This window comes from Mycolicibacterium brisbanense (assembly GCF_001570425.1).
GTDB classification, from domain to species: Bacteria; Actinomycetota; Actinomycetes; order Mycobacteriales; family Mycobacteriaceae; genus Mycobacterium; species Mycobacterium brisbanense.
In genome coordinates, this window is sequence record NZ_BCSX01000056.1 from 227012 (window position 1) to 282973 (window position 55962).

The 55962-nt window shown below is 65.7% G+C and carries 63 protein-coding genes and 2 tRNA genes (2 of these 65 only partly in view); 54 read left to right on the top strand and 11 right to left on the bottom strand.

The window, feature by feature from the left end:
• The 41 genes from RMCB_RS33850 to RMCB_RS34060 all read left to right on the top strand — a co-directional run.
• Positions 1-128 carry the end of a hypothetical protein gene (locus RMCB_RS33850; RefSeq protein ID WP_131805605.1) on the top strand. 325 nt of this gene lie to the left of the window's left edge, so 128 of the gene's 453 nt are visible here — the last part of the coding sequence; its start codon lies off the left edge, out of view; its stop codon occupies positions 126-128.
• A gap of 64 nt (positions 129-192) precedes the next feature.
• Positions 193-561 carry a hypothetical protein gene (locus RMCB_RS33855; RefSeq protein WP_131805606.1) on the top strand — a complete coding sequence of 123 codons (369 nt, stop codon included), beginning with the start codon at positions 193-195 and terminating at the stop codon, positions 559-561.
• Positions 554-946 carry a DUF4326 domain-containing protein gene (locus RMCB_RS33860; RefSeq protein ID WP_062832221.1) on the top strand — a complete coding sequence of 131 codons (393 nt, stop codon included), beginning with the start codon at positions 554-556 and terminating at the stop codon, positions 944-946. The genes RMCB_RS33855 and RMCB_RS33860 overlap by 8 nt, the downstream gene beginning before the upstream one ends.
• Positions 947-1081: 135 nt before the next feature.
• A complete protein-coding gene (locus RMCB_RS35930) occupies positions 1082-2035 on the top strand; it encodes a hypothetical protein (protein WP_131805607.1) in 954 nt (317 codons plus the stop codon).
• Positions 2028-2504, top strand: a complete 477-nt coding sequence (locus RMCB_RS33870; RefSeq protein ID WP_131805608.1) for a hypothetical protein — start codon at positions 2028-2030, stop codon at positions 2502-2504. Before RMCB_RS35930 ends, RMCB_RS33870 begins: the two co-directional genes overlap by 8 nt.
• Positions 2504-3148, top strand: coding sequence for a hypothetical protein (locus tag RMCB_RS33875; RefSeq protein ID WP_062832224.1), 645 nt, complete (start codon positions 2504-2506; stop codon positions 3146-3148). Before RMCB_RS33870 ends, RMCB_RS33875 begins: the two co-directional genes overlap by 1 nt.
• Complete coding sequence (locus tag RMCB_RS33880; protein WP_062832225.1) at positions 3145-3462, top strand: hypothetical protein; 318 nt, start codon at positions 3145-3147, stop codon at positions 3460-3462. The genes RMCB_RS33875 and RMCB_RS33880 overlap by 4 nt, the downstream gene beginning before the upstream one ends.
• Before the next feature lie 5 nt (positions 3463-3467).
• Positions 3468-3821 carry a hypothetical protein gene (locus RMCB_RS33885; protein ID WP_062832226.1) on the top strand — a complete coding sequence of 118 codons (354 nt, stop codon included), beginning with the start codon at positions 3468-3470 and terminating at the stop codon, positions 3819-3821.
• Positions 3806-4414, top strand: a complete 609-nt coding sequence (locus tag RMCB_RS33890; protein ID WP_131805609.1) for a hypothetical protein — start codon at positions 3806-3808, stop codon at positions 4412-4414. Before RMCB_RS33885 ends, RMCB_RS33890 begins: the two co-directional genes overlap by 16 nt.
• 726 nt (positions 4415-5140) lie before the next feature.
• Positions 5141-5605 carry a hypothetical protein gene (locus tag RMCB_RS33900; protein ID WP_062832229.1) on the top strand — a complete coding sequence of 155 codons (465 nt, stop codon included), beginning with the start codon at positions 5141-5143 and terminating at the stop codon, positions 5603-5605.
• 132 nt (positions 5606-5737) lie between these two features.
• Positions 5738-6079 carry a hypothetical protein gene (locus RMCB_RS33910; RefSeq protein WP_165606366.1) on the top strand — a complete coding sequence of 114 codons (342 nt, stop codon included), beginning with the start codon at positions 5738-5740 and terminating at the stop codon, positions 6077-6079.
• Positions 6069-6446, top strand: a complete 378-nt coding sequence (locus tag RMCB_RS33915; protein WP_072278595.1) for a hypothetical protein — start codon at positions 6069-6071, stop codon at positions 6444-6446. The genes RMCB_RS33910 and RMCB_RS33915 overlap by 11 nt, the downstream gene beginning before the upstream one ends.
• Positions 6447-6594: 148 nt before the next feature.
• Positions 6595-6894 carry a flagellar protein FliT gene (locus tag RMCB_RS33920; protein WP_062832233.1) on the top strand — a complete coding sequence of 100 codons (300 nt, stop codon included), beginning with the start codon at positions 6595-6597 and terminating at the stop codon, positions 6892-6894.
• Between the two features lie 499 nt (positions 6895-7393).
• Entirely contained in the window at positions 7394-8404 is a 1011-nt protein-coding gene (locus tag RMCB_RS33925; RefSeq protein ID WP_201028387.1) for a hypothetical protein, read from the top strand.
• Between the two features lie 38 nt (positions 8405-8442).
• The gene (locus RMCB_RS33930) at positions 8443-9852 is read left to right on the top strand and encodes a phage portal protein family protein (protein WP_234792343.1); all 1410 of its coding nucleotides are present in this window, start codon (positions 8443-8445) and stop codon (positions 9850-9852) included.
• Positions 9846-11045, top strand: coding sequence for a head maturation protease, ClpP-related (locus RMCB_RS33935; protein ID WP_062832235.1), 1200 nt, complete (start codon positions 9846-9848; stop codon positions 11043-11045). The genes RMCB_RS33930 and RMCB_RS33935 overlap by 7 nt, the downstream gene beginning before the upstream one ends.
• Before the next feature lies 1 nt (position 11046).
• Positions 11047-11412, top strand: a complete 366-nt coding sequence (locus RMCB_RS33940) for a capsid cement protein (RefSeq protein WP_062832236.1) — start codon at positions 11047-11049, stop codon at positions 11410-11412.
• Between the two features lie 59 nt (positions 11413-11471).
• Complete coding sequence (locus RMCB_RS33945) at positions 11472-12422, top strand: phage major capsid protein (RefSeq protein ID WP_062832237.1); 951 nt, start codon at positions 11472-11474, stop codon at positions 12420-12422.
• Positions 12422-12757, top strand: a complete 336-nt coding sequence (locus RMCB_RS33950) for a hypothetical protein (RefSeq protein WP_062832238.1) — start codon at positions 12422-12424, stop codon at positions 12755-12757. The genes RMCB_RS33945 and RMCB_RS33950 overlap by 1 nt, the downstream gene beginning before the upstream one ends.
• Before the next feature lies 1 nt (position 12758).
• Entirely contained in the window at positions 12759-13208 is a 450-nt protein-coding gene (locus tag RMCB_RS33955; protein ID WP_062832239.1) for a hypothetical protein, read from the top strand.
• Positions 13208-13588: a hypothetical protein gene (locus RMCB_RS33960; protein WP_062832240.1), complete on the top strand. Its 381-nt coding sequence runs from the start codon at positions 13208-13210 to the stop codon at positions 13586-13588. Before RMCB_RS33955 ends, RMCB_RS33960 begins: the two co-directional genes overlap by 1 nt.
• Positions 13585-14145 carry a hypothetical protein gene (locus RMCB_RS33965; RefSeq protein ID WP_062832241.1) on the top strand — a complete coding sequence of 187 codons (561 nt, stop codon included), beginning with the start codon at positions 13585-13587 and terminating at the stop codon, positions 14143-14145. Before RMCB_RS33960 ends, RMCB_RS33965 begins: the two co-directional genes overlap by 4 nt.
• Positions 14142-14570 carry a hypothetical protein gene (locus tag RMCB_RS33970; RefSeq protein WP_062832242.1) on the top strand — a complete coding sequence of 143 codons (429 nt, stop codon included), beginning with the start codon at positions 14142-14144 and terminating at the stop codon, positions 14568-14570. The genes RMCB_RS33965 and RMCB_RS33970 overlap by 4 nt, the downstream gene beginning before the upstream one ends.
• Before the next feature lie 60 nt (positions 14571-14630).
• Complete coding sequence (locus RMCB_RS33975; protein WP_062832243.1) at positions 14631-15701, top strand: hypothetical protein; 1071 nt, start codon at positions 14631-14633, stop codon at positions 15699-15701.
• A gap of 84 nt (positions 15702-15785) precedes the next feature.
• A complete protein-coding gene (locus RMCB_RS33980; RefSeq protein ID WP_062832244.1) occupies positions 15786-16235 on the top strand; it encodes a hypothetical protein in 450 nt (149 codons plus the stop codon).
• A complete protein-coding gene (locus RMCB_RS33985; protein ID WP_131805610.1) occupies positions 16189-16596 on the top strand; it encodes a hypothetical protein in 408 nt (135 codons plus the stop codon). Before RMCB_RS33980 ends, RMCB_RS33985 begins: the two co-directional genes overlap by 47 nt.
• A 12-nt stretch (positions 16597-16608) precedes the next feature.
• Positions 16609-20937 carry a phage tail tape measure protein gene (locus RMCB_RS33990; RefSeq protein WP_062832246.1) on the top strand — a complete coding sequence of 1443 codons (4329 nt, stop codon included), beginning with the start codon at positions 16609-16611 and terminating at the stop codon, positions 20935-20937.
• Positions 20934-22019 (top strand): hypothetical protein, encoded by a 1086-nt coding sequence (locus RMCB_RS33995; protein WP_201028388.1) that lies wholly within the window; start codon positions 20934-20936, stop codon positions 22017-22019. The genes RMCB_RS33990 and RMCB_RS33995 overlap by 4 nt, the downstream gene beginning before the upstream one ends.
• Positions 22016-23716 carry a Gp37-like protein gene (locus tag RMCB_RS34000; RefSeq protein ID WP_062832248.1) on the top strand — a complete coding sequence of 567 codons (1701 nt, stop codon included), beginning with the start codon at positions 22016-22018 and terminating at the stop codon, positions 23714-23716. The genes RMCB_RS33995 and RMCB_RS34000 overlap by 4 nt, the downstream gene beginning before the upstream one ends.
• Before the next feature lie 49 nt (positions 23717-23765).
• Positions 23766-24644, top strand: coding sequence for a hypothetical protein (locus RMCB_RS34005; protein WP_131805611.1), 879 nt, complete (start codon positions 23766-23768; stop codon positions 24642-24644).
• Positions 24641-27373 carry a hypothetical protein gene (locus tag RMCB_RS34010; RefSeq protein WP_131805612.1) on the top strand — a complete coding sequence of 911 codons (2733 nt, stop codon included), beginning with the start codon at positions 24641-24643 and terminating at the stop codon, positions 27371-27373. The genes RMCB_RS34005 and RMCB_RS34010 overlap by 4 nt, the downstream gene beginning before the upstream one ends.
• A 1-nt stretch (position 27374) precedes the next feature.
• Entirely contained in the window at positions 27375-28514 is a 1140-nt protein-coding gene (locus tag RMCB_RS34015) for a glycine-rich domain-containing protein (RefSeq protein WP_062832251.1), read from the top strand.
• Positions 28515-28524: 10 nt separating this feature from the next.
• Positions 28525-28914 carry a phage tail fiber protein gene (locus tag RMCB_RS34020; RefSeq protein WP_062832252.1) on the top strand — a complete coding sequence of 130 codons (390 nt, stop codon included), beginning with the start codon at positions 28525-28527 and terminating at the stop codon, positions 28912-28914.
• Entirely contained in the window at positions 28911-29297 is a 387-nt protein-coding gene (locus RMCB_RS34025) for a DUF1003 domain-containing protein (protein WP_062832253.1), read from the top strand. Before RMCB_RS34020 ends, RMCB_RS34025 begins: the two co-directional genes overlap by 4 nt.
• A gap of 4 nt (positions 29298-29301) precedes the next feature.
• Complete coding sequence (locus RMCB_RS34030; RefSeq protein WP_062832254.1) at positions 29302-30075, top strand: hypothetical protein; 774 nt, start codon at positions 29302-29304, stop codon at positions 30073-30075.
• Positions 30072-30431 (top strand): hypothetical protein, encoded by a 360-nt coding sequence (locus RMCB_RS34035; RefSeq protein ID WP_062832255.1) that lies wholly within the window; start codon positions 30072-30074, stop codon positions 30429-30431. Before RMCB_RS34030 ends, RMCB_RS34035 begins: the two co-directional genes overlap by 4 nt.
• A gap of 67 nt (positions 30432-30498) precedes the next feature.
• Positions 30499-31452 carry a glycoside hydrolase family 25 domain-containing protein gene (locus tag RMCB_RS34040; protein ID WP_234792344.1) on the top strand — a complete coding sequence of 318 codons (954 nt, stop codon included), beginning with the start codon at positions 30499-30501 and terminating at the stop codon, positions 31450-31452.
• The gene (locus RMCB_RS34045; protein WP_062832256.1) at positions 31449-32423 is read left to right on the top strand and encodes a cutinase family protein; all 975 of its coding nucleotides are present in this window, start codon (positions 31449-31451) and stop codon (positions 32421-32423) included. The genes RMCB_RS34040 and RMCB_RS34045 overlap by 4 nt, the downstream gene beginning before the upstream one ends.
• A gap of 14 nt (positions 32424-32437) precedes the next feature.
• The gene (locus RMCB_RS34050) at positions 32438-32740 is read left to right on the top strand and encodes a holin (RefSeq protein ID WP_062832257.1); all 303 of its coding nucleotides are present in this window, start codon (positions 32438-32440) and stop codon (positions 32738-32740) included.
• Positions 32740-33132, top strand: coding sequence for a DUF2746 domain-containing protein (locus RMCB_RS34055; protein WP_062832258.1), 393 nt, complete (start codon positions 32740-32742; stop codon positions 33130-33132). The genes RMCB_RS34050 and RMCB_RS34055 overlap by 1 nt, the downstream gene beginning before the upstream one ends.
• The gene (locus RMCB_RS34060) at positions 33129-33383 is read left to right on the top strand and encodes a DUF7427 family protein (protein ID WP_062832259.1); all 255 of its coding nucleotides are present in this window, start codon (positions 33129-33131) and stop codon (positions 33381-33383) included. The genes RMCB_RS34055 and RMCB_RS34060 overlap by 4 nt, the downstream gene beginning before the upstream one ends.
• Before the next feature lie 183 nt (positions 33384-33566).
• On the opposite strand, the gene RMCB_RS34065 is transcribed toward RMCB_RS34060, so the two are convergent.
• The 3 genes from RMCB_RS34065 to RMCB_RS34075 all read right to left on the bottom strand — a co-directional run bounded on the left by RMCB_RS34065 (position 33567) and on the right by RMCB_RS34075 (position 34603).
• Positions 33567-33989: a hypothetical protein gene (locus RMCB_RS34065; protein ID WP_062832260.1), complete on the bottom strand. Its 423-nt coding sequence runs from the start codon at positions 33987-33989 to the stop codon at positions 33567-33569.
• 1 nt (position 33990) lies between these two features.
• On the bottom strand, positions 33991-34206 hold the full coding sequence (locus RMCB_RS34070; protein ID WP_062832261.1) for a type II toxin-antitoxin system HicA family toxin: 216 nt from the start codon (positions 34204-34206) through the stop codon (positions 33991-33993).
• A 324-nt stretch (positions 34207-34530) separates the two neighbouring features.
• A tRNA-Lys gene (locus RMCB_RS34075) sits at positions 34531-34603 on the bottom strand.
• A 153-nt stretch (positions 34604-34756) separates the two neighbouring features.
• Here RMCB_RS34075 and RMCB_RS34080 point away from each other — a divergent pair.
• Positions 34757-35977, top strand: coding sequence for a L,D-transpeptidase (locus RMCB_RS34080; protein WP_062832262.1), 1221 nt, complete (start codon positions 34757-34759; stop codon positions 35975-35977).
• Between the two features lies 1 nt (position 35978).
• Here the strand turns inward: RMCB_RS34080 and RMCB_RS34085 are convergent, their stop codons facing one another.
• Entirely contained in the window at positions 35979-36446 is a 468-nt protein-coding gene (locus RMCB_RS34085; protein WP_029371981.1) for an SRPBCC family protein, read from the bottom strand.
• A complete protein-coding gene (locus RMCB_RS34090) occupies positions 36443-37129 on the bottom strand; it encodes a DUF899 domain-containing protein (RefSeq protein ID WP_062832263.1) in 687 nt (228 codons plus the stop codon). The genes RMCB_RS34085 and RMCB_RS34090 overlap by 4 nt, the downstream gene beginning before the upstream one ends.
• A 132-nt stretch (positions 37130-37261) precedes the next feature.
• Between RMCB_RS34090 and RMCB_RS34095 the strand changes: the two genes are divergently transcribed.
• Positions 37262-38038 (top strand): SDR family oxidoreductase, encoded by a 777-nt coding sequence (locus tag RMCB_RS34095; RefSeq protein WP_062832264.1) that lies wholly within the window; start codon positions 37262-37264, stop codon positions 38036-38038.
• Here the strand turns inward: RMCB_RS34095 and RMCB_RS34100 are convergent.
• The 3 genes from RMCB_RS34100 to orn all read right to left on the bottom strand — a co-directional run bounded on the left by RMCB_RS34100 (position 38035) and on the right by orn (position 39476).
• The gene (locus RMCB_RS34100; RefSeq protein WP_062832265.1) at positions 38035-38631 is read right to left on the bottom strand and encodes a class I SAM-dependent methyltransferase; all 597 of its coding nucleotides are present in this window, start codon (positions 38629-38631) and stop codon (positions 38035-38037) included. The genes RMCB_RS34095 and RMCB_RS34100 overlap by 4 nt on opposite strands.
• Before the next feature lie 82 nt (positions 38632-38713).
• Positions 38714-38786, bottom strand: a tRNA-His gene (locus RMCB_RS34105).
• 42 nt (positions 38787-38828) lie between these two features.
• Complete coding sequence (gene orn / locus RMCB_RS34110) at positions 38829-39476, bottom strand: oligoribonuclease (protein WP_062832296.1); 648 nt, start codon at positions 39474-39476, stop codon at positions 38829-38831.
• Between the two features lie 117 nt (positions 39477-39593).
• Between orn and RMCB_RS34115 the strand changes: the two genes are divergently transcribed.
• Positions 39594-41171, top strand: coding sequence for a helicase HerA-like domain-containing protein (locus RMCB_RS34115; protein ID WP_062832266.1), 1578 nt, complete (start codon positions 39594-39596; stop codon positions 41169-41171).
• Between the two features lie 84 nt (positions 41172-41255).
• Here RMCB_RS34115 and cmrA read toward each other — a convergent pair whose 3' ends face one another.
• A complete protein-coding gene (gene cmrA, locus RMCB_RS34120) occupies positions 41256-42062 on the bottom strand; it encodes a mycolate reductase (RefSeq protein WP_062832297.1) in 807 nt (268 codons plus the stop codon).
• A 43-nt stretch (positions 42063-42105) separates the two neighbouring features.
• Here cmrA and RMCB_RS34125 point away from each other — a divergent pair, with 43 nt between their 5' ends.
• On the top strand, positions 42106-43401 hold the full coding sequence (locus tag RMCB_RS34125; RefSeq protein WP_062832267.1) for an MFS transporter: 1296 nt from the start codon (positions 42106-42108) through the stop codon (positions 43399-43401).
• Positions 43402-43407: 6 nt separating this feature from the next.
• Here RMCB_RS34125 and RMCB_RS34130 read toward each other — a convergent pair whose 3' ends face one another.
• On the bottom strand, positions 43408-44184 hold the full coding sequence (locus tag RMCB_RS34130) for an MmpS family transport accessory protein (protein ID WP_062832268.1): 777 nt from the start codon (positions 44182-44184) through the stop codon (positions 43408-43410).
• A 68-nt stretch (positions 44185-44252) separates the two neighbouring features.
• Between RMCB_RS34130 and RMCB_RS34135 the strand changes: the two genes are divergently transcribed.
• Entirely contained in the window at positions 44253-46169 is a 1917-nt protein-coding gene (locus tag RMCB_RS34135; protein WP_276064012.1) for an alpha/beta hydrolase family protein, read from the top strand.
• Here RMCB_RS34135 and RMCB_RS34140 read toward each other — a convergent pair.
• Positions 46166-46762, bottom strand: coding sequence for an SACE_7040 family transcriptional regulator (locus tag RMCB_RS34140; protein ID WP_029371999.1), 597 nt, complete (start codon positions 46760-46762; stop codon positions 46166-46168). The genes RMCB_RS34135 and RMCB_RS34140 overlap by 4 nt on opposite strands.
• Before the next feature lie 81 nt (positions 46763-46843).
• Here RMCB_RS34140 and RMCB_RS34145 point away from each other — a divergent pair, with 81 nt between their 5' ends.
• From RMCB_RS34145 to RMCB_RS34180, 8 genes are all read left to right on the top strand, one after another.
• A complete protein-coding gene (locus RMCB_RS34145) occupies positions 46844-48385 on the top strand; it encodes a carboxyl transferase domain-containing protein (RefSeq protein WP_062832269.1) in 1542 nt (513 codons plus the stop codon).
• A 7-nt stretch (positions 48386-48392) separates the two neighbouring features.
• Positions 48393-50411, top strand: coding sequence for an acetyl-CoA carboxylase biotin carboxylase subunit (locus RMCB_RS34150; protein WP_062832270.1), 2019 nt, complete (start codon positions 48393-48395; stop codon positions 50409-50411).
• Entirely contained in the window at positions 50408-51571 is a 1164-nt protein-coding gene (locus RMCB_RS34155) for an acyl-CoA dehydrogenase family protein (RefSeq protein WP_062832271.1), read from the top strand. Before RMCB_RS34150 ends, RMCB_RS34155 begins: the two co-directional genes overlap by 4 nt.
• Positions 51568-52056 (top strand): MaoC family dehydratase, encoded by a 489-nt coding sequence (locus tag RMCB_RS34160; RefSeq protein ID WP_029372006.1) that lies wholly within the window; start codon positions 51568-51570, stop codon positions 52054-52056. The genes RMCB_RS34155 and RMCB_RS34160 overlap by 4 nt, the downstream gene beginning before the upstream one ends.
• Positions 52056-52865, top strand: coding sequence for an HpcH/HpaI aldolase/citrate lyase family protein (locus RMCB_RS34165; protein ID WP_062832272.1), 810 nt, complete (start codon positions 52056-52058; stop codon positions 52863-52865). The genes RMCB_RS34160 and RMCB_RS34165 overlap by 1 nt, the downstream gene beginning before the upstream one ends.
• A 355-nt stretch (positions 52866-53220) precedes the next feature.
• Positions 53221-54312 carry a pyruvate dehydrogenase (acetyl-transferring) E1 component subunit alpha gene (gene pdhA / locus RMCB_RS34170; RefSeq protein WP_062832273.1) on the top strand — a complete coding sequence of 364 codons (1092 nt, stop codon included), beginning with the start codon at positions 53221-53223 and terminating at the stop codon, positions 54310-54312.
• Positions 54313-54318: 6 nt separating this feature from the next.
• On the top strand, positions 54319-55377 hold the full coding sequence (locus RMCB_RS34175) for an alpha-ketoacid dehydrogenase subunit beta (protein WP_062832274.1): 1059 nt from the start codon (positions 54319-54321) through the stop codon (positions 55375-55377).
• Positions 55374-55962, top strand: the beginning of a protein-coding gene (locus tag RMCB_RS34180) for a dihydrolipoamide acetyltransferase family protein (protein ID WP_062832275.1). 599 nt of this gene lie beyond the right edge of the window; the window shows 589 of its 1188 coding nt (coding positions 1-589); it begins with the start codon at positions 55374-55376; its stop codon lies off the right edge, out of view. Before RMCB_RS34175 ends, RMCB_RS34180 begins: the two co-directional genes overlap by 4 nt.

Here is a 55962-nt window from a genome sequence, read left to right on the forward strand (position 1 = left end):
AGGAGACGTGGGTCAGGCTTGAGGCTGGGTGGTTCTGCATCCATGCACCGCTCAGGCCGCCGCTTGAGACGTACGGGGAACCGCCGCTACCGGCTCGTCTGGTCTTCCATGCGGAGGTCGACCGGTGAGCGCGGAATTCATGGTCCGGTGCCGGGCCCGACGCCGCAGCCGCGGCTCCATGTGGGGGACACGATGAGCGACATTGACCGGATCGGCGAGATCGTCCGCGTGCACCAGTTCTATTGGGGCGTCAGGGGAACTGGCTGCATGGCGCCGGGGTGCGAAGGGTGGCGCGGATACCCGCTGCAGCACGCCAGGCACGTCACAGAGCTGATCGCGGAGGTGCTGCATCCGCATATCGAGACGGCCGAGCAGCTCGACGCGTTGCCTCTGGACACTGTGGTCGTCGACGCTGCGGGCATCCCGCGCACCAGGCGCCACGGCGACTCTCACATGGGTGCTGGCTGGACACACGCCGGACGGTCACCGCTCAAGTCTCACGAGCTGGCCGATGGTCGGCCGATGCGAGTGGTCTACAACCCGGCGGTGGACCGTGCCTGAGCGGATCCAGCGCAAGCGCGTCGCGGGCTGGCGCATGCCAGAGGGTGCCAAGTACGTAGGTCGGCCGTCACGGTGGGGCAACCCATTTCGCATCTACCACGGCCACACCCTGATCGGCCCGTCATGGGGTGTCGCGCGGGACAACTGGCGCCACATACCGGCCGACATCTGCATCTTCGCCTATGTCACCGCGAGTGGCGGGATGGACACCCAGGAAGCCGTTGACCAGTTCCGCCTACTGATGACGGTTCGCCGCAGGGATGAGCCCGATCGACTCGACGCGTGGCTGTCTCCGCTGCGCGGCCACGACCTGGCGTGCTGGTGCCCGCTGTCGTCTCCGTGCCACGCGGACGTCCTGCTGGAGCTGGCCAATGGCCGCGACTGACGACGAGCGCAACGCGGCCTACCGCATGGGCCTCTGCGTCGGCCTGTGCGGGCTGGAGCACTCGGCCGGCCGCACGCGGTGCGAGGACTGCCATGCCGAGTTTGTCGCTGCGAGGAACGAAGGGAGGGTGCCGTAGTGGCCGAGCGTCGACCGCCTGGCTTCAACATTCCGCTCGGTTTCTACGACGGGCCCGAGGTTCAGTCGATCCCGAGGCGTATCCGCGCCGCGGCGATCGGCGTGTGGGGGCTGGCCGGTAACTACGCAGCAACGCAATTGACGGACGGCTACGTGGGTCCCGAGTTGCTGAAAATGTTCGGCTGCACGCCAGCGATTCGGTCCGCGCTGAAGGTCACCATCAACAAGAAAGGCGAGCTATCTCCGCTGTGGGAAGACGCTCACAGCGGCGGCGTGCAGCTCACAAATTGGCCGAAACATCAACGGACGAACGATGAAGTGACGACGTATCGAGCCAATGAGGCCGAGCGGAAACGGACCGCGCGGGCAGCGAAGAGGGGACGCGGCGCCAACTCTCACGATGGTACTAACGCGTACCTATCCAACTCTCACGATGGTACTAACGCGTACCTATCCAACTCTCACGATGGTACTAACGCGTACCTAGACGGAACTTACGCCGAAGATACGCCACACCTTGCCAATGACAACGACGAAGATAATCGTTGGCGCCAAGCCTCTACCAGCGGAAATGGTGAAACGTCCGGGCGGACAACGGCCGGACGTCCGCATTCCGTCCGGCCGGATCATCGCGACCCTAAGACAGAGACAGAGACAGAGACAGAGTCTTTTCCTTTGGTTACTTCAGGTGGGGGGGTTGCGTCGGTAGACGCGCACGACCCCCGCCCCCATTGCCCCGATCACAAAGAGAACTACGACGGTCCGTGCCGCAAGTGCCGAAGGCGCAGGGAGTGGGACGAGCGTCATGCCGCCCAGATCGCTGCGGACGAGCTGGAGCACAAGCGCCGCATCCGCGAGATCGCCGCCAGTTGCCCGACCTGCCACGGCACCAACTGGATCCCCGACACCGAGCCCGCCGTGAAGTGCAATCACCAGGAGGCCCAACATGCCTGACACACCCGCAGCACAGCCCCACGTCGTCCAGGACGCGTCAGAACCGCCATCGGTGGGGGATCGGACGCCCGAGAGCACACAGGGGCACTCAGGCCGATTTCGGATCCACAAGACCGATGACCCGATCTGGCCGTGGCGCATGGACTACCCGGAGCCACGCTCGGACTGCCGTCTTGGCGTCGCCTGCAGCACCTTCGACGTCGCGGTGGAGGAACTCGTCAAGGCGCTTGACGAGTACTGCCACTGTGGCCATGAGTGGTTGCAGCATCGGGTCAGCGCCTACGGCCACGTGTGCGCGGTTCCGTGCGGGGGACTCGCGGACTACGGAGACGGCATAGACCGGTGCCACTGCGTCCGTTGGATCGCGATGGCCGAGGTGCCTGCAGAGGTGCGGCCATTCAGTGAGCGAAACGTCCACCCGCTCCGCCGGTCGGCGACCGCACGGGACGCACGCAACGAGGGCCGCTGATGGATTTCTACCTCACAAGGCCAAAGCAATCCGAACTGCGCGACAAGCTCGGCACGGTGCCAGCGCTCGCCGAAGATCTCGCCGTCACCGTGACGCGCCAGGCCCGGATCCAGAAATCGGGACTCGGCAAGCCACGAAGGCAGAAACCGGAATCGCGCGTGCCGTACCACATCGGTGCATCGGATGCGGCCGACGCGTTGCACAACTGCCTCGTGACGTGGGTCCGGTTCATCTGCGAAGAACGCCAGGTCTACTACCGTGGCCACGACGACGACATCTCGCTATCGCGCTGGCTCCGAAGCCATGTCACCGTTCTGGCGCTCATCCCGGGCTCGGAAGAATCGTGCGACGAGATCGTGGGTTGCATCGACGAGTGCAGGCGTCAGGTCGACCTGCCACCCGAGGATCTCGTCGTGATCGATGCCGCCCGGGTTCGTGCGGCCAACCGCCAGGTGGTAACCGCCGGCCAAGTCGAGAAGATCGCGGGCAAGCTCGGTCTGCTCGGCAAGGGCCTCAACAAGCGCCGCGTGGAAACCCTCGTGCGGCAACGGGAATTGTCGCCGTGTGCGCGCGACGGCGACGTCAGGTTCTACAGGTTGGGCGACGTGCTCGACGCACATCACAGGAAGCGAGATGGGGCATGACCGAGACCGAGAATCCCACCTACGAGCGGTATTTCATCACGCAAGACGGTGATGAAACATTCAAGATGATCGAGGACGAGAGCGGCGGCATCTTCTGGGGCTACGGCCATCGCGACCGCGCCGAGTTCGTTTCGGAGGTAAACCGTTGGCTTATCCATGTTGGCGCTGATCCTAAGTGGATCTTGCCGGTTGATGACACGTCAGTGGAACACCTACTGGTGACGCCCGAAGACCCTGAGTGTGAGCGCTTCAGGTTAGTACCTATCGACAGTGGGGCGGCAGTCGTCTTCCCGGTCACTCGGCTGATGACCTGATCGAGATGGACGACATCGTTCAAGGGATCACCAATGCGGCCAAACTGGCGTCGACGTGGGAGCCGAACCATCCGCAGTACGTGGAGGGAACGCTGTATCTCACTCAGGCGCAATGGGATGCGGTGCGCGAGCAGTTCCCGCCAACCGCTGAGCGTCGGCACATGTCCACGCATCACGCGTGGGGGATACCGATCAAGATCATCAGTCCCAACACTGCCGAGGAACTACCCAGCGGGCGCACGCTCGTCTACTCGGCAGCGCTGGAGTCGTTCTACGTGTTCGACCGCGCCGAAGCCGCTGGCAGCTACCGCATTCAGGGCAGCAAATTGACACTGGAGGAATCGTGCAAACCATCGTGAAACCACGCCAAGGTGGCAAGTCGCACGACGTGCTCACGCTTGCGGCCGAACACTTTTCGTACATTGTGTGCGTCGATCGTCGACATGCTGACGAGCTGTGGAGGCGTGCGAAACATCGGAACCTGGACATTCCGCAGCCGATCACGTGGGAGGAATTCGTCAACGGTCGCTACCACGGCCCTGGCGTGAACAGCGCCATCATCGACGACCTGGACAGGTGCATTCAGCGACTGACGCACGTCCAGATCAAGGCCGTGAGCCTCACCGGTGGAGGTCCCGCGCCAGCCGATCCCAAGCCTGCGAGCGCGCCCACGGCACGCGTGGCGCACCTGATCGACCAGTTTTCGCTGGTGCTGAATCGTGGAAGCGAGCACGACGTCATGACGGGTGACGTGTTCAGCATCGGCAGTCTGCCCATCATCGACCCCGAGACCGGCGAGGATCTCGGCAGCTACCCGAAATTGCAGGTGAAAGTTCGTCACGTGCATCCGAAGTTCTGTGTGGCCGAGACGTACCGGAGCGTATCCAACGTGCGAGACTGGGTGGTCACAGTGGACGTCGGCGACCCTGCGACACCATGGAGCGCGAGATGATCTTGCTCATCCTGGCCGCCGTGACGGGCTTGCTCGCAATCGGCACATACACCGAAACCGATTGGGAGTATGGCAACGATCGGACCATCCGGCGTGCGCGAGTTCGGCGTCCTGATGACAGCGCTGTCGATCGCGTTGCTGACGGATGCGTGGGTGCGATGAGGGATCACTCGCCGCGGGCTGACGCAATTACTGATTATCGGCGATAGGAGAAGACGTGATGACGGGTGTGCAGGCAACTGACCACGATTCGGTCACCTACGGCTGTGACGAGTCGATACCAGGCAACTGCGCCTGCGATGGCGACGGCTGGTGCGACGGTGACCATCCCTACGAACACATCTGCGTATACGACGAGTTCCATGACGGCCGCCACCGCTGCTGCTGCGGCCGCAACTGGCCAACAGAAGATTGATTTTCGGAAAGTGTTGCACGCCAACGTGATTGGGTGCTAAGCTTAAGGCACAACAGAACAGAGACCAGCAGGGATGGAAACAGACACAAGCGCCGACTCACTGAGACCCGGCCCGGCAAGGTACCAAAGTCCCCCAAGCAGAACCGTGGATGCGAGCTGGTCTCTGTTCTGGAGTAAACGTCGGCGCTTGACAAGGTCAGGTGCGACGGTCGTGGTAGGCTGCAGCCGTTAGGCGTAGTGATTGACACTCGCCACAGAGCCCCGAGGCCATTGCCCGGGGCTTTTCTCGTTTCGAAATCAGGTAGCAGCCCATGACCGAGTACAGCCCCGATGAACACATCGCACTCGACACCATCGCCAGCCAGCTCCACTGCCTGCCACACCCTGACGGCACGCCCGTTCGCTTCATGGGCACGAGCCCGATCGGCAAACCGCAGCAGCACCGCCAACGCGCACAGGCCGCAGCACAACGCGCCAGCCAGGCAATCCTGTACGCGCTGAAAACCGTTGGCCTACGCGTCACCAGCGAGCCCGTGCTCGACGTGGCAGCACCAGATCCCGGCGAGCCCGAAGTCATCGCCATCATGTGCGGACTCTGCGGCGCGACACTGCGCACGCTCACCCGACGCAACCCGGGCCAGCCGATCCGGCTCGACGGCCGGCGGTTCCTCGAATCGCTGCGCGCGACCGCGACCGACTGCCCACACATCACAGCGCCCGATACGAGCAACGTCGCCGACGTCGCCGCTGCCAACCAGGCGGGATACCGATCATGATGGGCCGTCTTGAAATCGTCCATCAAGATCAACTGTTGGTCGACGGCATCGTGAGCGAGCTGAGCGTCCAGTGGGAAGACGGCAAGCTGAAACTTTCGGCCACGTTTGCAGCCCCAGATCCCGTTGGGGCCAGTGGAGGATCCACAGACGCTGACTTCGCTGCCGCGTACGCCGACGTGCTCGGTGAAGCGCCACCCGGTTGGGGGGATGATGACGGATCCTGATCTCGGCCACATTCCACCACGGCCGACGCTGCACATGATCGCCAACGGCCACAAGCAGCCACGCGCCAAGGCGATCCCGGACCGCCACAAGGCGCAGGTACTGGCGAGCCTGACCCACAACCTGCAGCAGGTGCTGACCCGCATGGGCTACACGGTCAGCGTTGACACGCGGCCGACTGGCATCACGCTGACTGCCGACATCAAGACCGAAGTCGTAGAGCTGGACGACGACATCACCGATGGCCCATAAGCGGCTCAACACCACGCAACAGGGCCTGGGCTGGCGACACCAGCAGCGGCGCAAGGAACTACTTCGGCAGCACACCGATGGTGCGCTGTGCGAATGGTGCGAGGAACCGATGTACCGGGATCGCACCCGCAACCCGGACTACGACCCAAGCGGGCCAGCGTTCTCGGGCAGCCTGCACGCCGACCATCGGGACATGACGCGGGCCGAAGCCATACGCCGGGGCCTCCCGATACCACTGCCAAATCGCCTGCTGCACGGCCGATGCAACCAGCAGCGTGGCGACGGGCGCGACTACCTGCTCGATGATGAGCTGGTCGACGAGCCCGAAGACGACGAACCCGAGCCCCATCTCATGGCTTGGCCATAAGTGCTGGTCAGAGCGTTCCTGTGAGCCGCCTGTGACCCCCCTGCCGATTTTCTGGAGGCGGGGGGGCCTCACCTGACAGTGCACGTCCTGTCATTTTCTCTCTCCCCGCACGAAAAAAACGCCAGAAAGGCCGAATAAAGGGGGTTTCATGACCGATTCACCCCTCCGGCTGGTGACTGCGGCCGACAAGCCAGAGCCGAAAAAGAAGCCTGACACGCTGAGTGAGGCCGCCGAGCAGGGCGAGCGCGACTTGCTGGTGATGATGCGGGACACAATCGCCAATCGGATCGACGCCGGGCCGCCTCCGCACACTCTAGCGCCGCTCATGCGCCAGTTGCGCGAGATCGACAAGGAAATCCGCTCTTTGGACGCGCGCGCCGAGCACGAGGCCAAGAGTTCCGGCGCCAATGAGCCCGTCAGCGACAAGTTCGACGCCTCCGCGATCTAGCCTGCCGAAGCTTTCGGAGGTCGCGCGCGAGCTGGTCATACCCGAGGGCATCGTCACGTCGGTTTTCCCACGGGTGCAGGCGCGCCTGCTGTCCGTTGGCATCGAGTTTGACCCGTGGCAACAGGGTTTCGGCATGGTGTCGCTGGGATTGCTCGCTCCGGCGCCTGGCGATGAGGTCGGCAAGTATGCGTCGTCGGTCGGCGGCAACGTCGCATCGATTCCGCGCCAGGTGGGCAAGACGTTCACAGTCGGCGCCATCCACGTCGGATTGTGCCTCGAATTTCCAGGGTTTCGGTGCGCGTGGACGTCGCACCACAACCGGACGACAACGAACACGTTCCGATCGATCCAGGGTCTCGTGCGACGCAGGGCGATTCAGCCATTCCTAGCGCCGGATCGGTCGAACGGCATTCGAACGGCCAACGGCGAGCAAGAGATCCAGTTCGCCAACGGCAGCGTGTTCATGTTCGGTGCCCGTTCCGAGGGCTTCGGCCGCGGCATGGACAAGATCGACTCCGAAGTGTTCGACGAGGCGCAGATTTTGGGCCTCAAGGCACTCGAGGACATGGTGCCTGCGATCAACCAGGCGCAGAACCCGCACGGCGGCCTGCTGTGGTTCACCGGCACGCCGCCGCGGCCGGTCGACGACGGCGAAGCGTTCACAGCCAAGCGCGATCAGGCGCTGTCGGGGCGGTCAAAAAAGATCTTCTACGTCGAGTTCAGCGCCGATCCCGACTCGAAACCCGACGACGTCACGCAATACCCGATCATGAACCCGTCGTTTCCGCACAGGACGCCGATGGAGTCCATGGAACGCATGCGGGAGAACATTCCCAACGACGACTCATGGAACCGCGAGGCTCGCGGGATCTGGCCGAAGACCAAGGGCGGCGCGATCGACGCGGCCAAGTGGGGCACGCTCATCGATGGGGCCCCGGAGTTCGTGGGCACGCCGGCTATTGGCATCGACCGCTCGCCGGATGGCCTGCGCTGGGTGATCTGCGCGGCCTGGCGTACGGCTGCGGGCCGTGTGCACCTCGAAACGTCGCCGTACAGCTTCAAATCGAGCCTGGCGGTCGTCGAGAAGATCACCGAGCTTGTGACGGCGTGGGATCCGTGCGCGATCGTCATCGACGGCCGGTCTCCGGCGGCCAGCCTGCAGGAGAAGCTGATCGCGGCGCACGTCGAGCCGGAGATCATGAGCACAGGCGAGTGGGTCCGAGCCTGTGGCGCGCTGTACGACGACATCAACGACTCCCATGCCTCGCATTCGGGCCAGAAACGGCTGACTGACTCGGTCGGCGACGCCGGAAAGCGCGATTTGATGGGCGGTTTCGCGTGGGATTTGGGCGGAAAAGCCCCGATTACGCCCATAAATGCCGCCACGGCCGCCCATTACGGCCTCATGCGCTTCGCCGCGCCACCGAAGGTGACCCCTCCGCCTCCGCTCGTAGACGCCGAGTTGGAGGCCATTTCCGACGAATTTGACCCACTGACAGCACCGTTTTAGGCCCGAAGGGGGGAGTTTTGAGCGCTCCCACCCGCGAATTGGGCTACGTCAACCCGTATTCGGGCATTCTGTCGGGCTGGACCGAGTGGGACACGTTCGAACAGGTCCCGGAGCTGCTGTGGCCCAGCAGTGTTCGCACCTACACGCGCATGAGCCGCGAAGACGGCCGCATCGCGTCGATCCTGGCCGCTGTCGGGCTGCCGATTCGGCGCACCGCGTGGCGTATCGACAAGGCTGGCGCGTCCGACGAGGTCACAGAGTTCGTCGCGCGCGACCTCGGCTTGCCAATCCGAGGTGCCTCCGACGACGAAATGGACACGTCGCGCACACGCGGCCGGTTCTCGTGGGCCGAGCACCTGCAGCAGGCGCTGCTCATGCTGACCTTTGGCCACAGCGTGTTCGAGCAAGTCTACGACACGGTGACCGACCCCGGCCGCGCGCACCTGAAAAAGCTGGCACCGCGGCCGAGTTCCACGATCGCGTACTGGGACGTGGCGCGCGATGGCGGCCTCGTCGGCGTTCAGCAGTTCCCAGAGGGGGGCATGGGCGGTGCTGCCGGTGGCGTGGTCTACGCCGGCCGGTTCGGCGATCTGATCCCGGTCAATCGGCTCGTCGTCTACACCCGTGACCGCGATCCTGGTGTGTGGACGGGTAACTCGCTGCTGCGCCCGGCCTACAAGCATTGGCTGCTCAAGGATGAGCTGATCCGCATCGAGGCCACGGCCGCGCGGCGCAACGGCGTCGGCGTCCCGGTGGTCACCGCGCCCGAGGGCGTGTCTACCGGAGAGGTCAGTTGGGACGCCCTGGCGCCCTATCTGAAGATTGCGCGGCAGTTCCGCGGCGGCAACAACGCCGGTGTGGCGCTGCCGAACGGCGCCGAGCTCGACATCAAGGGCGTGCAGGGCACGCTGCCGTCCGGCTTTATCCGCCAGGCCATCGAATACCACGACAAGCAAATGGCTCTCGCGGCCCTGGCTCACTTCCTGAACCTGGACAAGGGCGGCAGCTACGCGCTCGCCAGCGTCCAGGCCGACGCGTTCACCCAATCAGTCCAAACGATCGCCGAACTCATCCGCGACATCGCGCAGGCCCACATCGTCGAGGATCTCGTCGACCTGAATTTCGGACCCGACGAGCCGGCCCCCCGCCTGACGGTCGACGAGATCGGTTCTCGCCAGGACGCGACGGCCGCAGCGCTCCAAATGCTCGTGACCGCTGGACTTCTCACGCCGGACAGCCGCCTGGAGGCGTTCGAGCGCCAGACGCTCGGCCTGCCGTCCGCAGACCCCGACGAGGCCACCGACGAACCCGACGAGGCGCCCGCCGAGACCGCGGCACCGGAGACCGCTGCGCCACCAGTGCCCGAAACCAACGTGACCAACGCGCGCACGCGCGGCCGGACGCCCCGCGCCCGCATTGAACCGAATGGAGCGCTGACGCTGTGGTGAAGTCCTGGTACACCATCAAGGCCCTGGCTGACGGCGAGACCGGACCGGCGGAAATCCTGATCTACGACGAGATTTCGTCGTGGGGCGTCTCGGCCGCCGATTTCGTGCGCGAACTCGCCGAGCTGGACGCAGAGCAGATCACCGTTCGGATCAACTCGCCTGGCGGCGCTGTGTTCGACGGCATCGCCATTCTCAACGCGTTGCGCGGCCACCCCGCGACCATCACGACCGTCGTGGACAGCATCGCGGCATCCATCGCCAGCGTCATCGCCATGGGCGGCGACCGCGTGGTGATGAATCAGAACAGCCAGATGATGATCCACAACGCGTGGAATGTCGCCGTCGGCAACGCCGATGAGCTGGAAAAGGTCGCCAAGGACCTCCGCCGCATGTCCGCGAACCTCGCGTCGATCTACGCCGACAGGGCTGGCGGCTCGGTCGACGACTGGCAGGCACGCATGGACGTCGAAACCTGGTACACGGCAGACGAAGCCGTGGCCGCCGGGCTGGCCGACGAGGTGATGTCGGCCGCCAAGAATGACGACCTACTCGGCATCGCCCGCGCGTCGTTCGACCTGTCGAAATTCCGATTCGCCGGCCGTGATGCCGCGCCCGCGCCGCACATCGAGCCGCGCGCCCAGACCCCTCTGTCTGTCAAGGCCGAGGTCCCAAATGGAAAGGAGCACAACGTGCCCACCCTCAACGAGCGCATCGTGGAGAAGCTCGGCCTTGACGCCGACGCGGACGACGACGCCATCATTGCGGCATTCGAGGCGAAGGTCGCCGAGAAGCCCGCACCGCCCGCGCCGGCCGAGCCCTCGGTCGATCAGTTGGCCACGGCGGCCGCCAAGATTGGCCTGACCGTCGTCGATAAGGCTAAGTACGACGAAACCGTCTCGGCCGTCGCCGAATTCCACACCTTCCGGGCCTCTCAACTCAAGGCAGAGGATGGCCAACTCGTCGACGCCGCCATCGCCGACGGCAAGCTCGCGCCTGCCAATAAGGATCACTGGCTGGCCCTGATGGAGAAGGACCGCGACGGCATCCGCGCGACCCTCGCGCAGTTGCCCAAGGGTCTGATTCCCGTCGCAGAGATCGGCTACGGACGCGATACCGAGGCCGCGGCGGTCGACAACGACCTCCAGTTCGCGTTCGCCAAGATCACCGGCCAGGAAATCGGAAAGGGCAACTGACATGGCTGTTTACACCCCGAGTGCCTTTCCCGGGCAGAAGCTCACCTACACCGCCAGCGCTCCGATCACGGGCGGCCAGTTGGTTGCCATCAGCGGCAATGAGACCGTCGCGCCGACTTCGGGCGCGTCTGGCGCATGGCTCGGCGTGGCCGCGTTCGATGCAGCCACCGGCGCGGCCGTCACCGTGTACACCAAGGGCCGCCACATTCTGGCTGCTTCCGGTGCTATCGCCGCCGGTGCCAACGTGATTCCGGCTGCCGCGGGCGCCGTAGCCACCATCGGTGCCGACGCTTCCGACGGCGCGAACATCGTCGGCATCGCAACCAGCGCTGCCGCGAACAACCTTGTGCCCGTTCTGTTCCGCTGAGTTTCGCAGCCCAAAAACATCCGTGCTGCGCACCGCAGCGAAACGAAAGGTAAGGCGTTATGCCTATAGAGTTTCCTCCGGCACCCCCGACTTTGTCGGGTGATCTGCTCACTATCTCGCGGTTCCTCAAGGACCCGCTGCTCGTGCTGCGCGCCCTGCGCACCATCGGCGATCAGATGTTCATCTCGGACAAGATCCTGACCGGTCAACTGCAGACCGACTCGGGATCGGTGCTCTACGAGCAGAACGAGACCATCTTCGCCGACCGGCCGCCGCAGCCTGTTGCGCCGCTGTCGGAGTACCCGGTCACCTCGATCACCACGGGACCGGCGCTGACCGCCAACACGGTCAAGTGGGGCAACGACACCGAGTTCTCCGACGAGGCGATCAGTCGCCAGAAGTACCCGGTCATTGCGCGCGGGTTCCGCAAGCTGATGAACAGCCACGTGCAGCAGATCGACTCGGTTGGCTTGGCGGCCGTCGCGAGTTCGGTCACGCAGAACACCGCGGCCACCGCATCGTGGGCTGGCACCGGTGCGGCACCGACGATCCTGCGCGACCTGATGCGGGCTCACGCCAACATCTTGGCGCTGAAGCAGGGATACATGCCCGATACCGTGCTGTTGGGCTTGACCACGTTCGCCAACGTGGTGTCGGATCCGACGCTGCAGCTGTTGCTGCCGCGCGAGTACCCGGGAGTGGAGACCGCCCCGGTGGCACAGGGCCTGTCGAGCGCCTACATGCGCCGCATCGGTGGTTTCACGTTCATCGCCTCGCCGAACCTGCCGACCGCAGGCGTCGCGACCCTGCTGGACTCCACCGTGCTGGGCTCGTTCGTCGACGAGTACCTCCCGAGCGAGGGCTACGTCACCGATGGCGTCGACAACCTGCAGGTGCTGACCAAGCGGCTCGACAACTCCGATGGCTGGCGCATCCGCGCCCGTCGCACCGTGGTTCCGATCGTCCAGGAGCCCGCGTGCGCCTGGAAGATCACCGGAGTGGACGCCTGATGCCGTACCTGGCTGTGTCGGCGCTCGTGCTGGTCAAGGTGCCCGACAATGGCAGCTACCGCGTGGACTACCACTACGCCGGTTCTGTCATTTCCCACCTGGACGACGAGCAGCGCGAGCGTCTGGTGCGCGAGGGCCACGTCCGCGAGATCGCCGCGCCCGCTGTCGCGGCGAGCAGCGAGCCCACCGGCGACGAGACACCCGCGCCAGTCGTCGATCGGCCGGCGCAGACCGCGCCGCTGGACGCGTGGCAGGCCTACGCGATCAGCAAGGGGCACACTCAGGCCGAGCTGGATGGCCTGACCAAGCAGGACATCGTCACTCTGCTGAGCTGACGTGACCCCTTTTCTGGATCTCACTGGGTTTCAGGCCCTTTGGGACGGACCGCCACTGAACACGCAACAGCAGGCCTTGGTGGGCCTCCTGCTGTCGGTGGCGTCGAACTGGATCTACGAGAACGGGCCGTCGGGTCAGAACCTGTCGAATTCCGACCCGGCGGCTCAGCTCGTCACCTACGAGGTCGTCGCGAACACGCTGCGATTCCAGAAGTACGGGCCGCTCAAGGATTTCAGTTCGACGACGGCGCACCGCACCGAATCGGGCTCGCTCGACAACCCGGCAACGGCGCTGGATTTCACCGACCGGCACAAGGTACTGCTGGGTATCCCGGTCTCGGCGCTGCCGATGTCGTCGTGCGTGCCTGACGATTTCGAGGCGCCCGACTACGCCGCCGGGTGGACAACCGGCTGGAGCTTCCCGTCGACGTGGAATTACGGCGCTCCCTGATGCCTCTATGGAATCCGGGCAATCAGACGGTCACGATCCTGACGACCCGGCCCAGGCTCGACGACAACGGCAATGCGGTCAAGTCGGAACTGGGCATCACGCAGACCACGAGCGCGCGAATTGACGTGACGGGCTGCGTGTTTGAGGTGGAGTTGTCGGCGATGCCGGGCCGTGCCGAGGACGTCACGCCGACCGCGACGACGATGAAGCAGACCGCATGGGCCATCCTGCCATACGACACCGACACCGCCGCGATCAAGGTCGGTGACCAGCTCGAGTACCAGGGCCGCGTCTTCAACATGCGCGGCGACTCGATCGTCGAGGTGGACATGCTCGGCACCCCCTCGCACGTGTTCGCCATGTGCGAGTACCAGGCATGAAAGATCTGTTCCGCGAGTTGGGGATTCCCAGCGCGACGCTGGCGCGTGCTCTGGCTGTAGACGCCGGGGTGCACGCCGCGCTGGAGGCGAAAGCCAACGAGGCCGTGGAGTACTGGAAGGGCATCGCACCCGTCTTCTCCCCGGAAACCTCGAATCGGTCGACGCCACCGCACGGCGAGCCCGGTGACTACCGCGATTCGGTGCATGTCGAGTGGCGCCAGGGCGAGCTGGGGCCGTACGCGCGTATCGCCTCCCACGATTACAAGGCCGTGTGGATCGAGTTCGGCGCCGAGCATATGCCCGAATTCGCCTGCGCCTCACGGACATGTCTGGCGATGGGCGGCGACGGCAAGATTCTCCACGAGTCCATCGAGCACGCGCAGGGCCACCTGCGGAACGCACTGAAAGAGCTGGCGCGCGTCCGCGCCACCGGTTCGGCCAGGGATATCGCCGCCGCCGCTCAGCATGTTTCGTCAGCGCGGCAGGCCCGCTCCGCCGCGTTCCGGGTGCTGCGTAGCGAGCGGCGAAGTCGATCAGGTGGACGGAGGCGCAGGTGACCAGTCCTACCGTCTATGGACCCCAGGCCCCCTCCGGCGTCACATTCGTCACCGCGTGGCTGTCGCCGTTGGCCTACTCCGCGTCCCGGCACAACCCGGGCGACCCGCTCCCGGCGACGATGGTCGACAAGATCGGCGGCACGGGCGATCTCGCGTTCTCCGACCCATTGATCTCTGTGCACACGCTCGCCGGCGCGACGCCGGATCTCGACGCCGACACCGCGGCCTACCGCCTGTCCAATCAGGTGCACGCCCGGATGCTCTACCTCGAGTTCGACCCCGCCGTGGTCATCACGACTGCCGACGGGATCAGCGCTGGCGTCGACTACTTCGACGTCGTCGAGGAGCCGGTGAAGATCCCGTATCGCGACACCGACGTCATTCAGTACGTCTCCCGCTACCGACTCGGATTCACGCTCGCCTGAGCCGTTTTCGACCCCAAGCAGCCCCCGTAGGTAACTCCCACTCCGAAAGGAACCCGACCAATGTCGAACCTGATTCTGCCGCCCACCGGGGCCGCCTGGGGCGCTTCCGGGCTGAATTTCTTCCGCACCAACCGAATCCGGCGTGGTGGCCGTGTGGCCGCGATGGTCCGCGACTACAACGGCGCATCGACCGCGATGGGGCCGTACTCGTTCAGCCCATTCGCCGAAGATGGGCAGCCGCGCACCGACCTGCTGGCCGTGATCCAGGACCCGGCCAATCCAGGCAAGGTCAAGGTCAACCCCAACCCGAACCTTGGCTGGTACCTGATCGAAATGCTCGATCCCAAGGGTTTCGACATGAGCCCGGACATGAGCACGGACAAGCTGGAAGGCCTGCAGACCAACGCGACCGTCCGCTCCGACGTCCAGAAAGAGGGCGAGTCGTTCAACTTCATGGCGATGCAGTCGACGACCCTGACCGACGCGCTGCGCAACAACCGGCCGCTGTCGTCGCTGCTGCCTGACGGCTTTCCGGGATACTCGGCGACCAAGCTGGCCGATGCGATCACCATCGATCGCCAGTTCCTGTTCATCCGCATCGACCTCGCCGATGGGCTGCCGGAGTACACCGCCTATGGCTACGCCCGCTCGGCCCTCGACAAGAACGACAAGAGCACCGTCGACAAGAAGACCGCCGACGGCCTCGCGCAGACCTGGGACTCGCTGCTGGATCCGTACTCGGTGGACGTCGACGGCCAGTCGGAGATCATGGGCCGCATCGTGTGGCGCGACGGCCAGGGCTGGCGTGCCGCGGGCGATCCGCCGGTGTTCTCGGCCGCGCCCGTTGCCAGCCCCGTGACTGGGCTCAAGGCCACCATCGTGATCCCGGTGGCGGCGGGTACGGCGTTCACGTCGCCGACCTACTCGGTGACCCAGTATGCCGGCGGCTTGCTGACCGGTACCGCTGCCACCCTGCAGGGCTCGCCGTCGATCTCTGGCGGCAACGTGACCCTGACCGTGACCGGTCTGACCGCCTCCACTGCGTACGTGTTCACCGTGACCGCCGTCGGTGCAGGCAGCGTGTCGGCCACGTCGCTGCCGTCGGCGCCCATCACGTCGACCGCTTCCTGATAGACCCCGGCGGCGAGCGTATGGGCTGTGCGTTCGCCGCCGGTCAACAGCCCTGCAGCCCAGCATGATTGAGAGGAACGGCCCATGAGTGAGACTTTCGAAGCATTCCGCGCGCAGGCCGCCGAGTACCTCGGTTTCGCCGCCGGGATCGAGATCAATGGGATTTTCATCCCGCACCCGTCTGCGCTCGACGATGACCAGCAGCAGCGCTACAACGAACTTCAGCTGTCGCTGGAGCAACTCGATCGCTGGCCCGACACGAGGAACGACGAAGGCGAAGTCATTCGCATCGGCTCGCCGAAGGTGCCGCACCGCGACAAGGGCGGCAACCTCGTCGAGGACTACGACGTGCGCCTGACCAAGGCGCTGCTGGGCGACGATGGGCCGGCCAAGCTCAAAGCTGCGGGTGGCTATTGCTCGGACGTGACGCTGGCGTGGACGTACCTGCAGCGCAAGACGGCGGAGCGGGCCGATCAGGACTCGAAAAGTGCTGGCAGCACTGGCGATAGTGAGGCACTTTCCGGGTCAGATTGAGTCTGACCTACTCGACAAGAACCTCGATATTGCCGATTGGCATCAGGGCACTCGCGACGAGCATGGGCGCCTGAAACTCTCGTCTCGGCGCCTGCTGGAAGTGCTGGAGTTCCTGAAGCCGGATACGGCATTCAAGACGTGGGCCGAGCGTCACGGCGACTGGTCTACCGAGCGGAAGATGCAGCAGACCATCGCCAACGAGATTTCGCGGCTGCGGTCAACGATCCAGGCGCGATATGGCGGCACACCCTACGAGCCCATGTTGTGGATCTCTCCGAGTGAGCGCGTCGAGCAGCAAACGCAAAACGAAGTCAGTCTCGAGGCAGAGGAAATGCTGGGAGACAGGCTATTTGGCTGGTGAAAGGAGGAATTTGTGGGCGTCGCATTTGATCTGCATCCGACCATAAACGAATCCGAGGCCCAGCAGGCTAGCGGCAAGGTCAAGGACATCTTCCTTCGCGGTGCCGACGAGATCAGCAAGGGCTGGGGTCAGCGCGCGGGCAAGATTTTCGACGCGATGGACGGCACTAAGGCCCGCGCTGAGCTCGACAGCCTGCGTCGGGCGTACAACGACGCAGCGCTCGACGAGGAACGCGCAGCGCAGCGGATGGTCCGCGCCAACGGTGCGGTTGAGGCGTCGATTGCGCGCCTGGCCGAGGTGACAGAGAAATACGGAGCGGGTCACTCGAAGGCCATTGCCGCCGAGAACGCCCTTGCCAACGCCCGCGCCAATTCGGCCTTGCAGACCAAGGGTCATGTCGACGCCATGCTCACGACGGAGGGCGCGGCGACGGCGCTCACCGCAGCCAGCGCGAAAGCGGCCTCAACGACATCAGATTTGGGTAGAGCGGCCAATGTTGCGGGTGCGGTCGGGGTCGCTGGACTCGGGATCGCCATGACGGCCACGGTCAAATCTGCGGGTGACTTCGAGGCCGCTGGGCAGAAGATCATCTCAGCGGCCGACATGTCGGCGGATCAGGTCAAGATCCTGCAGGACGGCATCCTGAAGCTTGCTGGCACCAACACCTATAGCGCGCAGCAGATGTTGGAGGCGTCGTTTGGGCTGGCAAAGATGGGTGACCAGTTCCGCACCGGAGCGGGTGCCCTAAGCACGCTGAAAGCCGCGGCGCAGCTCGCGAGCATCGAGGGCATTCCCGACCTCAATGAGGTCATCAAGGGCCTGACGATCTCGATGAACGACTACCACATTCCGACCGAGAAGGCCGCGGACGTTGCGACCAAACTCAAGGTAGCCGTGGGTGATTCGGGCGCAACCCTGCAGGAATTCTCCGGCTCGCTGCACTCGGTAGAGCCGATTGCCTCCGGGTTCCATATCCAGCTTGAGGACGTCTACGCCGCGCTAGCGCGCTACACGAAGACGGGCACAAGCGCCGATCAGGCGACCGAGAATATCCGCAACTCCATGAACGCGCTGAAGGACGTCACTTCTCCTGCCGCGCAAGAGATGCGGAAGTTCGGCATCGACGCCGACGATGTCTCACTGAAGCTCAAGAGTGTCGATGAGGGCGGCCGTGGATACATCGGAACCATCCAGTATCTGACGGATACGGTGCTGAAAAAGTTTGGCGATCAGACCCAGATCAACACGGGCGACATCATCCACAACGCAACGGCTTTGGAGAACGCCAAGAATGCCATTGCCAGCCTGCCGACCTCATTGCAGGGCACCGCACAGGCCATCCTGGACGGCAAGGCTCCCGTGGGTGAATTGCGCAAGGAAATCAAGGGTCTAAATGTCGAACAGGCGAATCTGGTCACTGGATTCATCACCGATGTGCAGCATATCGATGAATTCTCTAAGCAATTCAAGAATGGTCGTCAAACGATCGAGGACGTCTCCGAGGCGCTAAAGAGGATCACGGGAACCGTTGCGGGGCAATCGGTTGCCGAAGCGCTATTTGGCGATCCAGAACGCGCTAAGGCGACGCTGGATGAGATGGCTAAGCTCCAGCAGTCGCAGGCCACGCCGGGTGGAGATATCCCCGGATGGGCCGACAAGATGAAGACTTTCAACGCGGAATGGGCGAATACCAAGGACGCGGTCAAGGCCGTTGAGGTGGAGCTCGGTACAGCGATGCTCCCGACCGTGAAGTCGGTCGTCAGCGAATTCGGCAACGTGGCGCGCGTCATCTCTGAACACGAGGCGCTGGCAAAGGGGCTCATCTACTCACTAACGGCGCTGGCGGGCGCGTGGGGACTCGTGAAAACGGCCATGGTGCTGGGGCGCACCCTGGACGGTCTCACGAAGTTCAGGAGCCTTGTGGCCGATGTTGCGGACACCGCTGCCACGAAGGCGAAGACGGTCGGCTCGGCGTGGAAGTCCATTGGCGACGATGCGGAGGATGGCGCGGCGGGTGTCTCGAAGGCGGCCGACAAAGAGGTTAAGTCGGCGGATAAGGCCACCACCGCGGCCAGGGAGACGCAGGCCGCAATGCGCGGCATTGGTCCTGCCGCAGAGGAGGGTGCGGCCAAGGCGGACGGCGCGCTGAACGGATTCTTTGCGCGCAACGGCGGTCGGCTCAAGGGGCTCGCTTCCATCCTCGGAATGGTTGGGACCCAATTCCTTCCGGACGGCACCGCTGACAGATCAGCCGTCAACGATGCGGCCGGACTGTCGTGGCTGCTCGGCCCGGAGGTGGGAATTCCGGCCACCGGACTCGCAGGCCTGTACGACACTGGCCGCTCCGTCTACGACGTGAGCAAGGCCCAGCATGATCTCAATCAGCATGAGATCGACCAGGCCAATCAGAATGCCGCCAAGGCGCCAGATCAACCCATGGCTCCGTTCATCGTCGGACAGCCAACCATGGGCAACACTCCAGTGCCAGCCCCTGGCGGAAAGCCCCCCGCTGCGGGCAATCCACTCGACGACTTCAAGAATCAACTTGCGCCCGGATGGAAGCCGCCCCCGGCACCCGCTGGACCGCCAGCGCCAGCGCCCACGGATGCCGCTCCGGTGGCCACCGATGGTTCACCCGCGCTGGGTGCTACGCCCGACGCGATCCCAGGATCGGGGGGCGGCAGCAAGAAAAAGTCGCCCGAGGGCACCAAAGAGGACCCGATCTACATGGCGCCGATCCCGAGCAGCGGCAGCGGCTTGGGCTACGGGAGCAAGGGCACGGATCCGTGGAGCACCTACAACCCACTCGAGGAGCACGGCAAGGGCGGTCTGCTGCAGCAGTTGACCCAGATGGGCACGACGTTCCTCGCAGAGTTGGCTCTCGGTAACCCATTGGGCCAGTTGATGAAGTCCGAGCAGGCGCGGCGCAGTCGTGGCGAATCACGTTCTAACCCAATGTATGTCGTTGATGCCAACGGCAATGTGATGACGAAGGAAGGTTACGACAACTACAAGCGCAATTTCGAGATCGGCCAGGATCAAAAGGTTTACGACTACGACGTCAAGACCTATGGCGCCGATTCTGCGGAAGCCATTGCGGCACAGAGGGAATTGACCAAGGCTCAGCAGGAGTATGCCGCCAACATGAAGGCGCAAGCCTATGATCCACGCGGTGCTGGCGGCGCATATCCGGGCGATGCGGCGCTGCTGGCGAATATCCGACCGGGCACCTACTCGCAGGACGCGGGTAGGGACCTGCTGAAGGGACTGTCTGACTGCTCGAGTTCGGTCGGCGACCTGGTCAACATCATGGATGGCCGGTCGACCGGTGGTGAGAAGCTGACCACGGCGAACGCTGCACAGTGGTTGCCAGAGCACGGATTCCTGCCGGGCCCTGGCGGCCCGGGCGATTTCCGCGTCGGCTATTGGAGCGGCGCCGGGAATGCCGGCCACATGCAGGCGACGCTGCCCGACGGCACGCCGTGGAACTGGGGCGACACTGCCTCAGCGGCCCGTGGCGGCGTCGGCGGAACCGGCGCAGATGATCCCTCGTTCACGACCCACTACTACCGGCCGGTGAGGGCTGGCGGCGGTGCGCCTGGGCCTGTCGGCGGTCTCTATGGGGCGGCCAACACCAACCCGGCGCTGAACAACCCGATGGCGCCGCAGGGTGGCGACGGCGCGGCGCTTCCGGGCCTGTCCGACGTGCCGCGCTACTTCGGGAACGGCGCGCCCATCAAGCCGGGCGCCACCACCGGCTATCAAGGGACTCGTACCCCGCTCGGCGTCATGGGCACCCCGAAGCAGAACACCGGCACGGGCCAGGGCCTGGGCATCGGCGGCGGTCTGCTCGGCCTGCTGATGAACGCGGGCAGCGAAGCGGGCGCGGCTGCGGGCGCGATGCCCGGGCTTGGTGCTGGCGGTGCGGCGGCCGGACAGGTGGCTCAGATCGCGCTGCAGGAGGCCAACCGGTTCGCCGGATACCTCGGTCAGCTCGGCGGCATCGCGGTCAGCGGTCTGCAAGAGACGTTCCTGCCGGACCTGCCGCAGACCGGCACGCTCTCCAAGATTCTCGGCGGTCTCGCGGGCGCGCACCCGGTCACCACCGACACTGCGGACCAGGCGCAGCAGGGGCAGACGCCGTACGACCCGAACACCAACGGACAGCAGTCGGCGCCACAGCTCGGCGCCGACCCGGATAAGCAGAAGGGTCAGGACAAGGACCAGCAGGGCGGTGACCAGCAGCCCACTATCGGCCTGAACATCGAGAACTTCCACAACTCGCCAGGCTCGCCGGACTACCTCAATCTGTCCAAGTACGGGGCAGGGATGACGCCGTGACGCAGACTGTTTGGCCGCCTACGGTAACCCCCGGCGGCATGGGGCGCCTGGCCAAGGGGATTCACCCGTCGGCGAGCTACACGAGCCCGGACGGCTCACAGAAGTTCCACCTGCTGGGCGGCCGCGCGCCGGTCGTCGGTGTGCAGCGCGGCGTGCACGCGAAGTCCATCGAGGGCATTTTGCCGTCGTGGCGCATGCTCGATCAGCAGGGCGCTCGCCAGGACGGCGTGACCAACATGGGCTCTGTCGGCGACCCCATCAAGATCAAGATGGAGTGCGTGCTGTCGGGCCGTGAGCCCGGCATGACCGTCGTCGAGCAGGTCGCGTTGCGGCGCAGGCTCACCCGGGCGTGGCTGGACTCGTGGAGCCCGAACGCCATGGGTAAGTACTCGTGGTTCACACCGACCATGGGGCACTGGTGGGGGATGGCGCGGTGGGCCGAGACCGACCCCGGCAAGGTGGTCAACGCGGTCAACGCGTCGTTGCCCTTCACCCTGAACGCGCGCATTGACTCTGGCCTGTGGCAGTCCTACCCGTCGACGTGCAAATTCCCCGCGACGGGCACGCTTTCAGGATCGGCGTCGGGCTGGCTCACGCTGACCAACCGCGGTGATCAGATCGGCTGGCCGAGCTTCCTGGCGTACGGGCCGTTCACACAACTGTCGATCGCCAACGGCCCGGGCTCGCCGACCATGATCACGTTCGGGCCCGCGCTCGCCGGCCAGGTGTTCCTGCTGAACACGCTGCCGAGGCTCCCGATCGTGGTGGACCTGTCGCAGGTGCCGGGGCAGGCAACTCCGCAGACCTTGAACCAATTTCAGCAGATCCTGGCTGACCTGATCTCGTTCGCCACGAACAATAACGTGCCACCGCTGCTGCAGGAATTCGAATCGATGTTCGGGATCCTGCCTGCACAAACGAATGTCGACGCGCTGCTCGGCGGCCGGTTCACGAACCCGATTCCGGCCAAGCCGATCGGCGCCGCGCCGGTCACGTCGTCGATCGCGATCTCGATCACGGGCGCAACGTCGCAGACCAAGGTCATCGGCGCACTGACGCCGTTTCGGAGATACCCGGAGTGACTCAGGTCGACCTGCCCGCGCTTGCCGCCGGGCTTGCTTCGCCGTCCCCAAAAGTCAACGCGACAGCAGCGCTGAATGCGTTGGCGCAGATGGAGATCCCCGACACCGACATCGAGGTGTGGGTTGGCGACAAGATGTATGGCCTGCAGGGGTACTGCCAGGACTACATCAGCCTCCAGGTGCAGTGGCCACGCAACGACGTCGAGACGGGCCGAATTCTGCTCAAGGGCAGCGATCCGATGGTCCGGCCGATGCGTCAGTGCTCGAAAACGGTCGTGCCCGTGGTCATCGAGTGCGACGAGCTGATGTTCAACGGGCGCGTTGCGGACACCGACTATGCGCTCGACGAGCGCGGCAACTGGACGCTGACGGCGTCGCTCATCGGTGACACGAACTACCTGAATCACGTTCTCTGCTGGGTTAATTTCCTGACTCCGATCGAATATCAGGGGCCGCTCAGGGAAGCGATCTACATGGGTCCGGCCTGTACTGTGATCGAAACCCTAATAGCCGAGCAGACTTTCAGGCTGCAGTCCGGCCTTAACTCGATGCTCAATGCGTTGTCGTCGCTCGATTTGGACTGGCGCGCATGGTTTGCCCGGTTCCTGGAGACCAACGGCGACCTGACCGACATGCTGTTCTCGCCGGTCTACGTCATCCATCACGACTTTTTCACCGACACGTCGCCGTGGGTGTCGATTGAGGGCCGGTTCGATGTCGTCCTGGATCTGATCAAACAGACCATCAAGGACAACGGACTTGACTTGGAGATCAAGCTGTTTCGCCCGGGTATCGACCCGCAGCCAGACCCGGACAACATCACGCTGAAGGTCCATACGTACGTCGTTCGCGTATTCGACCGCAGTGGGATCACTGGACCCACGAAGAGTTTCATCGATGGCGGGTTCAAGGACATCGCCGAGCTGCAAGATGGCCTGTTCGGTCAGAACACCAACATTGTCACGTCGGCGCAGACGCAGCAGCTCGCCTCCGAGGGGATCTACATCGCGCCAGAGATCGGCGTGAACTGGACGGCGCCTACGGCGATGGTGATTGCTGACCACCCCAAGGCGCCGCTGCTCTCGGCCAATATCTACGACCACCACGCCATGGCTTACCAGCTGATCGTGGGCGGGAAATCACCCCAGTGGCTTGACGACATGATCTCGGCGACCCTGGAGTGGGCGGTGGACGCGATCACCATGCTCATTGGCGTAACGGGTATCCCCAGCAATTTGCTCGATGGCCTGTTCTCAGACACCATCCTGGCTTTCGAACTGGCGATCGACGAGGACCGCTACATCGAAAACGGGCCGTACGCGTACCCCGAGCAGATGTTCCCGACGGCATCGCAGCCGTACAACGTCGACGCGATTTTCGCTCTGATGTCCGGCGCGTGGGACACGAGGGGCTGGACGGCGGCCAAGGTGTCGTTCCTCAACGGTGCTGGCGGTCTCCGCGTGGGCCGCAACATCTTCCGGGGCGCGCCGATGGTTGTCGCGCTGCAGGAGACCGGCGAGGCGCTCGTCGATTACGTCGAGAACATCGAACTACTCGACGACCGAAACACGAACCGTGCACGGATCACCGTGACTGTCGGCGACGGGAAGCTCGCCGAAAACCCGATGACCATCATCCAGCGCAAGCAAAAAGATTTCTGGAAAGCGCTGTCGGCAATGACTTTGCAGGATCAGTGAAAAACCTTATCTGCCATTGGCCACAACTTTGCTGTGACGGGAGCTTGACATGACATCGCCAGTGAATCTGACGACGAACCCGGACGGTTCGCAGACGCTCAAAGTGACGGGCGTCGATCTCACCATCGACGATATCGACCCCGACACCGGTACCGGATCCATCACGATCACAGCGGCCGGCGGTTTCGCGCACCTGCCGAACGTGCTGCAGGGTCTCCCGGGACTGCCGCCAGTGTTCCCGGCGGGGCAGATCACGACGACGCCGGTGGCGCACGGTACGGCGCTCCCCGCGACGAACCCGGCCGTGACGCTGATCGATCCGGGTGGCCCGGGCGTGGCGTCGCAGTACGGCCTGGAGTTCTTCATCAACTCGGGCGCCGACGGCAACCCGGGATCATTCGCGCTCGCCGCCGCGGCGGACGTGCTGGAGGCGACGGCGACGATTCTGGGTCAGTCGCTCGTGGTCACGCAGGTGACCCCGTCGCTGCAGTTCGGGTTCGCCTCACAGATGGGCCAGGTGTACTACCCGTCGGTCATCAACTCGACGGGCACCTCGGGCGGCTCTAACCGCACCATCGCCACGGTGCCGATCCCGTCGCTGGTCTACGCGTGCAAGCCGATTGTGTCGTGCCAAACCCTCATCACGCCGACCGACGGCACGGCTCAGGTAAACCTGGTGGCGCGGCTTGGTAATGCGACCACGGGGCCGATCATCGGCCAGGGTTTCGGGCTTCCGGGTCAGACGTGCATCGTCAACATCGCCTTCGGTGTGGCGGCAGGCTCGGGGGCGACCGTCGGTGTGGTGAACGCTGCGACCCCGACCAACGTGTATTTCAACGTCGAGCAGGTCGGCGGGACGACGGGCGCATTCACGACCGCTGCGGCCACCACGTGGGGCTGCGGCGTGGCGGTCTTCCCGATCCGATGAGCAGCCCGTCTGGGCCTCCGCAGGTCACGCCGGCTCAGCAGGTCCACACTCCGCCATCGGGGGAGTCGCGCCAGCAGATCAACCCGCTCACGCAGCAGCAGCTCCAGTCGATCGCGAAGTCGATCGTCCAGCAGGTGCTGTCGTGGGTGGTGCAGTCGCTGACGGGCATGTTCAACCCGGGGGCCTCGTCGACGTCGCAGCTCACCGCGTGGGCCGACACGATCTGGACCGCGGCCAACCAACTCCAGACGGTCATCAACGACGTGCTGGGCGGATCATCGCACACGGCAGCGGATTTCACGGCGTTTCTCAACACGCTGCTGGGGCCGAATTCGCCGCTGCCCGCTGGCAATCTGTTCGGGACCATACTGCCGAACCTGATCCCGCATATCCCGGCCGCGCACATCGGCAACTCGAACCCGAACCTGCTGACCAACCCGAGTTTCGACAACGTCAGCTCGCTCGATGGTCTCGGGCAGTGGACCTACGACGCGGTCACCGGTCACACCGCGGCCGGATCTGCGACGACGACGGGCGCCGGTGTCAACCGCCAACTCGTCGCGAACCGGATCCCGGTGGCGCAGGGCGACACGATGGCACTGTCGGTGTGGACGATGTGGTCGAGCCTGGTGGCCACGGGCACCCCGATCCAGCTGAACCTGATTCAGTACCTGGGCAACTCGCAGGTAGCGGTGCAGACGATCGCGTCGGTGGCATCGCCGGGCGCGTCGAGCGCGTGGCGACAGCTCTCGGGCACGTTCACGATCCCGTCGGGCGTTGATTCGGTGGCACTGGCGCTCGTGGTGGGCCCGACCGCGACGGCTGGCAACGTGTGGTTCGACGATGGCTCGGTTACCAAGACGGGCCTGGTGAAGTTGCCCCTGATCAGCGGGTTGACGTCGGGCCAGACACTGGCGCAGGACTTCCAGGCGGCCGTGGATCAGTTGGTGAACTGGACAGGCGGCACCTCGACGGGCAACCCCGTGTCGGCCATTGCGGGCGCGTTCTCGCATTTCTTCAGCGGCGCTGGCCAGTTCGGAACGCTGCTGACGAATCTGTTCGGCTCCAACGCGATTGGGTCGACACTGCAGAAGCCTGCACTGCCGACGCTCAACAAGAGCGATATTCCAGATCTCCAGTCGATCGTGACGAACCTGTTCGGAACGTCGTCGATCGGGACCGTCCTGCAGAAGCCAGCGTTGCCGACCTTGACGAAGGCCGACATACCCGATCTGCAGACCATGGTGGACTACGCCTACCAGGTGGTCAACGGCGGCAGCTCGACGGGCAACATACTGTCGTCGTTCAAGGCGTCGCTGAATTCCATTCTAGGGACGGCGAACACGGCCAGTTCGAGCGTGACGACGCTGCAGAGCAACCTATCGTCTGCGCCGGCCACGGTCATCGGCAGTATCGGCAGCGTCATCCTGGACGGCTCTCACACTGTGCAGAACCTGCTTGACCAGTTCAATCAGGCAGTCGGTGGATCCGGCACCGGCAACGGCCTGGTCACAGTGTCCGGCAACGTCAACTCGCTGGCGAACACGGCCAACGCGGCAGCGGCTGCGGCGGCAGCCGCGCAGGCCACGCTGGCGGCGCAGGCGGGCACGTCCAACGCGGGATCGTCGGGCGCATTGTTCTCGACGAACTTCGGCGGCGCGAACGGCTCCAATCTGGCCAGCGCCGACTGGAATCCCTACAGCACCAACCTGCTCATCGAGGGCAGTAACGGCTACATGGGCATCAAGAGCGGACTGGCCGACGGCACGTATTCGACTGTCTGCCAACATGTGTTCGCTACGCAGAACCAAAGCGTCCAGGTGGTGCTGGGCAGCTACGGCGGATCCGCCACGGCACCGCTGTATGTGGTGTGGCACTCGACGGCGACGCTCGGAGCTGGCGGCGCGTGCGCGATCATCACCGGCAACGGCGTGCAGATCGGATTCCTGTCCAGCGGTGGCGCTTTCACCCAGTTCACAGGCGGCTCATGGGTGGGGTCGCTGGCACAGGGTCAGCGCGTCGAGGTGCACAACGTGGGCACGACCTACACGCTGTCGGTCAACGGCACGGTGGAGATGTCGTGCACGGACACCTCGGGACTGGTGACGCTGGCCAACACGTCGGCGCAGGTGTACATGGTGCGGCACACCACAACTGGATGGTTCGGGCAGACGACCACCTACGACTGCTTCCAGCTCGCGTCGTTCGTGCTGTCGGACTACGTGCAGCCCACCTATCCCGGATCGTTCGCACGCATCACCAAGACCACCGGCAGCACGACGTGGGCGTCAGGAATCTTGGCCGCCAACACATTCAATGTGACCGACAAGGCCACCAACGACATCACAGTGGACCGGGTCAACGGCAAATTCACCGTCACCTATGCGGGCGCATACTCGGTCAAGTTCCGGCTGGACAGCGGCGGTGCGGAGATTTCGCCCACCTCCAGCCCGCCCGTCGACGTCGTTCCGGTCATATATGTCAACGGAACAGCCAAGCAGTGGGGCCGGTCCATCTACCTGGCCTACGACACGTCGCTGAGCACCGGATCGCAGCACGGCTGCAAGTCGATCTCCGGCGAGTTCGATATCGAGTTGGCCGCAGGCGATTACGTGCAGGTCGGCACGATCCTGACCAATGGCGGCCTGAGTTCCTGGAGTATCACCGGCGACGCCAACGGTCTCGGTAGCTGGCTCTCCATCTCGCTGCTGAACCGGAGTTACGCGTAACGTGTCGCGGCCCTGGACTCCGAACCCGGGTCCGGTCGTCCCGCCATCAGCGATCGGGTGGTGGGTCGCACCGCCGAGCGTCGCGCAGCCATCCGAACGTGGCTGGTGGGCAGCACTGTCCGACGGCGGCGTGATCTCTGCCGTGGCCACACTCAGTGGCGGCGGCCGCATCAGCGTCTTCGGCGGTGGGGACATGCCCGCTCTGGCGTCGATCGCAGGCGGCGGCATCGCGGCGCTACACGGCGGGGGCGACCTTGCTGCGTCCGCCGTGCTCGTAGGCGACGGGATCATCAGCCACTCCGGCGGCGGCCTCATTACGCCAGCGGCTGCGGCGCTCGCAGGCGACGGGCAGATCGGGCACTTCGGCACCGGATCGCTGGCGGGGCTCGCTGGCCTCACTGGCGATGGTCAGATCGCCCACACCGGCAGCGGCCTACTGGTCGCGACCGCCAACCTCACCGGTAACGGCACCGCGGCGCACACCGGCGGGGGAGCACTCGCGGCGACAGCGGCGCTCGCAGGCGCCGGCTCGGCGGCGCACACCGGCGGCGGCGCATTGACGTCATTGGTCACCGTCAGCGGCGACGGTTCCCGCGCTGCGGCTTACCTCGCGGCTGGGACTTACACGTTCTTGCTGCCATCGACCTACACCTACGTCGACCTCATCATCCTCGGCGGCGGTGGTGGTGGCGCCGGTGGTACGTCGTCCAGTGGCAGCAACGGCGGCTTGGCGTCCACGTGGTTCGCGATCACGCTGCAGCGCGGCGTGGATATCCCGACCTCCACCACAGCCCTGACGGTCGTCGTCGGGGCCGCGGGCACAGCAGGTGCGGCCAACGGCAACGGTGGCCCGGGTGGCAACACCACAGTGTCGGGCACCGGGGTAACCACTCGGACATCGACTGGCGGCGCAGGCGGATCCGGCACGAGCCTCACGGCCAGCAATGGCGGCAGCCCCGGCACCGAGACCTACAACGGCATCACATACCCCAGCGGCACCGGAGGCGCCGGAAGCACCAGCGCGGCCGGATCGCCGGGCACCGGCAACGGTGCTGGCGGCGGCGGCGGCGGCTCCCTGTTCTTCGCAGGCAAAGCAGGCGGCGCGGGCACACCCGGCGCGGCATACCTCATCACCAGATGAAAGGCACACGATGGCAACAGGACTGAGTGCAACCAACCTCGTCGACAACTGGTTGGGAATGCTCATCGGAACAGCGTTCACCGCGCCGAGCGCGCTCTATGCGCAACTCCACGTGAGCGCGGGCGACCCCGGCGCGGCGGGCACCGCCAACCCCTCGGCCGTCACGACCCGGCTGCAGATCCACATGACATTGGCCTCACACCAGCTGTCACTGACCACTCCCTATGGCGTGTGGACGGCAACGGCGTCCGAAATCCTTGGCTACGTCAGCATCTGGGATGCGGCGACGTCGGGACACTTCCTGTGGTCATTCCCAATGAGCGCCACGCACCCGTGGAACGCGGGCGACACGTTCACGCTCAACAGTGAGACGTTCTCACTCGGACCGCTGGCCGCATGAACCTCTGGCATCTACACCCGGGCGTCCGCACGGGCAAGGCACTCCCGATCGGCGACCGGGCGGCGGACTGGCTGCGAAACGGCATGGGCTCGTGGACATTCGTGCTGGCCGCGATCCTCGGCATGTCCGCGTGGTCGCTGTGGGATGGGCCCGGCGGCGTCGACCCGTTCCCGTACATCTTGCTCAACCTGTTCTTGTCGATGCTCGCCGCGCTCCAGGGCGCCATCATCCTGATCGCGCAGAAGCGCGCCGACGCCGTGGCCAGCGAGGAAGCGCACCACACCCTCGAGAACACCGAGCTACTCCGCGCGCTGCTCGAACACAACACAGAGCTGACCCGACAAGTGCACGAACTCATCCACAAACCGCAAGATCAGAGGTGACGCAATGGAATTCAAGCTCGGCAAGCAAGATCCGATCAAGGGGGCGTACAAGCTACACCTTGTCGACTACATCAAGACCGTCAAGTTGCCCGCTCCGCCAACGGCATTCGGTTGGGATTACCTGATCTCCGATTGGGGAATGCTCGCCAATGACCAGATCGGCGACTGTGTCATCGCGGGCGGCCTGCATGAAACCCTGATGTGGAATGCGGCCGCACGCAACACGGTGAACCTGTCCGACGACTGTGCCATCGCCAACTACTCGGCGGTCACCGGATACGACCCGACCAAGGTCGGCGACGACGGCAGCAACCCGACCGACAACGGCACGAACGTTGAGCAGGCAGCCCGCTACCGCGTCACCCATGGCCTGGTCGACGGCGACGGCAAGGCGCACACCATCGCCGGATACCTGTCGCTCAACCCTGGCGATCTCGCACAGATGGCCTCGGCTGCATGGATCTTCGGCGCTGTTGGCCTCGGTCTGCAGCTTCCCGACTACGCCATGGACCAACTGCAGAACAGCCAGCCGTGGGACGTCCAGGACGGCGGCACCATCGAGGGCGGCCACTACGTGCCGATCGTCGGCCGCGGTGACGACGGCCTCTGGAAAGTCGTCACCTGGGGCCAGATTCAAAAGGTCACCGACGCGTTCATCGCCAAATACTGCGACGAGGCGCTCGTCTACCTCAGCGCCGAAATGATGGCCAACGGCGTCACGCTCGACGGCCTCAACTGGCAACAGCTCCAAGACGATTGGAAGCAGGTCCGCGCATGACACAGAGCGTTCCGCCCAACGAGGGCGAACCCCAAGAGGGCCAGGAGAGCCACGGGCTGTTCTGGCACCACAGACCATCCTGCCAACCGGCATGGGTGAATCAACTGCTGCACCAGCAGCAGCAAATCCTGAATGGAGTCATCACGATCATGGCACTCGTACAGGTCGAACAGACCGATCTCGACACCCTGGCCACCAACCTGCAGACCGCCATCGCGGCCGTCGGCACCGAGGTCAAGAACCTCGAGGCCCAGGTCGCCGCGGGCAACCTGCCCGCCGGCTCGCTCGACGGGCTGAACAGCGCCCTGACCGCGCTGCAGGCGCTCGAACCGCCCGCACCGGCTCCCACAGCCTGACCCACCCCGCAGCAGGCCCCGGGCGACCCCCGGGGCCTGTCTGCGTTCAGCCCACGAAAGGATCTCGATGGCCGACACCATTTTCGCCGACGTCTCCGAATTCCAGGCGCCCGTTGATGACTCGTACCCGTACCCGGTGCTGTCGATCCGCGTCAGTGACGGCACCTACGTCGATCACAATTTCGCGCACAACTACGCGTGGATGCGGGCGGCGCTCGACAGCGGCAAGCTCACGTTCGGCATCGTCTACACCTACGTACGCCCGGCGACGTGGAACACCAACCGTGACACGGTGATCAACACCATCAACGCCAACGGCGGCCTACACCCGCGCGTGGTGCTCATGCTCGACGTCGAGTCGGGCGGCAACCCCGAAGGTGACCAGTCCGACGGCATCAACCGGCTGTACTGGGGCCTGCACGATTGGGGCGCTGCTGGCCGCATCATCGGTTACGGCAATACCTGGGATCTCAACTCGTGCTGGCCGACGAAGCCCGACGGTATCCCGCTGATCGTGGCGGCATACGGCTCGAATCCCAGCTACCCCAACAAGATTGCGCACCAGTACACGGACGGATCCGTGGGCGCCGACCCGGCGAACGGTCTCCCGTCTGGCGCGCCCCCGTTCGGCAACTGCGACATGAACGCTGCGGATGGCCTGGACGCCAACGCATTCGCCGCAGCGTGCGGCATCGGCGCGCCCGTGACGCCGCCTGTGACCCCACCCAGCAACCCACCAACCGGAGGTAACACCATGGCTGACGCCAATTCCATCGCCAACGCCAACGACGGCATCGACGCCACCGGCAAGGAACTCCCGTGGCGGATCGTGCACATGCTGCGCGACGCGCAGATCGGCGACCTGTCCACCGTGGCCAACGGCGACGCCGAAGGGCCGAACGTCACCGCGTCGTTCTACGACCAGACCGTCACGCTGGCGAAGATCCTCACGCGCCGCTACAAGGGCCATGACGTTTTTGACATGCTGGCCCTGATCGGTGATCACCTGGGCGTGCTGTGAGCCGCGACTGGCTGGCGCTGCAATGCGCCTATGCGGGCGTCGCGATGCCCAAGCAGCACGTCATCATCACCGTCAACGGCACCGGCTCGCCGGATCCGTTCGGCCCGGGGTTCGCCGGCGAGCTGGGCAGCCAGGTTGACCAAGAGCTGTTCTTCTGGCAGCCCGTCGGCTATCCGGCCGCGACGTTCCCGATGGGTCCGTCGGTCGATCAGGGCGTGAACGAGGTTGTGCGCCTCGTGCCGCTGTACGCGCTCAGCCCGCAGTGGTCCGGCAAGGTCGTCCTGTCCGGCTATAGCCAGGGCGCGCTGGTCGCCAATAAGGTCTGGCGCGACGAGATCCTCAGCCCGAGCGGTCGGCTGCACGCGCTCGCACAGTCCGGCGCCATCGAGGTCATCGGCATCGTCAACTTCGGCGATCCGATGCGCGCGCCTGGGATCTGCAACGGCAACGTGGCCGCTGGCTTCCTGATCCCGGCCAACCTGGACGGCTACGTCACCGGCGGCATCGCGGGCCCGGGCGACCTCACACCCGCACAGACGCCGTCATTCCTGATGTCCTGCAACAACGATGGCGACCTGTACGGGGCCGCACCGGTGGGCACCACGCCGTGGACCCAGCAGACCGGCGTGGGGCTCGACGAGACGCTCATCTTCAACATCGTGCAGAACTTCGACGTGGCCAACATCATCGCCATCGTCCAGGAGGCCGCCGCGATTATCGGGCTCAACCCGGGCGCCATCCCTACCGATCTCATCACCGGACTCGTCAGGGGCGTGATCACCGGAGGCGGCGGTCTCTCCGGCGTCCCATCCACCGGCGCGACGAGCATCGCGCACGTCGTCGCGCTCGTCGAGGCGCTCGTCAACGGCGGCATGTTCGTCGCGAGCGGCTTCGGTCCTCACGGCGACTACGAGAAGTTCATGCCCGCCATGGTCGGTTTCGTCAACAGCGTCGGCGCAGCCGCCGCGTAATCGAAAGGCTCACAGTGCAAATCACCATTCCGCCCATCCCGCCGTTCCTGCTGGACCTGGGGGAGCGCGCGGTCAAGACGTTCGCGGGCACGCTGCTCACCGTGCTCACCGGCGGCATCGTCGGAACCATGAGCCTCACGTCGCTGCCGTGGGCCGAGGCACTCAACACCGCGGCCGGTACCACGGTGGTGTCGATCATCTTCTCGCTGGCGTCCGCGCAGTGGGGCGACAAGACGGCATCGCTCGTCAAGCAGGTGGAGTACAAGCTGACCGGCGGCGTCAAGACGCTGTCACTCCCGTTCCGTCGGGCACGGTGATGGGGTTCAGTTCGGTCACGCTCAACTCGGGCAACTGGCTGACCCTCATCGCCGTGGTGGCGCTCGGCATCTTCCAGGTGGCACACGGGTTCGTCACGCGGCCACAGCGGCAGGCCGTGAAGGAGATCCACGAGCAGCGGGAGGCCGTGAAGGAGATCCACGAGCAAACGGTGAACACGCACGACACCAACATGCGAGCCGACATCGACAAGTCCATCGCGATCAGTGCGGCGACCGACGCCAAGGTGGACCGAATGCTCGCCGAGCGCGCATCCGACGCCGCCAAGATGGACCTCATGCTCACTGAGGTGCGGGAGATGCGGCGCGACGTCTCCGACCACAGCACTCAAATCGGTGAGATCCGTGGCGAACTGAGGCACCTACGGAAATGAGAACCGGAGACAAGGCCGTCATTGGACTGGCGGCCTACGTGTTCGGGTGGAACGTGTGGGCCGGCGCGCGCGATCACGAGATGATCAGTGAAGCGTGCGACCGGTACCTCGCGTGTCCGCGGTGGCGCTGGCTCGCCCACCTTGTCATGGCGCTGGTCTACCTGCACGTCTCAAATCGGCTGCCCGCGTGGGCCGATCCAATCCACCTGCTATTTGCCGTCGTCGGCAACCGTCGAAAGGGTCAGCGATGATCTGTGACACCTGTAAGGCCGAATACACCGATTGGGGGCGCCACGCGGCCACGTTCCGCCACTGGGCCAGCCTGTGGGTCGCGCGGTTCCTGTACTTCTGAACTGGTGCGACCGCTCGTTGCACCCGGCCAATACACTGACCTTGCCGCCCCGCACCTCTCCAGCGGGGCGGCATTTTGGCGTCTAGGACGCCGATGTCGAGATGAGCTGCTGGGCACGCTGAAACGACAGCCCGAGCACTTCCCCGACGTCGCGCACCGCGACACCGTGGGCCGCGAGGTCACGCGCGAGTTTCTTGGCCTGCTCTTGGGCCGCCGCGGCGTGACGCTCCGCCAGTTCACGATCGTGGGCGACCTTCGCGGCCGCGGCCGACACGTCGATGCCGTCGACCTCGATCGTGATGTGCACCCCGACCTTGGATGGTGCCGAGTCGGTCACGGTGCAGATGAAGTCGACCGCCGTGCCGGGCACCTCGTTGAGCCGGCGCGCTTGGGTGACAGTGCTGAGGTTCGTTCGCCCCTCGGCGTCGGTGTACCCGGCGAGTTCGGGCACCTCGATCATCCACCACCGGTCGTCGCGGGTGACGTTGACCTGATAGGTGTGCATGTCAGTCCTCCTTGCAGTTGGTGGCGCAGGCGTCGACCGCCTCGTTGACCTGGCGGCGCACGCCCGGGCTGATGGTCCGGTGGCCATCCACCAGCGAGATGCCGTAGCGGCCGTGGCGGCAGGTCCACACGGTGTGGCTGCCCTTGCCTTCGCGGGAGGTGAATCCCGCCTTCTTGAGCTGCTTGACGATTTCGCGGGTGGGGGCCGGTGCGATCATGACTATAGTCTAACCTGCTGGACTGTTTCTAGTCAAGTCGACTAGACAAAAACTGTTGGATCGAGATACGCTATCGACACAACAGCACAGGGGCCGGGAGCCGCAAAGGACGCCTACGAGATCAGCGCGACTGATGCACCGGTGACGTAACCACCCGATGTGCCTTCTCGAGCTCCCCGCCCCTGGCTGTTGGCGAGACGAAAAATGCCCCGCCACCTCGTACGAGGGGCGGGGCATTCGTTGTTGGGTGACCCCTAGGGTGAACTCCACTGCGTAGAGTTACCCGTAGGGTGTACCCCTTGGAAGGAAAACCCTTCCGACCTGTGCGCCGTCAGGGTTTCGAACCCCGGACCCGCTGATTAAGAGTCAGCTGCTCTACCAACTGAGCTAACGGCGCGCGCATGGAACGATAACAGGCCATGCGCCCAAGATGAAATCCGCTGGTCCGTGCCGGTGGTTCGAGACCGTGCGTAACCCCTCGATCCCACGTTCCCTTAGACTATTGCCAGAATTCGTCGGTTTGCTGACGTCATGCGAGGTGGAGCGAGAAATGTGGCAGGTGCAGGCATTGACCCGGCCGGGGCGAAAACGGCTCCGCCGCGCGGCCGTTGCCCTGGCTCCGGCTGTGATCTTCGGCATATCGGCATGCACGGGTGCCGTCTCGGCGCCGCCACCCCCTGTGATCGCCGACAAGGGCACGCCATTCGGCGATCTTCTGGTGCCGAGGGTCAACGCCTCGGTGGCCGACGGAGCGGTCGGCGTGGCGGTCGACGCCCCGGTGACCGTCAGTGCGGAGAACGGCGTGCTGGGCAGCGTCAGCATCGCCGACTCAAATGGCACCCCGGTTGCGGGCAAGATCAGCGCTGACGGCCTGACGTGGTCGAGCACCGACCCGCTCGACTTCAACGAGCGTTACACCCTCAACGCACAATCGCTGGGTCTCGGCGGGGTGGCCAACCGGCGCATCACCTTTCAGACGCATTCCCCGGCGAACCTGACCATGCCCTACGTACTGCCCAACGACGGCGAGGTCGTCGGCATCGGCCAACCCATCGCGGTGCGGTTCGACGAGAACATCACCGACCGGCCGGCCGCCCAGCGCGCCATCACGGTCAAGACCGACCCGCCCGTGGAAGGCGCCTTCTACTGGCTCAGCAATCGTGAAGTGCGTTGGCGCCCAGCCACATACTGGAAGCCCGGCACGACGGTGGACGTGACGGTGAACACCTACGGTGTGCGACTCGGCGACGGGCTGTTCGGACAGAAGAACGTCGCGAACCACTTCACCATCGGCGACGAGGTCATCGCGACCGCGGACGACAACACCAAGACGCTGACCATCCGGCGCAACGGTGCGGTCGTCAAGACCATGCCGATCTCGATGGGCAAGAACAGCACGCCGACCAACAAAGGCACCTACATCATTGGCGACCGCTTCAGTCGCCTGGTCATGGACTCGTCGACCTACGGCGTTCCGGTCAACTCGCCCAACGGATATCGCACCGAGGTCGACTTCGCCACCCAGATGTCCTACAGCGGCATATATGTGCACGCGGCACCGTGGTCGGTGGGCAGCCAGGGTTATAGCAACACCAGCCACGGATGCTTGAACGTGAGCACCGCCAATGCCCGCTGGTTCTTCGAGAACACCAAGCGGGGCGACATCGTCGAGGTGGTCAACACCGTCGGCCCGGTGTTGCCGGGCACCGAGGGTCTCGGCGATTGGAACATCCCCTGGGACCAATGGCGCGCCGGCAACGCCGGGGCCTGAGCTAGGTGACCGAACGGTCCAGCGCGGCAAGCGATTCAGCGATGAACTCCTTGCCGAACGGCGGCATGCCGACCTGGTCGCGGAAGCTCTGCGGCGTACCGGTCCAGTCGTAGGTCAGGGTGACGTCAGTGGCGTCGCCGTTGGGGGCCAGGTCATATCGCCACCACCAGCCGCCTGGGTTGTGCTTGCCGGCCTCGTCGAGCTGGCCGGGAAGCCACGCGATGGTGCGGTCCTTGTCGAATTCACTGACCAGGTTGTGCATGACGTAGTGCCCGCCGGCCTGCGGCAGGAACATGTTGATCGCGAAGATCTGCCCGGTGCCCGTGATCGGCTGCGGGTCGATCGCGTCGCGCACCCAGTCTCCGGGTTCGGTGTCCTTGTGCCGCGCCGGATCTGACAGCACCGCGAAGACCGCACTGGGTGCGGCGGCGATGGTGTGGGTGACGACGTAGCGCTCGGGTTCGGTCACTGGGAGTCCTTTCCGTAGATGCGGGCGATATCCGGGCTGTCGAGCCACCCCGAATAGGTCGGCCGTTGCGGCCACCCCTCGGGGGAGTCCTGCCACTGTTCCTGTCTTCCCCACGGCAGCAGGTCGATGAGCGCGAAGCTGTGGCTCAGCTGTTCGGTACCGCGGCCGTTGGTGTGCCATGTCCGGTAGACGGTATCCCCGTCGCGCAGAAACACATTCACGGCGAAGCCGGCGCCGGGAGCGGCGTCCATGTCGGTGCCAAACGAACTCTGCGACGACGAATACCACTGCATCTTGTTGCCGACCTTGTCACGGTAGGCCAGCGCCTCCTCGATCGGGCCGTTGGTGACGATGACGAAGCGGGCGTCGTAATTGTCGAGGAACTCCAGCCGGGTGAACTGGGAGGTGAACCCCGTGCAGCCGCCGCACTGCCATTCGGCCCCGTCGTTCCACATGTGGTGGTAGGTGATGAGCTGCGAGTGGCCCGCGAACACGTCGGCCAGCCGGACGGGCCCCTCGGCGCCGATGAGCGTGTACTCGGGCAGTTCCACCATGGGCAGGCGGCGCCGCTCGGCGGCGATCGCGTCCAGCTCCCGCGTTGCGGCCTTCTCGCGGCGGCGCAGATCATCCAGCGCCGCGCGCCAGGTCTGCTTGTCAACCACCGGTGGCTTGGCTGTCGTCATCGAATCTCCTTCGCTACATGCTTCACGCGACGCCGGTCTCTCGTATTGACCCGCCATGCGTCCGGAACTCATCGCGCACGGTACTGTCCGACGACGAAGGGTTACCTAACACCGAAAGCGGGGGCAACCAGGATGAGCGGCCACCAACCCGATACCGCCGGGCTGCGACTTCTCGTCGTCGGCGCCTCCTCGGGCATCGGTCACGCGGTCGCGATCAGCGCCGCCGAGCGCGGAGCGAAGGTCGCGGTGGCGGCGCGGCGCGTCGAGCTGCTGACCTCCCTGGCCGACTCGATCGGCGGTTCGGCGTTCGAGCTCGACGTCGAAGAATCCGGAGCTATCGCCCGCGTGGTTGACGCCGCGGCGCAGAGCCTCGGCGGGCTCGACGGCGTGGTGTTCACCAGCACCGTGGTGCCGTTCGCCTATGTCGAGGACACCGACGTCGCCACATGGCTGCATGCGTTCAGCGTCAACACCGTCGGCGCCAACAACGTGCTGCGGGCCGCGTTGCCGCACCTGTCCGACAACGGTGTCATCCTGATCGCCTCGAGCCACGATGTGGGCCGGCCGCGCGCCGGGGTGGCCGCCTACGGCGCCAGCAAGGCCGCCCTCGACGAGATCCTGCATTCGTGGCGCAGCGAGCATCCCGAGCTGTCGATCCTGCGGGTCGGTATCGGCCCGACCGAGGACACCGAGATCCTGCGCGGCGCCGACCGTGATCTGCTGGCTCAGCTGTACGACTCGTGGGTTGAGCACGGGCAGCTGCCCAAGCGGATGTCGGCGCTGCGCGACGTCGCCAACACCTTGGTCTCCCTGGTCAGCACCGCGCACGAAAACCCCAGTGTGGTACCGGAATTCGTTCAACTGGCGCCGAGGATCCGGCGCTCGACGAAGGCTGAGGCGCGCGGCTAGACCGGTGCCTGCCAGGTGATCAGGACGCGGCCGTAGAGCAGGCGGCGCACGGTCGCGCCCGGAAGTGCCTGACGCGCCTTGGCGCGCAACCGGCCGAACGTTTCCGGCGGAGGCCATTTGATGGGAGCCGAGTGTTCCCACTTGCCCTTGGCGCGGTTGACGACGGCACACGCCATCCAGGCCGGGATATGCCAGGCGATTTCGCGCAGCGACGGCTTCACGAACGTCGTCACCGCAACAGTGCCGCCGGGCCGCACCAGGGACGCGAACCGGGTGAGCGCGGCGCGCGTGTCGTCGAAATGGTGCAGGGCGGCATTGGAGACCACCGCATCGAAAGCGTGCACGGGCAGGTCTGTGGACATGACATCGCCGTGGATCCAGTTGACCGGCGCGGCGGGAAAGCGGATCTGGGCCCGGTCGAGCACCGGCTCGTCGATGTCCACGGCCATCACGTCAGGCACTCGCTGCGCCAGCCGGGCCGCCAGGAAGCCATCGCCACACCCGACGTCGAGAACGGTGTGGGCATCCTGCGGGACCTTCGAATCGAGCAGCCCGTCGTAGTGAATGTTGATGTTCCACGGTTGGTTGTCCACTACTTCGTGGATACCAGGTTCTGCCGGGCATCGCCGCAGAGCCCAAAAACGCCGCCCACTTGCGTAGACGGCGTTCTGTCGGGGTGGCTGACGGGACTCGAACCCGCGACAACCAGGATCACAACCTGGTGCTCTACCAACTGAACTACAGCCACCATCGCCGCTTTCGCCTTTCGGCACACGCGGCGTCGTAGATACTAGCCGCTCGGACGCTGGAGTGCCGAATCGCTATCCCCGGCGTTGTCCGAATCGGGCCCCAGCGTGCTGGCAATGGCCGCAATGTCGCTGGTAGACGGCCCGGGCGGGGCGACGAAGGCCGTGGCGCGGTAGTACTTCAATTCCCGGATCGACTCGTGGATGTCGGCCAGCGCGCGGTGTGCGAGCCCTTTCTCGGGCTGGCCGAAGTAGATCCGCGGGTACCAGCGCCGGCACAGCTCCTTGATGGAGCTGACGTCGATCATTCGGTAGTGCAGGTAATCGTCGAGTTTGGGCATGTCGCGGGCGATGAAACCGCGGTCGGTCGCGATCGAGTTGCCGGCCAGGGGTGCGGTCTTGGCCTGCTTGACGTGGCCACGGATGTAGTCGAGCACCATCTCTTCGGCGGTCGCCACGTCGACGGTCGAGGCGCGCACCTCTTCGATGAGACCGGACCGGGTGTGCATCTGGGTCACGATGTCGACCATCGAGTCCAGCGCCGCGTCGTCGGTATGGATGACCACATCCAAACCGTCACCCAGAATGTTCAGGTCCGCGTCGGTGACCAGCACCGCGATCTCGATGAGCCGGTCATTCTTGAGGTCGAGGCCGGTCATCTCGCAGTCGATCCATACCAGTTCGTCTCGCACGAAGGTCCACAGTATGCCCAAACCCGACAAGCGGTCGCCCGCACCCACCGCGCGGGCGGATTGCCCAGTAGTGTCAGGTCCCGATTGGCTCGTTCGCGCATACGGGAGGACCGCGGCATGACCACCGAATCGACAGCAACCCCCGCGCAGCAGATCGCCGCCGGCTACGCCGTCGGGGGACAGGCGTTGGAACTCGGGACTGTCGTTGTCGACGGGACCGTCGACCCGGGCGCGCAGATCCGCATCCCGCTCGCCACGATCAACCGGCACGGGTTGATTGCGGGCGCCACCGGCACCGGCAAGACGAAGTCGTTGCAGGTGATGGCCGAGCAGCTGTCGGCGGCAGGGGTGCCGGTGGTGATGGCAGACATCAAGGGGGATCTCTCGGGATTGTCGAAGCCGGGAGAGGCCAACGACAAGACCGCGCAGCGGGCCAAGGACACCGGCGACGACTGGGCGCCGACGGCGTTCCCCGTGGAGTTCCTGTCGCTGGGCACGTCGGGTCTCGGTGTGCCGGTGCGTGCCACGATGACCAGCTTCGGGCCGATACTGCTGTCAAAGGTGTTGGGCCTCAACGCAACCCAGGAGTCGACGCTCGGCCTGATCTTCCACTGGGCTGATCAGAAGGGGCTGTCGCTGCTGGATCTTAAGGATCTGCGCGCGGTCATCCAGTACCTCACCAGCGACGAGGGCAAGCCCGAGCTCAAGGCGCTGGGCGCGGTGTCGCCCGCCACCGCCGGAGTTATTCTGCGGGCTCTGGTGAACCTGGAGGCCGAAGGCGGTGACACCTTCTTCGGCGAGCCTGAGCTGGAACCCAAGGACCTGATGCGTGTCGACGCCCAGGGCCGTGGCGTCATCACCCTGCTGGAGCTGGGCGCGCAGGCCGCACGTCCGGCACTGTTCTCCACCTTCTTGATGTGGGTGCTGGCGGATCTGTTCACGACGCTGCCGGAGATCGGCGACGTCGACAAGCCCAAGCTGGTGTTCTTCTTCGACGAGGCGCATCTGCTGTTCGCCGACGCGTCGAAGGCGTTCCTGGAGCAGGTGGAGCAGACCGTCAAGCTGATCCGCTCCAAGGGCGTCGGCGTCTTCTTCTGCACCCAGCTGCCCACCGATGTGCCCAACGACGTGCTGTCGCAGCTGGGCGCCCGCGTCCAGCACGCGTTGCGGGCCTTCACCCCCGACGACCAGAAGGCGCTGTCCAAGACGGTGCGCACCTATCCCAAGACCGACGTCTACGACCTGGAGAAGGCGTTGACCTCGCTGGGAATCGGTGAGGCGATCGTGACGGTGCTCTCCGAGCAGGGGGCGCCGACGCCGGTGGCGTGGACCCGGATGCGGGCGCCGCGCTCGTTGATGGGTGCCATCGGTGACGACGCGATCAAGGCGGCCGCGCAGGCCAGCCCGCTGCAGGCCACCTACGGGCAGACCATCGACCGTGAATCGGCGTACGAGATCCTCAACGCCAAGCTGAACGCGGCACCGCCGCCGTCGGAGAGCGACCCGGGCGGATTCGCCGGCGTCGAGGCGTCCGGTGAGGTCGAACCGATGCCCGCGCCTGCTCGGCGGGAAGAGCCCGGCATCGTCCAGCAGGTGCTGGCGAGCTCGGCGTTCAAGAGTGCGTTGCGTTCGGCGGCCACCGTCGCAGGCCGCGAGATCACCCGCAGCATCTTCGGCGTCGGCCGCCGCCGCTAGCTTCCACCTCCGCGGAACTGCATTCCAGGTTGTTAATCGTCGCGCTCAACAACCGGGAATGCAGTTCCGGCGGAAACGAGGAAGCTAGTCGCCGCCGAGCTTCTTGTAGACCGCACCGACGATCGGCGTGACGATGGCGCGTGGAGCGTAGCCGGTGGCCACCGACATGGCCTTGGAGGTGACGCCGGGGACGACCCGAATCTTGTTGTGCTCCAAGCCATCCAGCGACAACTTCGCGGTGTACTCGGTGGAGATCCACAGGAAATCCGGGATCAGCCGTTCGACCAGCGACTGCTCGGACGGATCGGGCAGTTCGGTGCGCACCGGGCCGGGCGCCAGCACGGTGACGTGCACGCCGGAGCCCTTGACCTCACCGCGCAGCGACTCGCTGAAGGTGTTGGCGAACGCCTTGGTGGCCGCGTAGGTAGCGTTGTTGGGAATCGGCGAATTGCCTGCCACCGAACCGGAAATCAGGATCCCGCCGGCCCCCCGCTTCACCATGCCCGGCAGGACTGCGAGGACGAGGTCATGCACGCCAAGCACATTCAGCTGAACCTGCGCCTTCTCACCGGCGGGGTCGAGGTTGACCACCGGGCCGAACGTGGCGGTGCCTGCGTTGGCGCACAGGATCGAGATCTCGCGGGACGCCAGCTCGTCGCACAGCGTCGCCCGGGCCGCCGGGTCGGCGAGGTCGACACCGCGCACCTCGACGGTCACGCCGTAGCGCTCCGTGAGCCGCTGCGCCAACGTGTTCAGCACGTCCTCGCGCCGTGCGGTGATGATCAGGTGGTGTCCGCGGGCGGCGAGCTCGGTGGCCAACGCCTCGCCGATGTTCTGCGAGGCGCCGGTGACGACGGCGCGGGCGTCCGGACTGGTTGCGGGAACTGGCATGGGGCTCATCCTAGAAGTAGCCAGGAGCCATAAAGTGTCGGTCATGATCAACCCCAGGCGAGCGCGGGTGGTCGCGTGGGCCTTGTGGGACTGCGGCGCGACGGGCCTGAACGCGATCGTCGTCACCTTCGTGTTCTCGGTGTACCTGACCGGCAGCGTCGGAGCGGGCCTTCCCGGCGACACGACGCCGGCGAGCTGGCTGGGCCGGGCCATGACGGTCGCGGGTCTGGTGGTGGCGCTGCTGGCGCCCGCCACCGGAATCTGGGTCGACGCGCCCCAGCGCAGGCGCCGGGTGCTGGCGGTGATGACCGGTGCGGCCGTGGTGCTGACGTCGGCGATGAGCCTGATCCGCGACGACAACCGCTACCTGTTGCCGGGCCTGGTGTTGTTGGCGTGCACGGCGGCCTGCAACGAGCTGGCCACGGTGCCCTACAACGCCATGCTGCGACAACTGTCGACACCGGAGACCTCCGGGCGGATCTCAGGGCTGGGCCTCGCGCTGGGGTACGGCGGCAGCGTGGTGCTGTTGCTGCTGGCCTATGTCGGGTTCATCGCCGGTAGCGGCGACACCCGCGGGTTGTTGGACATCCCGGCCCAGGACGGGCAGAACGTGCGGGCGGTGATGCTGCTCACGGCGGCGTGGTTCGTGCTGTTCGCACTGCCGGTATTTGTGGTCGTGCCCGGGGTGACCGACGCGGCGCCGGTCGAACGCGTGGGGCTCTTCGGTGCCTACCGCAAGCTGTGGGACGAGATCCGCAGCGAATGGCGCCGCGATCACAACGTCGTCTACTACCTGCTGGCGAGCGCGGTGTTCCGTGACGGGCTGGCAGGCGTGTTCGCGTTCGGCGCGGTGCTCGGCGTCAACGCCTACGGCGTGTCCGAGGCGGACGTCCTGTTGTTCGGCATGAGCGCATGCGTGATCGCGGCGTTCGGGTCGGTCGTCGGCGGCATGCTCGACGACCGGGTCGGTTCCAAGCCCGTCATCGTCGGTTCGTTGGCGTGCCTGATCGCGGTGGGACTCACCCTGTTGTCGCTGTCAGGGCCGGTGGCCTTCTGGGTGTGCGGCCTGCTGCTGTGCCTGTTCATCGGGCCGACGCTGTCATCGGCGCGCACGATGATGTTGCGGATCTCCGCGGAGGGCAAGGAAGGCGTGGCGTTCGGCCTCTACACGACCACGGGGCGGGCTGTGTCGTTCCTGGCGCCGTGGCTGTTCTTCACCTTCATCGACGCGTTCGGCGCCGACCGGGCAGGCATGGGCGGGCTGTGCCTGGTGCTGGCCATCGGCCTGGCGGCCATGCTGGCCGTGCGCACGCCGCAGCGCGTGCACGACCCGGTGTAAGCGCCGTCAGGGCGCCGCGCCGGCGCACACGGTCAGGCCGGTGCCGGTGCGCTGCACGGTTTGCACGCCGTTCACGGTCACCGAGCAGCTGATCTGCGGGCCGAAGTTGATGATCGTGATGCTCGCGGTCTGGGAGGCGGGCTGCGGCAGCTCGACCTGCTTGCTCCACGGCAGCATGACGTTGAACTCCGTCTGCAGCATGTTGCCGGTATCGATGTAGGTGATGTTGATCGCCCGGCCCTCCCCGGTGACCGAGTAGGTCACGGTGTCGGTGGCGCCCGGCGTCGACGATGTCGTGGGTGAGGTCGGTGTGGTGACCGGTGGCGCAGCGGTGGGACTAGGCGTGCGCGATGTGGTGGTCGGCGTGCTGCGGGTGGTGGTCGCGCTGGGCTGCGGGCTCACCGGCGGGGCGACGACGGTTTCCTGCTGCGAGCTGTTGATGATGACCAGGGCGATGACCAAGCCGACGACGAGCAGCACCGCCACCGCGGCCAGGATCCACAGCCACATCCTGGGCTTGTCGTCATCGGGCTCCGGGGCAGGAGGCTGACCTGGCGGCGGGTAACCCGTCCCGTACTGCCCGGTTGCGTTGGGGCCGTACCCATAGGGAGGGTAGGAGGGCAGCTGCTGGGTCGGATTCGACGTCGAGTTCGGCCCGGCCGGATAACCGGGTGGCTGGTACGGAGGCTGGTCGGCGTAGGCCGGCTCCGGATAGTCCACCGGGTATCCGCTGCCGAGCGGTTGGGTCGGATCAGAACCCTCGCGGCGTGGTGAATCGGTCATGCCCACCTCATGGCAGCAGGGTACCTGTGCGGGCGCTCAGTGTGCTGTGGCGGCGGGCCGCCCGGTAGATGTGGCGGCGGGCCGCCCGGGTAGATGTGGTCAGACAGTGGCGGAAAGGAGTGCGGGGAGTGGAGCGGCACGTTCGGGTGAACTATGGCGCGTCGTTGTCGCCGGATGCGACGGCGTTCGCCCACCTGGTCGACGACGGTGGCTACCCGCGCGCGGTACAGAGGTTCCTGCGCGGTTGGCGGGCCAGCTCGTCGCGTGACGTGGAACTGCCGGTCGCAGGTCCGGTGACGCGGGTCATCCACTCGGCCGATGGGCACTGGCTGGCGTGCGAGGTTGCGCCTGAAGGTGGCACCCGAAGCCAGATCTGGGTGGTGACCACCGATCCTGACGACCGCGACGCGCGCCGCGTCGACATCTGGCCGCCGGATGCGCCCGAGGGCACCGCCGAACTCATCGGCTGGGACGGCACGCAGGTGGCGGCCATCCTCACCGGGGACGACGGCGTCGGCAGCTCGTGCCTGATCGACCCGGCGACCGGTGAGACCACCGTGCTCGACCGGCGGTCCGCAGGCCGTCTCGTCGACTCCTGGGCGGGCGCGTCGCTGGTGCGAGTCGGGCCGCGTGGGTACCGCGAGCTGATCATGCTGTGGGGTCAGCGGGAGATCGCGCTGCTGCCGTTCGATCCCGGGTCCACCACCGACGCAGGCGTGATACTCGACGACCATCAGCCCCGCCGGCTGCGCAGCGGTCTGGAGGGTGAGACCGCGCTGATCGAACCGGCCAAGAATTACCCGCCGGGCAGTTCGGAAGGCTACGTGCGGGCGCTCATCCGCAGCGAGAACGGCGCGTCTCACGCACGGCTGATGGAGGTCACGGTGACCGCCGAAGGCGTGTCGTATCACGTCGTCGCCGAACGGCCCGGCTATGAACTCGACGAGTTCGTGGTCAGCGACGACCTGTCGACGGTGGCGATGTTGTGGAACATCGACGGCTGCAGCGAACTACAGATCTTGGAGTATGCCGACGAGACGCTGGCCGAACCGATTCCGCTGCCCGGCATGGTGGCCAGCGAATTGAGCATCAGCGCAGGCGGTTCCATGGTCGCGATGACCGTCCAGGGACCGTCCCTGCCGCCGACGGTGGAACTGGTCGACCCGCGGACCAGGGAATGGGAGCGTATCGACCGCGAGCCCAGCCTCGGACCACTCACCGGCACACCGACTTTGGAGCGCATCACCGCGCGCGACGGGCTGGAACTCAACGCCTGGCTGTACCGGCCGGACCGGGAGCCGATCGGCGCGATGATCTTCCTGCACGGCGGTCCCGAAGGACAGGCTCGGCCCGACTACAACGAGTTCTATCCGAGGTTGCTGGAAGCCGGTATCGCGGTGTTGACGCCGAACGTGCGGGGATCCGGAGGATTCGGCCGGGCCTTCATGCATGCCGACGACAGGGAACTGCGTTTCGCCGCCATCGACGACGTGGCCGACTGCGTGCAGTATCTGGTCGAGCGCGGACACGCCCGGGCCGATCGCATCGCGTGCAGCGGCTGGTCCTACGGCGGGTATCTGACGCTGGCGGCGTTGACCTTTCATCCTGAGCTGTTCGCCGCGGGCATCAGCATCTGCGGCATGAGCGATCTGAACACCTTCTACCGCAACACCGAACCGTGGATCGCCGCTGCGGCGCATCCCAAGTACGGGCATCCGGTGGCCGATCGCGAGCTGTTGGAAAAGCTGTCGCCGTTGTCGCGGGCGTCTGCGCTGACGGCACCGCTCCTGTTGGTCCACGGCGCCAACGACACCAATGTGCCGGTGGGGGAGTCCGAGCAGATGTACGACGCGCTGCGCGGATTGGGGCGGACGGTGGAACTGCTGATGTTCGACGACGACGGCCACGAGATCGTCAAACGGGAGAACCGGGCGGTGCTCGGCGAAGCCATGACGCGCTGGCTGCTCAAGGCGTTCGCCGACTAACGGGTGGCGTGCAGCGCCGCGAGCGTCATCCGGCGCAGCACTTCACGTGAACGTGCCTTGGGCGCAGCGGGTTTGACGCTGTACGGGGTTGAGTTGAGCAGCCCGAACGCCGCGTGCGCCATCACCCGAGCGTCGTCCTCGGCCAGTTCCGGGTCGAGCCGCGTCAGCACCGACACCCAGATCTCGACGTACTGGCGCTGCGAGCGGCGGACCTGGCGCGCTGCGGTGTCGGGCAGATGGGCCAGGTCGCGGTCCTGGATGCGGATCAGGTCGGGTTCGTCGAACACGAAATCCAGGTGGAAGTCGACGAGGTCGTCGAGTGCCGTGCGGGCATCGTCGTCCTTCGCGATGACGTCGCGTGCACCGGCGAGCAGTCGGGTGCTGATGCCGACCAGCAGTTCCACCAGCATCGCTTCTTTGTTGGGGAAGTGCCGGTAGATCGCCGGCCCGCTGACACCGACGGCTGCGCCGATGTCCTCCAGTCGGACCGCGAGGTAGCCACGTTCGGCCACCAATCGTTCCGCGGCGGCGATCAGCTGACTGCGGCGATCGGATTTGGCCTGGCTGCGTCGGGTGACGGCGCTGTTCGTCATGGCGCCTCCGGGGGTAGACAACTCGGTTAATCGTGACTAACATACCACGAGTTAGTCACGATTAACTCAAATGGAGCTGCATTGTCATCGCATACAGACGACCATCTGGCGTTGGTCGCGCAGCTGCGCACCAAACTCGCCACCGCGGCCCTCGGCGGACCGGAGCGGGCCCGGGAACGACACGTCAGTCGGGGCAAGCTGCTCCCGCGCGATCGGGTCGACGGCCTGCTCGACGCGGGCAGCCCCTTCCTGGAGATCGCCCCGCTGGCGGCCAACGGCATGTACGACGACGAGTGCCCGGGCGCCGGAATGATCGCGGGCATCGGCCGGGTGTCCGGCCGCGAATGCGTGATCGTCGCCAACGACGCGACGGTCAAAGGCGGTACGTACTACCCGATCACGGTCAAGAAGCATCTGCGGGCCCAGGAGATCGCACTGCAGAACCACCTGCCGTGCATCTACCTGGTCGACTCTGGCGGTGCCTTCCTGCCGCGCCAGGACGAGGTGTTCCCGGACCGCGAGCACTTCGGCCGGATCTTCTACAACCAGGCCACCATGAGCGCCAAGGGCATCGCGCAGATCGCGGCCGTGCTCGGATCGTGCACGGCCGGTGGTGCATACGTGCCTGCCATGAGCGACGAGGCGGTCATCGTTCGCAACCAGGGCACCATCTTCCTGGGCGGCCCGCCGCTGGTGAAGGCCGCGACCGGCGAGGTCGTCACCGCCGAGGACCTCGGCGGCGGCGATCTGCATTCCAAGATCTCCGGTGTCACAGACCATCTGGCGCACGACGACCGCGACGCGTTGCGCATCGTGCGCAACATCGTCTCGACGCTCGGGCCCGCCCCGGCGCCACCCTGGGCGGTGGAGCCCGCGGTCGACGCCGTCGCCGACCAAACCGAGCTCTACGACGTCGTCCCGGTGGACCCGCGCGTGCCCTACGACGTGCATGAGGTGATCACCCGGATCGTCGATGACGGGCGGTTCAGCGAGTTCAAAGCCGAATACGGCACCACACTGGTCACCGGCTTCGCCAGGATCCACGGTCACCCCGTCGGCATCATCGCCAACAACGGTGTGCTGTTCGGCGAATCCGCGCTCAAGGGAGCGCATTTCATTGAACTGTGCGACAAACGCAAGATCCCGCTGCTGTTCCTGCAGAACATCTCCGGCTTCATGGTCGGCCGCGACTACGAGGCCGGCGGCATCGCCAAACACGGTGCCAAGATGGTGACCGCGGTGGCGTGCGCGCGGGTGCCGAAACTGACCGTCGTGATCGGCGGCTCGTACGGCGCGGGAAACTACTCCATGTGTGGCCGGGCGTATTCGCCGCGCTTCCTGTGGATGTGGCCCAATGCCCGTATCTCGGTGATGGGTGGCGAGCAAGCCGCGTCGGTCCTGGCCACGGTGCGCGGTGAGATGACCGATGAGCAAGCCGAAGAGTTCAAAGCGCCGATTCGCGCGCAGTACGAGCACCAGGGCAATCCCTACTATTCGACAGCGCGGCTCTGGGACGACGGCGTGATCGATCCCGCCGATACCAGAACAGTTCTGGGACTTGCTCTTTCGGTTGTCGGCCAGGCTCCGCTGGAGCCGGTCTCCTACGGCGTCTTCCGGATGTGAGGCAGAGATGACGACTTTCGACACAGTGCTGGTCGCCAACCGCGGCGAAATCGCGGTGCGGGTGATTCGCACCCTGCGCGAGATGGGAATCCGTTCGGTCGCCGTGTTCAGCGAGGCCGACGCCGGTGCCCGGCATGTCCTCGAAGCCGATGTCGCGGTGTGCATCGGCCCGGCGGCGGCACGGCAGAGTTACCTCAATATCGCCGCGGTCGTCGACGCCGCCCGTCGCACCGGAGCGCAGGCCGTGCACCCGGGTTACGGATTCCTTTCCGAGAACGCCGAATTCGCCGCAGCACTGCAGGACGCAGGGATCGTGTTCATCGGCCCGCCCGCCACCGCGATCGCCACCATGGGCGACAAGATCGCGGCCAAAGCGGCCGTGTCCGCGTTCGGAGTGCCTGTCGTGCCTGGTATCGTCCCGCACGCGAGGAGGACCAAAGACGAAAGCCCCGGCCTCACCGACGACGATCTGATCAGCGGTGCCCCCGAGGTCGGCTTCCCGGTGCTGGTGAAGCCGTCCGCCGGTGGCGGCGGCAAGGGCATGCGCGTGGTGCACGAGGCGGCCGAACTACCGGGTGCGCTGGCGTCCGCGCGACGCGAGGCGGCTGCCGCGTTCGGCGACGACACCTTGTTCCTCGAACGGTTCGTGTTGCGGCCCCGGCACATCGAGGTCCAGGTTCTCGCCGATGGCCACGGCAACGTGATCCACCTCGGTGAGCGGGAATGCAGCCTGCAGCGCCGCCACCAGAAGGTCATCGAAGAGGCGCCGTCGCCGCTGCTGGATCCCGCCACCCGGGCCCGGATCGGCGCTGCCGCATGCGATACCGCGCGCAGCGTCGACTACACCGGTGCGGGCACCGTCGAGTTCATCGTCTCCGCCGACAAACCCGACGAGTTCTTCTTCATGGAGATGAACACGCGGTTGCAGGTCGAACACCCGGTCACCGAGATGGTCACCGGTATCGACTTGGTGGAGCAGCAGATTCGCATCGCCGCAGGCGACAAGCTTTCATTGAGCCAGGACGACATCGTGATGACCGGGCATGCCGTCGAGGCCCGGGTCTACGCCGAGGATCCTGCCAACGGCTTCCTTCCGACCGGCGGACCGGTGCTCGGACTGAGCGAACCCACCGGAGCCGGTATCCGTGTCGACTCGGGTCTGGCGGCCGGAACCGTGGTCGGCAGCGACTACGACCCGATGCTCGCCAAGGTCATCGCATACGGCGACGATCGCGCCGCCGCGCTGCACACCCTGGACCGGGCGCTCGCCGACACCGCGGTCCTCGGCGTCACCACCAACACCGAATTCCTGCGCTTCCTACTGGCCGATCCCGATGTTGCCGCAGGCCGTCTCGACACCGGTCTGCTGGACCGTCGCGCACCCGATTTCACCCCGACCGCCGTCGGGGACGAACAGATGATCGCGGCCGCGTCGTATCTGTGGCTGCGGCACTGGTCGGAGGCGGGTGACAGCCTCTGGCAGCTGCCGTCCGGCTGGCGTGTCGGCGGGCGGGCACCGGCAGCGTTCCGGCTGCAGGCCACCGGCCGCACCGATCACGTCTATCTCACCGGAACCCCCGACCGAGCCTCGGCGGCCGTCGAGAACGGCGGAAACCACACCGTCAGTGCCTCTTTCGACGACGGGCTGCTGGCGGTCACATTGGACGGCCTGCGCACCGAGTACCTCGTCGCCGCGACCGACGGCCGGCTGTGGCTGGCCGGCGGCGGGCGCGTCTGGACCGTCGCGGAGGTCCGCGAAGCGCCGGTGCGCCCCGATGACGAGCACAGCGGGGATGCCGAGTTGACCAGCCCGATGCCGGGTTCTGTTGTCGCCGTTGGCGTGAACCACAGCGACGCGGTCGCGGCGGGCGCCATGGTGGTCACCGTCGAGGCGATGAAGATGGAACACGCATTGACCGCGCCGGTCGACGGCACCGTCGAACTACTCGTCGCCGTCGGCGACCAGGTCAAAGTGGGTCAGCCGCTGGCCCGAATCACCGCTGCAACACAGGAGACCCAATCATGAGCGAATTTCTTTCCACCGGAACGCTGCCCGACCACTACGAGCAGCTGGCCAAGACGGTCCGCGACTTCGCCCAGAGCGTGGTCGCACCGGTGAGCGCCAAGCACGACGAGGAGCATTCGTTCCCGTACGAGGTGATCGACGGCATGGCCGAGATGGGCCTGTTCGGCCTGCCGTTCCCCGAGGAGTACGGCGGCATGGGCGGGGACTACTTCGCGCTGTGCCTCGCGCTCGAGGAACTCGGCAAGGTCGACCAGAGCGTGGCGATCACGCTCGAGGCCGGGGTGTCGCTGGGCGCGATGCCCGTGTACCGCTTCGGCAACGACGCGCAGAAGCAGGAGTGGCTGCCGCTGCTGGCCAGCGGCAAGGCGCTGGGCGCGTTCGGCCTGACCGAGGCGGGCGGCGGCAGCGACGCAGGCGCCACCAAGACCACCGCGAAGCTCGACGGCGACAGCTGGGTGATCAACGGCTCCAAGCAATTCATCACCAACTCGGGCACCGACATCACCAAACTTGTGACCGTCACCGCGGTCACGGGTGAGAAAGCCGGTGGCAAAAAAGAGATCTCGTCGATCCTGGTGCCGGTTCCGACCAAGGGCTTCACGGCCGAGCCGGCGTACAACAAGGTCGGCTGGAACGCCTCGGACACGCATCCGCTGAGTTTCGACGACGTCCGCGTGCCTGCCGAGAACCTGCTCGGTGAGCGCGGGCGTGGCTACGCCAACTTCCTGCGCATCCTCGACGAGGGCCGCATCGCGATCGCCGCGCTGTCGGTCGGTGTCGCACAGGGGTGCGTCGACGAATGCGTCAAGTACGCCAAGGAACGTCAGGCCTTCGGCGCGGCCATCGGCACCTACCAGGCCATCGCCTTCAAGATCGCGCGCATGGAAGCCCGCGCCCACACTGCCCGGGCCGCCTACTACGACGCCGCCGCGTTGATGCTGGCGGGCAAGCCCTTCAAGAAGGCCGCGGCGGTGGCCAAGCTGGTCGCCAGCGAGGCCGCGATGGACAACGCCCGCGATGCCACGCAGGTGTTCGGCGGCTACGGGTTCATGAACGAATACCCGGTAGCCCGGCACTACCGCGACAGCAAGATCCTCGAAATCGGTGAGGGCACAACCGAAGTGCAGCTGATGCTGATCGCTCGGGAGGCCGGTCTGTGAGTGACAGGAAAGTAATCGAGCAGCGCGGCCTGTGGTTCGAGGAGTTCGAGATCGGGGTGCGTTACCTGCACCGGCCGGGCCGCACCCTCACCGAGGCCGACAATGTCCTGTTCACCACGCTGACCATGAATACCCAGGCGCTGCACCTCGATGCGGCGTTTTCCGACGCGCTTCCGCCGTTCAATGCACGGCTGGTCAACTCGATGCTGACGTTGTCGACGCTGGTCGGTCTCTCGGTCGCTCAGCTCACCCAGGGCACCATCGTCGGCAACCTGGGTTTCTCCGAAATCGCCTTTCCCAAACCGCTTTTCCACGGTGACACGCTGTACGCCGAAACCGAGATCACCGAGAAGCGCGCATCCAAGAGCCGTCCGGGTGAGGGCATCGTGACGTTCGCCCACACCGGACGTAACCAGCACGGCGACATCGTCGCGACCGCGTCACGTAAGACGATGGTGCGGATGCGTCCGGAAGGCGAGCAGTAATGGCCCTCACGAACAACGGGCCCGGCTGGTTGTTCTGCCCGGCCGACCGGCCCGAGCGATTCGAAAAGGCCGCAGCGGCAGCCGACGTCGTGATCCTCGATCTCGAGGACGGAGTCGCGGCCAAGGACCGCCCCGCGGCGCGCCAGGCACTGATCGACACGCGGCTGGACCCGGCCCGCACCGTGGTCCGGGTCAATCCGGCCACCACCGCCGACCACCAGCTCGACCTCGAGGCCGTGGCCGCGACCGACTACACCACGGTGATGCTGGCCAAATCCGAGCACCTCGACCAGGTTCGGGCATTGGCGCCGTTGGATGTGGTGGTCCTCATCGAGACTCCGCTGGGCGCGCTCAACGTCGTCGACCTCGTGCAGGCCGACAACGCGTTGGCGGTGATGTGGGGTGCCGAGGATCTGTTCGCGGTAACCGGCGGTACGGCCAACCGGTGGCCCGACGGCAGATATCGCGACGTCGCGCAGCATGTCCGCTCGCAGACGCTGCTGGCAGCCAAGGCCTACGGGAAGATGGCACTCGACTCGGTGTACCTCGACATCAAAGATCTCGATGGACTGCGAGCAGAGGTCGACGACGCGGTGGCGGTCGGGTTCGACGCCAAGGTGGCGATCCATCCGTCGCAGGTCGCGGTGATCCGGGCCGGCTATACCCCGACCGATGAGCAGATCGAGTGGGCGCGGGCCGTCCTCGACCGCGTGGCCACCGAACGCGGTGTCTTCCAGCACGACGGTCTCATGGTCGACGCCCCTGTGCTGCGGCGCGCGGAGCGCATCGTCGCCCTGGCTCCGCTGTGATGTCCTGATCCACACACTGTGGCGAGTGTGCAGCTTGCTGTGGCATTTCCCCTTCGTCACGTCGTCAAGCTGCACGCTCGTCACGGGGTCCGGAACGGACATTGTGTACCGACTACACGCATGCCGTAGCCGACACGCCTCCAATCCGTTACCAGCGTTGACCGCGGGCGCATCCGATTCGGGCGCATAATGGCGGTGATGCCCCAGCGCTGCGACGTCCGAGCGATCGTCCAGCTAGCGCCACACCCAGGCGACTAGCCGGCGGCCTCTCACCAGGGGTTTTGTTTGTACCGCCGCCGCGCTGAGCACCTCGCGGACCGACGGCGGAACATGCCGTCACCGAACAGGAGGCGGTATGGCTGAGCCATATGCGACGCCGCAGAGCGTCGAAGAAGATCCGGTGCGGCTGGTCGAGGCCGACGGATCACCGACATCCGAGACGCGCTACAGCCGCGATCTGCCGCCCGAAACATTGAGCTGGCTCTACGAGTCCATGGTCGTGACCCGCGACCTGGACACCGAGTTCATCAACCTGCAACGCCAGGGCGAACTCGCGCTGTACGCGTCGTGCCGGGGCCAGGAGGCTGCGCAGATCGGTGCCGCGGCGTGCCTGCGCAAAACCGACTGGCTGTTCCCGCAGTACCGGGAGATCGGCGCCTTCCTGCTGCGCGGCATCACCCCGGGGCAGATCGGTGCGGTGTGGCGGGGTGCCTGGCACGGTGGCCTCGAATTCACCAGTCACTGCGTTGCCCCGGTCGCCATCGCGATCGGCACCCACGGGCTGCACGCGGTCGGTGCGGCGATGGCCGCCGAGCGGCTCGGCGAGGACTCGGTGACGGTCGCCTTCATGGGTGACGGCGCCACCAGCGAGGGCGATGCGCACGAGGCGTTCAACATGGCGTCGGTGTTCAACGCGCCGTGCGTGTTCTTCATCCAGAACAATCAATGGGCCATCTCGGTCCCGGTCGCCCACCAGATGGCGGGACCGTCCATCGCGCACCGGGCCGTCGGCTACGGCATGCCCGGTATCCGCGTCGACGGCAACGACGTACTGGCCTGTTACGCCGTGATGGCCGAGGCTGCCGAACGGGCGCGCCATGGGGGCGGGCCCACGCTGATCGAAGCCGTGACCTACCGGATGGGTCCGCACACCACATCCGACGACCCGACCCGGTACCGGTCCGCCGCAGAGGTGCAGGACTGGCTGACCCGCGACCCGATTGCCCGCTATCGCACTTATCTGGAATCCGTGGGCCTGTTCACCGAGCGCTTGCAGGAACGGGTTGCCGCGCGGTCACACCGCTTGTGCGCCGAACTGCGCGACGCCATCGTCGGTGGAGCCGATCACGACCCCGCCGAGTTGTTCGACACCGTCTATGCCGAGATCACGCCGGAGCTCGCGCGGCAACGCGACGAACTGCTGGCCGAGCTGGCGAAGGAGGCGTGAGCAAAAATGACTCAGATCATCGACCGGCCTGCCGCGCAAGGTGATTCGCAGGAGCCGTGGGGGCCGATCCTCAGACCGGTTCCCGCCACCACCGAACTCACGATGGTGCAAGCGATCAACCGCGCGTTGCACGACGCGATGGCGGCCGACGATCACGTGCTGGTGTTCGGCGAGGATGTCGCCACGCTGGGCGGAGTGTTCCGGGTAACCGAGGGGTTGACCGAAACATTCGGTGCGGACCGGTGTTTCGACACACCACTGGCCGAGTCGGCCATCGTCGGGCTCGCGATCGGAATGGCGATCCGCGGGTTCATCCCGGTGCCGGAGATCCAGTTCGACGGGTTCAGCTACCCGGCCTTCGACCAGATCGTCAGCCACCTGGCCAAATACCGCATGCGCACCCACGGCGACGTCAATCTGGCAGTGACCATCCGCATCCCGTCGTTCGGTGGCATCGGCGCGGTCGAGCACCACTCCGAATCCACCGAGAGCTACTGGCTGCACACCGCCGGTCTCAAGGTGGTGGTGCCCTCGACGCCGTCGGACGCGTACTGGCTGTTGCGACACTCCATCTCCTGCCCGGACCCGGTGATCTACCTGGAACCCAAGCGCCGCTACTGGGCACGTGAAGCCGTCGACACGGCCACCCCTGGGCTGCCGCTCGGGCGGGCGGCGGTGCGGCGCACCGGATCCGACGTCACGGTGATCACCTATGGCGGGTTGGTCGCCACCGCACTGAGCGCGGCGGACCTGGCCGCCGAACGGGGCTGGAGCCTGGAGATCCTCGATCTGCGCACGCTCAACCCACTGGACTTCGACACGATCGCCGACTCGGTGCGCCGAACAGGCCGAGCCGTGGTGATGCACGAGGGCCCGCGCACTCTCGGCTTCGGGTCAGAGCTGGCCGCGCGTATCTCGGAGGAACTGTTCTACGACCTCGAGGCTCCGGTGTTGCGCGCCACCGGTTTTGACACGCCGTATCCGCCGGCCCGGCTGGAGAAGCTGTGGTTGCCCGGCGTGGACCGGCTACTCGACTGCGTCGAGCGTGCGATGGGTCAGCCGTGAACCGGGAGTTCCTGGTTCCCGACCTCGGTGAGGGACTTCAGGACGCCACCATCACAGGCTGGAACGTGGCCGTCGGCGACACCGTCGCGTTGAACCAGACGCTGTGCACGGTCGAGACCAACAAGGCCGAGGTCGAGATTCCCAGCCCGTATGCGGGGCAGGTTCTCGAACTCGGCGGGGCGGCAGGCGACACGTTGGCCGTCGGGGCGTTGTTGGCAAGGATAGAAACCAGCGAATCGGCCCCGGCCCGCACACCCACGAACGGCACCGGCACGGCACGTAAGGCCGTTTTGGTCGGCTACGGGGCCGACGATTCGATGGATGCCAGCCGACGCCGCACGCCCACCCCAGAATCCGGGCGGCCACGGGCGAAACCGCCGGTGCGCAAGTTGGCCGCTGAATTGCACGTCGACCTCACCACGCTGGCACCGGGATCCGGCCCCGAAGGCATCATCACCCGCGACGATGTGCTCGCCGCGGCCGACGGTGCCGAACGGCTCGACGTGCGCGGCGTCCAGGCCGAGATGGCGCGACGAATGATGTTGGCACACCGTGAGATACCCGATGCACACGCGAGCGTCGAGG

Excerpts from the sequence above, each read along its gene's own strand:
- RMCB_RS33855 (WP_131805606.1), top strand. The coding sequence starts at position 193 with ATGAGCGACATTGACCGGATCGGCGAGATCGTCCGCGTGCACCAGTTC.
- RMCB_RS33870 (WP_131805608.1), top strand. The coding sequence starts at position 2,028 with ATGCCTGACACACCCGCAGCACAGCCCCACGTCGTCCAGGACGCGTCA.
- RMCB_RS33875 (WP_062832224.1), top strand. The coding sequence starts at position 2,504 with ATGGATTTCTACCTCACAAGGCCAAAGCAATCCGAACTGCGCGACAAG.
- RMCB_RS33880 (WP_062832225.1), top strand. The coding sequence starts at position 3,145 with ATGACCGAGACCGAGAATCCCACCTACGAGCGGTATTTCATCACGCAA.
- RMCB_RS33885 (WP_062832226.1), top strand. The coding sequence starts at position 3,468 with ATGGACGACATCGTTCAAGGGATCACCAATGCGGCCAAACTGGCGTCG.
- RMCB_RS33900 (WP_062832229.1), top strand. The coding sequence starts at position 5,141 with ATGACCGAGTACAGCCCCGATGAACACATCGCACTCGACACCATCGCC.
- RMCB_RS33915 (WP_072278595.1), top strand. The coding sequence starts at position 6,069 with ATGGCCCATAAGCGGCTCAACACCACGCAACAGGGCCTGGGCTGGCGA.
- RMCB_RS33920 (WP_062832233.1), top strand. The coding sequence starts at position 6,595 with ATGACCGATTCACCCCTCCGGCTGGTGACTGCGGCCGACAAGCCAGAG.
- RMCB_RS33925 (WP_201028387.1), top strand. The coding sequence starts at position 7,394 with ATGGACAAGATCGACTCCGAAGTGTTCGACGAGGCGCAGATTTTGGGC.
- RMCB_RS33940 (WP_062832236.1), top strand. The coding sequence starts at position 11,047 with ATGGCTGTTTACACCCCGAGTGCCTTTCCCGGGCAGAAGCTCACCTAC.
- RMCB_RS33945 (WP_062832237.1), top strand. The coding sequence starts at position 11,472 with ATGCCTATAGAGTTTCCTCCGGCACCCCCGACTTTGTCGGGTGATCTG.
- RMCB_RS33950 (WP_062832238.1), top strand. The coding sequence starts at position 12,422 with ATGCCGTACCTGGCTGTGTCGGCGCTCGTGCTGGTCAAGGTGCCCGAC.
- RMCB_RS33960 (WP_062832240.1), top strand. The coding sequence starts at position 13,208 with ATGCCTCTATGGAATCCGGGCAATCAGACGGTCACGATCCTGACGACC.
- RMCB_RS33965 (WP_062832241.1), top strand. The coding sequence starts at position 13,585 with ATGAAAGATCTGTTCCGCGAGTTGGGGATTCCCAGCGCGACGCTGGCG.
- RMCB_RS33975 (WP_062832243.1), top strand. The coding sequence starts at position 14,631 with ATGTCGAACCTGATTCTGCCGCCCACCGGGGCCGCCTGGGGCGCTTCC.
- RMCB_RS33980 (WP_062832244.1), top strand. The coding sequence starts at position 15,786 with ATGAGTGAGACTTTCGAAGCATTCCGCGCGCAGGCCGCCGAGTACCTC.
- RMCB_RS34005 (WP_131805611.1), top strand. The coding sequence starts at position 23,766 with ATGACATCGCCAGTGAATCTGACGACGAACCCGGACGGTTCGCAGACG.
- RMCB_RS34010 (WP_131805612.1), top strand. The coding sequence starts at position 24,641 with ATGAGCAGCCCGTCTGGGCCTCCGCAGGTCACGCCGGCTCAGCAGGTC.
- RMCB_RS34020 (WP_062832252.1), top strand. The coding sequence starts at position 28,525 with ATGGCAACAGGACTGAGTGCAACCAACCTCGTCGACAACTGGTTGGGA.
- RMCB_RS34025 (WP_062832253.1), top strand. The coding sequence starts at position 28,911 with ATGAACCTCTGGCATCTACACCCGGGCGTCCGCACGGGCAAGGCACTC.
- RMCB_RS34030 (WP_062832254.1), top strand. The coding sequence starts at position 29,302 with ATGGAATTCAAGCTCGGCAAGCAAGATCCGATCAAGGGGGCGTACAAG.
- RMCB_RS34035 (WP_062832255.1), top strand. The coding sequence starts at position 30,072 with ATGACACAGAGCGTTCCGCCCAACGAGGGCGAACCCCAAGAGGGCCAG.
- RMCB_RS34040 (WP_234792344.1), top strand. The coding sequence starts at position 30,499 with ATGGCCGACACCATTTTCGCCGACGTCTCCGAATTCCAGGCGCCCGTT.
- RMCB_RS34055 (WP_062832258.1), top strand. The coding sequence starts at position 32,740 with ATGGGGTTCAGTTCGGTCACGCTCAACTCGGGCAACTGGCTGACCCTC.
- RMCB_RS34060 (WP_062832259.1), top strand. The coding sequence starts at position 33,129 with ATGAGAACCGGAGACAAGGCCGTCATTGGACTGGCGGCCTACGTGTTC.
- RMCB_RS34065 (WP_062832260.1), bottom strand. The coding sequence starts at position 33,989 with ATGCACACCTATCAGGTCAACGTCACCCGCGACGACCGGTGGTGGATG.
- RMCB_RS34070 (WP_062832261.1), bottom strand. The coding sequence starts at position 34,206 with ATGATCGCACCGGCCCCCACCCGCGAAATCGTCAAGCAGCTCAAGAAG.
- RMCB_RS34080 (WP_062832262.1), top strand. The coding sequence starts at position 34,757 with ATGTGGCAGGTGCAGGCATTGACCCGGCCGGGGCGAAAACGGCTCCGC.
- RMCB_RS34090 (WP_062832263.1), bottom strand. The coding sequence starts at position 37,129 with ATGACGACAGCCAAGCCACCGGTGGTTGACAAGCAGACCTGGCGCGCG.
- RMCB_RS34095 (WP_062832264.1), top strand. The coding sequence starts at position 37,262 with ATGAGCGGCCACCAACCCGATACCGCCGGGCTGCGACTTCTCGTCGTC.
- RMCB_RS34115 (WP_062832266.1), top strand. The coding sequence starts at position 39,594 with ATGACCACCGAATCGACAGCAACCCCCGCGCAGCAGATCGCCGCCGGC.
- cmrA (WP_062832297.1), bottom strand. The coding sequence starts at position 42,062 with ATGCCAGTTCCCGCAACCAGTCCGGACGCCCGCGCCGTCGTCACCGGC.
- RMCB_RS34125 (WP_062832267.1), top strand. The coding sequence starts at position 42,106 with ATGATCAACCCCAGGCGAGCGCGGGTGGTCGCGTGGGCCTTGTGGGAC.
- RMCB_RS34130 (WP_062832268.1), bottom strand. The coding sequence starts at position 44,184 with ATGACCGATTCACCACGCCGCGAGGGTTCTGATCCGACCCAACCGCTC.
- RMCB_RS34135 (WP_276064012.1), top strand. The coding sequence starts at position 44,253 with ATGTGGCGGCGGGCCGCCCGGGTAGATGTGGTCAGACAGTGGCGGAAA.
- RMCB_RS34140 (WP_029371999.1), bottom strand. The coding sequence starts at position 46,762 with ATGACGAACAGCGCCGTCACCCGACGCAGCCAGGCCAAATCCGATCGC.
- RMCB_RS34150 (WP_062832270.1), top strand. The coding sequence starts at position 48,393 with ATGACGACTTTCGACACAGTGCTGGTCGCCAACCGCGGCGAAATCGCG.
- RMCB_RS34155 (WP_062832271.1), top strand. The coding sequence starts at position 50,408 with ATGAGCGAATTTCTTTCCACCGGAACGCTGCCCGACCACTACGAGCAG.
- RMCB_RS34165 (WP_062832272.1), top strand. The coding sequence starts at position 52,056 with ATGGCCCTCACGAACAACGGGCCCGGCTGGTTGTTCTGCCCGGCCGAC.
- pdhA (WP_062832273.1), top strand. The coding sequence starts at position 53,221 with ATGGCTGAGCCATATGCGACGCCGCAGAGCGTCGAAGAAGATCCGGTG.
- RMCB_RS34175 (WP_062832274.1), top strand. The coding sequence starts at position 54,319 with ATGACTCAGATCATCGACCGGCCTGCCGCGCAAGGTGATTCGCAGGAG.